The organism is Microbacterium sp. Ag1 (genome assembly GCF_001005635.1).
In the GTDB taxonomy this organism is placed as follows: domain Bacteria; phylum Actinomycetota; class Actinomycetes; order Actinomycetales; family Microbacteriaceae; genus Microbacterium; species Microbacterium oxydans.
On the sequence record NZ_LBCR01000028.1, the window covers coordinates 221,417 to 278,148 of the forward strand.

A 56,732-nucleotide genomic window follows, 5' to 3' on the forward strand; every position below is an offset into this window, starting at 1 on the left:
CGGCCTGGTCGCCGCCGAGGTCGTGCACGATGACCGGCATGGAGGTGGAGACCACCGTGGTGGCGATCATCGAGACGAACATGCCGAGCAGGAGGCCGGTGAGGGCTTCGAGCACCTGGCGATGCGTCATCTTGACAGGAGAATCCGGGGTCATGCCTGACCTTTCGCAGAGAGAAGGAGGGGAGGCTGCGACCGCTCTGGCGCGCGCGAGATGGTTGAACTGCGTCAACTATACGCTGGTCGTTGATATAGATCAACGATTACCGGAGGTCTCTCCACTCTGCGCGGGATGAGCGAATCTCCTGCGCGAAATCGCCTTGTTCTGCGGATGGGGCGGGGAGAGGATGGCGCAAACGCGCGGATGCGGGGTCGTTGAGGGGGACCGGAACAGAGGCATTCACGCGGTTCTCGAAGTTCCTGAGGGGGAAACGACATGGCAACCAAGGCAACCCAGCGCAAGGTCCTCGCGGTACTGGCGGGAGGGCTCGTGCTCGGCATCGGCACAGCGGTGACGCTCGCGGTGTGGAACGACTCCGAGTTCGCGAACGGCACGTTCACCGCCGGCGCCTTCAATCTCCAAGGATCGACGGACGGCACCACATATGCCGACCACAACTCCGCAGGCAGTGCAGCCACGCTCGCGTTCACGCTCCCCGCCGGGCTGGTGGGGAACATGTCGCCGACGAGCTCGGTGTACGCCGGATTCTGGGTGCGTCTGGCCGGCGGGACGACGACGGCAGCCAATCTCGTCGCCGACGGCACGACCGCCGACCCCGCAGCGAGCTCCAACACCGGACACCTGTCCTATTCGATCTATCAGCTCGCGCCCGGCGCGACCTGCAACGCGGCGAGTGCCACCGGAACGCCGATCGCGACCGGAGCGACGCTCGACGTGCAGACCGGTGCGACGCAGGTGCCGCTCGCCGTCGGCAGCCCCACGACAGCTCCTGGTACGGCCGTGCAACTCTGCTTCAAAGTGACGGCGGATGCGTCGCTGACGCCGAGCCTGGTGACCAACGCCACCTGGAAGTTCACGGCCACGTCGACGAGCTGAGTACGTGATGGTCACCCGCAGAGATGTGCGGGAGGGGCGGAGACTTCGATCGCGTCGACTGCGAGCCGTTCTCGCGGGAGGGGTCGTGCTCGGCATCGGCGCCGCCGCCACACTCGCCGCCTGGAACGACTCCGAGTACGGAACCGCGAACTTCACCGCGGGCCGGTTCGACATCGTCGGAGCCGTCGATGGAGCCACGTTCTCGAGCCACGCGACCACCGGCGCGGCCGCGACCCTGAACTTCCAGCTCGCTCCGACCGCCATGGCGCCGGGCAACTCCACCTATGCGTTGTTCAGCGTCAAGACAGCGAACCCGTCCGTTGCAGGAACCCTGCAGCTGTCGGCGGGGACTCCGGGGGGAACGGGACTCGCCGCCTATCTCACCTACGGAGTGCGAACGATCGCCGGTACCACCTGCAACGCGACCACGTACGCGGCCGGGACCGCGGTCGTGGCTGACGGATCGGCCCTCACCGCTGGCGGATCCGCGACGCAGGTCGTCACCGCGAACGGTTCCGCACAAGTGAACTACTGCTTCGCCGTCACGCTCCCGCTCACCGCTGCGAACGCGGCGCAGGGCCTGACGATGACGCAGACCTGGCAGTTCCTCGGGACGTCGTCGTAGCAGCGATGCCAGGGAGAGGACGAGCACATGACGACCCCCACACGGCGGAGCCTGAGGGAGGACAAGACGTCCCTCGCCGCGGTCGAACCCCACGCGACCGCGGCGAGGGTACATTCCCGGATACGACCGGGGCGCGTGATCGGCGACGTGCTGCTCTGGGCGGCCGCGATCGCCGGCGCCGTCTGCATCCTGCTCGTCGTGCTCGCCTTCACGGCGCAGATCACGCTCATCATGTTCCGCACCGGCTCCATGTCGCCCAGGATCCCCGCCGGTTCCGTCGCGGTGGTGCAGCGCGTGCCCGCGAGCGAGGTGGTCGTCGGTGATGTGGTCACGGTCGACCGCGAGGGGGAGCTCCCCGTCACCCACCGCGTCACCTCCGTCGTCGCGGGTGCGAGTGTGCCGGAGCGGGTGATCACGATGCGAGGGGATGCGAACGCGGCGGAGGATCCCTTCCCGTACACGGTCTCCTCGGTCAGGAAGGTGGTCTTCGCGGTTCCGGGGGTCGCGTCGATCATCGCCGGGATGGGCAATCCGATGGTGCTGGGGGTCCTGACCGTCGCGGCGACGTCGCTCGTCGTATGGGCCTTCTGGCCGCGCGAGCAGCGCCGAGCCGCTCGCGATCCCGACGGGAACGGCCCATGAGGCGCGCGCTCGCCGCGGTCCTGCTCGCGGTCGCCGTGATCGTGACGCCGGGTGCGGCCTGGGCGGCGCCCACGACACAGGTCATCCAGGGATCCGTTCTCCGACTGGTCTCCGTTGCGGACTGGGCAGCGGCAGGCAGCCTGTTGCCGGGGCAGCCGGTGCAGTGGGACATCGAGGTGAGTGCTGACGCGCCGGATCCGGGAGTCATCAGGATCGCGGTGAGCGCGACAGGTGAAGCACACCTGCTCCTGGACATCTCGACGTGCGCGGAGGCATGGACGGAGAGCGGATGTCCGGTGGGCGCGACGGCCCTGCGCACGCGGTGGGACATCCCGCGCGACGGCGTCGAGGTTCCGCTCCTGCAGGTCGCCGACACCGAGACGACACACCTCCGCCTCGCCATCGTCCTCGATCCCGCGGGCGGATCGGGCGCCGGCAGCACCGATGTCCGCGTGCACGCGCAGGGCGCGGGGGAGACGGTGGTCGCGGGGTCCGACGGTGCCCTGGCGACGACGGGACTTCCCTCCGCGGCGCCGTGGATCGTCGGAGCCGGTGCCGGCCTCATCGGGTCCGGTGCCGTGCTGGTGCTCCGCCGTCGAGGCGCTGCTTCGTGGCAGGAGGTGCGAGATGAGGCCTCGTGAGCGTGCACGGATCCTCGCCGGAGTCGTCGGCCTCGCGGTGCTCCTCGGCGTCGCCTCGTCTCCGTCGGTGCAGATGACCGATGCCGCCTTCACCGACAGCGAGTACGCGACGCGATCGTTCACGGCATCGACGTTGGCGACTCCGGTGGTGACCTCGTGCACGGTCACGAGTTTTCTCGGCACGTTCACCGGCTTCACGATCACCTGGACCTCGCCGTACCTGACGGTGCAGCAGCGGCTGTCGATCAACAACGTCGTCGTCGACAACAGCAACGTCACGCAGAGCGGCTCCGGCCCGTACACCTATTCGTCGACGATCAGCTCCGGGCTTCTGAACACGCTGCTCGGAAGCCTGCTGGGGTCGACGAACACCGTCAAGGTGGAGAGCATCTACGCGGGAACGTCGTGGGTGTCACCGGCGGCGACGCGCACACTGTCGGTCGGCGGTCTGCTGGGCCTCGGTGGCAACAACACCTGCACCTGAGGACGGCGGACGCGGGGTGGGAGTCAGTCGTGCCGGGTCAGTCGTGCCGGTCGGTGAACTCGTCGGTCGGCGAGCCCGTCAGTCGGCGAGGGCCAGAGCACGGAAGGCGTCGCGCTCTCGAAGCTGCTCTCGGCGGCTGGCGGCGGCGTCCACGATCCGGTTCGGAACCTGCTGTCCTGTGGTGCGGCGGTAGAGCTCATCGATGAGGTCGGTGGCGAGTCCGACGAGCTTGGCGATCTCGCGGTCGTCGCGGTCGATCCACACACAGCGCGGCTCGTCGTGGATGGGCGCGAAGTCGACGTGCTCCTCCCACACGAACAGCGTGCGTTCGGCGCCGAGGACGTGCTGCTGCCACCAGATCTGACGGAGGTAGGTGCGCGGGATGCCGCGGAAAGGCTTGTTCGTGGTCTTGATCTCGGCGAGCTTCACGCGCCCGTCCGCGTCGACTGCGATGCCGTCGGGTGTGGCGAGATGACGATGCTCGACCTCGGCGCGGAACAGCGCGGACGAGGGGAGGATGCCGTGGGTGGCCGCCACCCAGGCCGCGATCTCGGGTTCGCGTCGGCGGCCGTGATCCGTGTACGCGTTGCCGCCGAAGCGGGGTCCGCCACCGAGTTTCGAGTCCGCCGCCCTGGCGATCGACTTCTCGGAGGTGAGTCCGGCCACGTCGGTCGCCGTGATGCCCCGGGATCGAGCTCTCAACCAGGCCACGCGGTCACGGGAATCCGCGACGATGCGTGCAGAGAGTTCCGGGGTCACCCTTCGACCCTAACCCCGCCCGCCGACCCTCTCCGCCCTCACACGCCGCCCCCGCCCCCCTCCCGCCCGCGTCGAGACCCAAGGCTGTCGCCGACACCCACGCCCGCAGTCGCTCGGGGGCATGGGTCTCGACGATAGGCATGGGTCCGGGGACTGCCAGGTAGGCAGGTGCACCGCCGACTGTTGTTCTGCACAGCGTGGATGTGAAGCGAGTTGTCCGCACTTCCGGCAAGCGCTGGTCATCGCAGCGTGGATGGGCTGCGGGAAGGGTGAGGATCGAGTGCATGCGCAGGACCATCACCATCGAGGAAGCGTGCCGGCTCCTTCTCGCCAGAAGTGATGTGCTCGCTCGAGGGGTGACCGAGCGCGAGCTCCGGGCCATGGTCGACGACGGCTCGATCGTGCGAGTGCGTCGCGGCTGGTACGCGGATTCAGTGGAGTGGGAGCAGCTCTGGGACGAGAGTCGTCATCTGTTGAAGGTGCTCGCCGTGCACCGGGAATCCGCCGGTGGCCGTGCCACATTCTGCTTCGCTTCGGCGGCCGTCATCCACGGGCTTCCGCTCTATCGGACCTCGCCGACCCACGTTCACGCTGTTCTCGGTCCGACGAGTCGCAGCAGAGTGAAGTGGGGTGTCGCGAGGCACGATCTCACTCTCCGCGATAGCGACCTCGTGGAAGTCGAAGGCATCCGATGCACCTCGCTCGAGAGGACCGTGCTCGACCTGGCATGCCGGCTCACGCCCGAAGCGGCGATCGCCGTCGCCGACGCGGCGCTACGGCGCATGGCGGTCCGGCGACACGACCAGGACCATGCGGCTGCCGCAGAGTGGCGGAGTGAACTCGGGAGGCGGGCGCATACCCTCTCGAACCGTGGCATCCGTCAGGCCCGAGAGGTGATCGCGTTCTCAGATGGCCGCGCTCAGCTGCCCGGAGAGAGCGTGAGTCGTCTGCACCTTCACCGTCTCGGGTTCACCGAGGTCGATCTGCAGTCGCGCGTCACCGGACCGCACGGCGAGGAGTACTCGCTCGACTTCGCCTTTCGGGGAGCGCGGACGTTCGGCGAGTTCGACGGGCGAGGAAAGTACCTCGATCCGACGTTGCGCACAGGGATGTCGGCGGAGGCCGTGGTGCTCGCGGAGAAGCGTCGGGAGGATGCGATCCGCGGAGTCACCGGGTGGCGGATCGTCCGCTGGGGATCCGAGGACATCGTCACGTCGGATGCTCTCGGCGCGCGGCTCCGTGCGTTCGGCCTCCGCCCCTGACGCACGCTGCACTCGTGCTCGCCGAGCCCCCTGGTGTCACCGAGACCCACGCTCATCGCCCAGACCCATGCTCTAACGCGCATCCAAGTGTGGGTCTCGCAGGGGTGCGTGGGTCTCGGCGGGAGTGCGCCCTTCCTCACGCCATCTCATCGCCCAGACCCACGCTCATCGCCCAGACCCACGCTCTAACGCGCATCCGAGGGTGGGTCTCGATACGGAACGTGGGTCTCGGCGGAGACGAGGGGGAGAGGGACGGGGGGAGGGGGAGGGACCGGGGGGACGGGGGATTTGGGGGGACTTGGGGGGGATTTGGGGGGAGAGGCGGGGGTGGGGTAGAGTTGTGGGGAACCGAAGACCGCTGGTCATCGTGTGCGCGTGAGTGCACAGGATCGAAGCTCTGCATCGCAGGGGCCCGCGCAGGACACGAACTTTCCAAAGCTCCGTGCGCTTGCGCCGGAGCTTTTCTCTTTGCAGGTGGTCCAGGTCGGCGCCTCACCACCGTGCGGCGCCTCGTACACACCAAGGAGTGACCATGGCGCAGAAGGATGCATCGGTCGCCGAGCTCACGAAGTCATTCGAGAACTCGACTGCCGTTCTGCTGACCGAGTACCGCGGTCTGACGGTTGCCCAGCTCAAGGAGCTGCGCAACAGCATCCGTCAGGACGCTGAGTACGCCGTGGTGAAGAACACGCTGACCAAGATCGCCGCCAACAAGGCTGGCATCTCCGCGCTGGACGACGACCTCAAGGGTCCGTCGGCCGTCGCGTTCGTGCACGGTGACTTCGTCGCCACCGCCAAGGCTCTGCGTGACTTCGCCAAGGCCAACCCGCTTCTCGTGATCAAGTCCGGCATCTTCGAGGGCAACGCCCTCACCGCGGACGAGGTCAACAAGTACGCCGCGCTGGAGAGCCGTGAGGTTCTGCTGGCGAAGGCTGCGGGCATGATGAAGGCGACGATGGGCAAGGCTGCGGCCACCATCGATGCTCTTCGCGAAAAGCTGGAGACCGCAGAGGCCGCGTAAGCGACCGGCGATCTCGTCTACAAACCCCATCTATCTAGGAGATACATCATGGCGAAGCTTTCCACCGAGGAACTGCTCGAGCAGTTCGCCGGCCTGACCCTCATCGAGCTCAACGAGTTCGTGAAGGCGTTCGAGGAGAAGTTCGAGGTCACCGCTGCTGCTCCCGTCGCCGTCGCCGGTGCTGCGGGTGGCGCAGGCGCTGCTGAGGCTGAGGAAGAGAAGGACTCCTTCGACGTCATCCTCGAGGCCGCTGGCGACAAGAAGATCCAGGTCATCAAGACCGTCCGCGAGCTCACCTCGCTGGGTCTCGGCGAGGCCAAGGCTGTCGTCGACGGTGCCCCGAAGGCCGTCCTTGAGGGCGCCAACAAGGAGACCGCCGACAAGGCCAAGGCTGCGCTCGAAGAGGCAGGCGCAACGGTTACCCTCAAGTAATCGCGACGCTCACGCGTTTCTGATCGAAGGCCCCGGGTTCGCCCGGGGCCTTCGTGCGTGCCCGGGGCGTTCCCGATGTTCCAGGCGTCCCAGACTGCTCGCGCCGACGGCACCGAGGGATGCCGGCAACGGCACCGCCGCCGGCATCCCCGGAATGTTGCGAGCTCAGCGCGGGGGAGCAGTAGAGCTGCGTACCACGAGGGCGGATGCGGCGTCGACGCGCTCGAGCGGAGCGTCCGGGTCCTCCATCTGCTGCGTCAGCAGACGCACGGCCTCATGGCCCTGGTCGCGCGGCGACTGGCCGATCGTGGTCAGCGCGAACATGTCCGCGTGTTCGTGATCGTCGACTCCGACGACGCTGAGCTCCGTCGGAACGGCGATCCCCAGACGTCTGGCCGCGATGATCGCGCCGATCGCGGCCTCGTCGCACACTCCGACGATCGCGGTCGGGCGTCGGCGTCTGTCGCCGAGCAGTCCGGCCGCAGCCGTATAGCCGCCGGGCATGGTCGGGGCCGCGCCGGCGATGCGGGCGTGCGCCGAGAGGCCAGCGGCCCGCAGGGCGCCACGATAGCCGTCGAGTCGCTGTGCATCGCCGAAGCTCAGCTCCGCGGCATCCGTCGATCCGCCGACGAAGGCGATGTCGGTGTGCCCGAGCTCGATGAGGTGCTCGGTGGCGATACGCGCGGCGGCGGTGTCGTCGATGGACACGGCGCTCGACCCCTCGCTGTAGGGCCCCACGCTGACGAGGGGGCGCCCCGCCTGCTGCAGTCGCTCGAGTTCACGGGCGCTCGGTTGGATGCCGACCGCGATGATGCCGTCGAAGCGGCGCCCGGGGAGGATGCTCTCGAACAGCCGCTCCCTGGTCTTCGAGCCCTCGGGCACGCCGTACAGCGACAGGTCGTAGTCCAGAGCGAAGAGCGACTCCTGCACTCCGGCGAGCAGTTCGGCGAAGAACCATCGGTCCACCGGGGGCATGACCACTCCCACGGTGCGGGTGCGCCCCGTCGCCAGGCTTGTCGCGGACGAATGGGCGACGTAGGAGAGTTCGCGCGCAGCGTCCGCGACGCGCTGCCTGGTCGCTGTCGACACGTACCCACGGCCGCTCAGGGCGCGGCTCGCGGTGGCCTTCGACACGCCAGCACGTGACGCGACGTCCGCGATCGTGCTCATCGGTCCTCCTCGACCTGATCACGCGGCTGCGTGGACCCGGCGCAGGGTGCGCGCCGCGTCACAGCGTAGCCGCCGGCACGCGAAAAAGGAACCGGTTCCAGGCGTTCGGCGAGGGAGCGCTCCCATGTGTGTGATGCGAGCACCGCGAATGGTTGCGAGCTTGTGACCCTAGCGTGTTGTGCGGTGATGCTGATCGCCAGTAGGTTGGCCTGGAATCGGTTCCCTAACGATGCCCCGGGGTGGCGTCGCACCAGCCGGGAACCTGTACTCGAAGAGGAGAATTCACATGACTCTGTCACAGCGTTCCCGGCGTTACGCGCCGCTCGCCCTGCTGGGGGTCGCGGGCATCGCGCTCGCCGGATGCGGGGCTCCCGGTGGAGCACCGAGCACCGGCGGAGGAGACGGAGGCGACGCCACCGTCACGATCTACGGCACGATCGTCGACGATGAGGCGAAGCTCCTCCAGGAGTCCTGGAAGGACTGGGCCGACGAGAACGGCATCACGATCAAGTACGAGGGCAGCCAGGACTTCGAGACGCAGCTCGGCACCCGCGCACAGGGCGGCAACCCGCCGGACATCGCGATCTTCCCGCAGCCGGGCCTGTTCGCCGACTTCGCCAACCGCGACTACCTGAAGCCCGCTCCGGAAGCGGTCGAGAAGAACGCCAACGAGTACTGGACCGAGGACTGGGTCAACTACGGCACGGTCGACGGCACCTTCTACGGCGCTCCGCTCATGGCCAACGTCAAGGGGTGGATCTGGTACTCGCCAGCGAAGTTCAAGGAATGGGGCGTCGAGGTTCCGACCACGCTCGATGAGATGAGCGCCCTCACCGACAAGATCCAGGCTGCGACGGGCACGCCCGCCTGGTGCGCCGGCTTCGAGTCGGGCACCGCGACCGGATGGCCGGGAACGGACTGGGTCGAGGACTACGTGCTGCGTCAGTCCGGTCCGGAGGTCTACGACCAGTGGGTCACCAACGAGGTCAAGTTCACCGACCCGCAGATCAAGCAGGCGTTCGACTCGGTCGGCGAGGTCCTGCTGAACCCGGCAAACGTCAACGCCGGCTTCGGTGACGTCCGCTCGATCAACTCCACCGCGTTCGGTGACGTCGCTCCCAAGCTCGCCGCCGGCGAGTGCGCGCTGACGCACCAGGCCTCGTTCCTCTCGGGCTTCTTCCCCGACGGCACGACGGTCGCGGAGGACGGCGACGTCTGGGCGTTCATGCTCCCGGGTGAGAGCGCCGACGACAAGGCCGTGACCGGTGCCGGTGAGATCGTCGGAGCGTTCACCGACTCCGAGGCCACCCAGAAGGTGCTCGAGTACCTCTCGAGCCCTGAGTGGGCGAACAGCCGCGTCAGCCTCGGCGGCGTGACCTCGGCCAACAACGGGCTCGACCCGGCGAACGCGAAGGACCCGATCCTGCAGGAGACCATCAAGATCCTTCAGGACCCGGACACCACCTTCCGCTTCGACGCGTCCGACCTGATGCCGGGTGCCGTCGGCGCCGGCACGTTCTGGAAGGGCATCGTGGCCTGGGTCAACGGCACGCCGACGGACGACGTCCTCACGCAGATCCAGACGGGCTGGCCCGCCAGCTGATAGACGAGGAGGGCTGCCCTCTGGGAGGCAGCCCTCCTCATCTCTCGACGCCGCACGCCGATGCGCGGTCGTCGTTACGCTCCGCGTGATGAAGGGGAATCCGTGAACGCGACTATTTTCTTCCAGTGGATCGGCTCGCTCCCGCCGATCCTGCAGGCGGTCGCCGTCGTCATCGCTTTCGCGGTGGTCGTGGCGCTCATCCTGTTCCTCGTGGACATCGCTCCACGCAGGGGAGCGCTCTACACCGGCATCCGGCTGGCGATGTGCCTGCTCATCCCGTTCGCCGTGATGTGGTTCTTCAACTCCTACTACTGGGCGATGGGAGTGGCGGTCGCGGTCGGGGCGCTGTTCTTCTGGCTCGACTATCGATCACGCGACGGCGCCGGCTATCTGATCCAGCTCGTCGCCTTCATGGCACCAGCCATCCTGCTGCTGCTGGTCGGCCTGATCCTGCCGTCCATCCAGACGATGTACTCGTCGTTCCTGAACTCGTCGGGGAAGGACTTCGTCGGGTTCGCCAACTACCTGTGGATCTTCACGCAGTCCGATGGCATCACCTCGGTCGTCAACACGATCATCTGGGTGCTGCTCGTCCCGACCGTGTCGACCATCGTCGGTCTCGCCTACGCGGTGTTCATCGACCGCACCCGCGGCGAGAAGATCTACAAGGTCCTCGTGTTCATGCCCATGGCGATCTCCTTCGTCGGGGCCGGCATCATCTGGCGGTTCATGTACGAGTACCGCGGCCCCCAGTTCGAGCAGATCGGTCTGCTCAACCAGATCATGGTGTGGTTCGGCGGTGAGCCGCAGCAGTGGCTGCTGAACGAGCCGTGGAACACGCTGTTCCTGATCGTGGTGCTCATCTGGGTGCAGACCGGTTTCGCCATGGTGCTGCTGTCCGCGTCGATCAAGGGCGTGCCGCAGGAACTGCTCGAAGCGGCGGAGCTCGACGGTGCGAATGCCTGGGAGCGCTTCATCTCGGTGACGATCCCCTCCATCCGCCCCGCACTGATCGTGGTGCTGACGACGATCTCGATCGCCTCGCTGAAGGTGTTCGACATCGTCAGGACGATGACCGCCGGCAACTACGGCACCTCGGTGCTCGCGAACGAGATGTACACCCAGTTCTCGAAGTTCGAGGCCGGACGCAGTGCCGCGCTCTCCGTGATCCTGTTCATCCTGGTGCTGCCGATCGTCATCTACAACGCACGCCAGATCAAGAAGCAGCGGGAGATCCGATGACCGACACCGTGAAGTCCGAAACCGCTGTCAGCACCCGCGCCATCACGACCGGAGGCGGCATCGAAGGCTCCGCAGGACGCGCTCGCAAGAAGCTGTCGCGCCCCTGGGCGTCCGTCGCCTCCATCGTGATCGCGGTGCTCTGGACGATCCCGACGCTCGGGCTGTTCATCTCCTCGTTCCGGCCGCGCGATCAGATCCAGTCGAGCGGATGGTGGACGTTCTTCGCCGATCCGCAGGTGACGATCGAGAACTATGTCGACGTGCTGCAGTCCGGCACGACGCAGCTCACGATCCTCGAGTCGTTCGTCAACTCGATCGCGATCACGATCCCGGCCACGCTCGTACCGCTGATGATCGCCTCGATGGCGGCCTACGCCTTCGCGTGGATCGACTTCAAGGGCCGCAACGCGCTGTTCATCTTCGTGTTCGCCCTGCAGATCGTGCCGATCCAGATGGCCCTGGTGCCACTGCTGAGTTCGTTCTCGCGAGGGATCAATCTCTTCGGCCTCCAGGTGACGCAGCCGCTCGGCGCGTCGGACGGCTACGCGCAGGTGTGGATCGCGCACACCATGTTCGCGCTACCGCTGGCGATCTACCTGCTGCACAACTTCATGTCGGAGATCCCGGGGGAGATCATCGAGGCGGCCCGCGTCGACGGTGCCTCCCGCGGCCAGATCTTCTTCCGCGTGGTGCTGCCGCTGACGATGCCGGCGATCGCATCCGTCGCGATCTTCCAGTTCCTGTGGGTCTGGAACGACCTGCTCGTCGGACTGGTGTTCGCCGATGGAGCTGCCGCGCCGATCACGAAGCTGCTGGCCGAGATCACCGGAACCAGAGGAAACGACTGGTATCTGCTCACGGCGGGCGCCTTCGTGTCGATCATCGTGCCGCTGATCGTGTTCTTCGCTCTGCAGCGCTACTTCGTCCGCGGCCTGCTGGCCGGATCGACGAAGGGCTGACCTTCGAGAGACACCGGGGGCCTTTCGAGAGGACGGATGCCGCGGTCGGGTGCAACACAGCCCCGGTCGCGGCATCCGCGCGTCTACCCTGAAGTCATGAAGTACGCAGACTCGATCGTCGACCTCGTCGGCGACACGCCCCTCGTGAAGCTGAATCGCGTCACCGAGGGTGTGGCGTGCACAGTGCTCGTGAAGCTGGAGTACCTGAACCCCGGCGGGTCGTCGAAGGATCGCATCGCCGCGCGGATCATCGATGCCGCGGAGGCGTCGGGCGACCTGAAGCCCGGGGGCACGATCGTCGAAGCGACCAGCGGCAACACCGGGGTGGGGTTGGCGCTCGTCGCTCAGCAGCGCGGCTACAGCTGCGTCTTCGTGCTGCCGGACAAGGTCGGCGAGGACAAGATCGACGTGTTGCGGGCCTACGGCGCCGAGATCGTCGTGACGCCGACCTCGGTGGCCCCCGACAGTCCCGAGTCGTACTACAGCGTGAGCGACCGGCTCGCGCGCGAGATCCCCGGTGCCTTCAAGCCCAACCAGTACGAGAACCCGAACGGCCCGCGTAGCCACTACGAGACGACGGGGCCGGAGATCTGGCGCGACACCGACGGCGAGGTCACGCACTTCGTCGCCGGCGTCGGTACCGGTGGCACGATCACGGGCACGGGTCGCTACCTGCGTGAAGTCTCTGACGGACGGGTGCGCATCGTCGGAGTCGACCCCGAGGGGAGCGTCTACAGCGGCGGGACCGGTCGTCCGTACTTGGTGGAGGGCGTGGGCGAGGACATCTGGCCCGGTGCCTACGATCCGACCGTGCCGCACGAGATCGTCGCGGTCGGAGACGCAGAGGCCTTCGCCATGACGCGGCGGCTTGCCCGCGAGGAGGGCATCCTCGTCGGCGGATCGAGCGGCATGGCCGTGGTCGGTGCGCTGCGCGTCGCGCGGGATCTGCCCGCGGATGCCGTGATGGTGGTGCTGCTCCCCGACGGCGGGCGCGGCTACCTGGGCAAGATCTTCAACGACGGATGGATGCGCTCCTACGGCTTCAGCGAGCTGGAGGAGGGAGAGACCGTCGCCGACGTGCTCGCCGCTCGTCCGTCGCGACAGGGCGCGGGCATCCCCGACCTGGTTCACGCCCATCCCACCGACACCGTGCTCGAGGCCATCGGGATGATGACCGAGTACGACGTCTCGCAGCTGGTCGTGCTGAGCGCCGAGCCGCCCGTGATGATGGGCGAGGTGGTCGGCACCGTCGACGAGAAGGGGCTGCTCGACCTGCTGTTCCGTGGTGAGGCGAACGCGACGGACGCAGTGGGGGCGCACGTGGGGGAGAGGCTGCCGCTCGTCGGCATCCACGCTCCCGTCGCTCAGGCCAAGGCAGCGCTCGCCGATGCCGACGCGCTGCTGGTGACCGAAGACGGCAAGCCGCACACGGTGCTGACGCGTCAGGATCTGCTCGCCTATCTGTCGCGCTGAGGATGTCGGGATATCGGCCGACCCGGGGCGTAACCGGACGGCCGTCCGTGCGAGCGCGGACGTAGGCTGAGGAGCATGTCCGATCACGCCTTCGCCACCCGAGCCATCCACGCAGGACAAGCGCCAGACCCCGTCACGGGCGCGATCATCCCGCCGATCTATCAGTCCTCCACGCACGTGCAGGACAGCGTCGGGGGCCTGCGCTCAGGGTACGAGTACAACCGTGCGGGGAACCCCACACGTTCTTCGCTCGAGACGCAGCTCGCGGCTCTCGAGGGAGGTGCGAGCGCGCTGTCCTTCGCCTCGGGGCTCGCGGCGGAGGACGCGCTGCTGCGCGGGATCCTGAAGCCGGGAGACCACGTCCTGCTCGGCAACGACGTCTACGGCGGAACGTACCGGCTCCTCACCCGGGTGCTGGCGCCCTGGGGTATCGAGACGACGACGGTCGAGCTCGCAGACATCGACGCGCTCCGCGCTGCCATCCGCCCCGAGACGAAGATCGTCTGGCTGGAGACGCCGAGCAACCCGCTCCTGAAGATCGTCGACATCGCGCAGATCGCCGAGATCGCGCATGCGGCGGGTCTCACGGTCGTCGTCGACAACACGTTCGCCTCGCCGGCGCTGCAGCAGCCGCTCGCGCTCGGCGCCGACCTGGTCGTGCACTCCACGACCAAGTACCTCGGCGGCCACTCGGACGTGCTCGGCGGTGCGGTCGTGTTCGCGGACGATCGGTTCTTCGAGCAGGTGAAGTTCCAGCAGTTCGCGGTCGGCGCGGTCTCCGCACCGCTGGATGCCTGGCTGACGACCCGCGGCATCAAGACGCTCGCGCTGCGGATGCGCCAGCACTCCGAGAACGCTCAGGCCATCGCCGAGTGGGCGCAGGCCCGCCCTGAGTTCGTCCAGGTGTACTTCCCCGGTCTCGCCTCGCACCCCGGCCACGACATCGCGGCGAAGCAGATGAGCGCCTTCGGCGGGATGCTGTCGTTCGGTCTCGCGGCCGGCGCCGACGCGGCGCGCGCCTTCGTCGAGAGCACCTCGGTGTTCCAGCTCGCAGAGTCGCTCGGCGGTGTCGAGTCGCTCATCGGATACCCGCCGGACATGACGCACGCGTCCGTACGAGGTACCGAGCTCGCCGTCCCGGAGAACATCGTGCGGCTCTCGGTGGGAATCGAAGACGTGGGCGACCTGATCGCCGACCTCGAGCAGGGACTCGACCGCATCTCGCGCTGATCGAGGCGCCTTCTGAGACGCACCTCCGCGGATCCGCGGGGGTGCGTTCTCCGTTCTCGTCCGTGTGGAAGCGGTCCGGGCGGCGGTAACATGGGGGCTTCCCCTGGTCGAATCGATTCGACCATTGCATCCCCTGAACTCTGGAAGGACGTCGTGTCCGACGCTCCCCGCACTGATTCCCTCCCCGTCGTGAAGGCGGAGGATTCCGCCGATGACGCACCGAAGATCTCGCCGCCGGAACGCACCGCGACGGGAAGCATCCGCATCCCGACCGCGACCGGCGCCATCCGCACCCTCGGCGCGAACCCCGCGACCGCGCCGATCATGCTGCACCCGGGCGATGCCATCTCCCTCGGCCGTCGCACGCTGTACATCATCCTGCTCGGCGCGCTCACGGCCCTCGGCCCGTTCACGATCGACCTCTACCTTCCCGCCTTCCCGGTTCTGGAGCAGGACTTCCAGACCACGGCAGCCGCCATCCAGCTGACCCTGACCGGAACGATGATCGGCTTCGCGCTCGGTCAACTGGTGGTCGGTCCGCTCAGCGACAAGGTCGGGCGCCGTGTGCCGCTCATCGCGGTGACCGCTCTGCACGTGCTGGCCAGTGTGGGCGCAGCCTTCGCCCCGGATCTCGCGCTGCTCAGCGTGGCACGCGTGCTCATGGGTATCGGCGCTGCGGCCGGAGGAGTCGTGGCCATGGCGATCGTGCGCGACCTCTTCGGCGGGCGTCGACTCGTCGTCATGCTCTCGCGCCTCGCCCTGGTCTCCGGTGTGGCTCCGGTCATCGCGCCGCTCATCGGCTCCTGGCTCCTCACGCTCATGCCGTGGCGCGGCATCTTCGGGGTGCTCGCGGCCTACGGCATCGTGATGCTGCTGTCGACGATCCTGTTCATCCCGGAGACCCTTCCCGTCGCGCGGCGTCAGGACCGTGGCGGTGCCACCATGCTGCAGCGTTACCGTTCGGTGCTGTCCGATCGGGTGTTCCTGGGCGTGCTCGTGATCGGCGGGATGACGTTCTCCGGTCTGTTCTCCTACCTGTCGGCGTCCCCCTTCCTGTTCCAGGTGACGCACGGGCTCGACGCGCAGCAGTACGGTCTGCTGTTCGCGGTGAACTCGCTCGGCGTCGTCGTCGGAGTCCAGACCGCGTCACGTCTGGCCGCGCGCTTCGGGCCGCAGTGGGTCATGGCCTACTCCACCGCCGTGCTGCTCATCGCCGGAACGGCCATCATCGTCACCGACCAGCTCGGTCTCGGGCTGTGGGGTACGGTCATCCCGCTGTTCGTCTTCATGACGGCCTGCGGATTCACGTTCCCCAACGTGCAGGTCCTCGCGCTCGACCGTCATGGGAAGGCAGCAGGGACCGCCGCATCGATCATCGGTGCGACCAACTTCGGTGTCGCCGGGCTCATCTCGCCGGTCGTGGGCTGGCTCTCGCATGACGCGGGTATCACCGCGACCACCATGGCCTCCGTCATGGTCGGCTGCGCCGCGATCGGCATCCTGTCGCTCTGGTTCGTGGTGCGCCCGCGCACGGTCGGGATGCTCGCTCCCTGAGTGTTCAGGCATCGTCCGACAGAATGGGACGATGAACAGGCGGATGCTGCTGTGGTGGGGAGTGGGCCTCCTCGCGCTCGCGACGATTCTCGGCGCCGTGGTGGTGTTCGCCTACCCGCAGACGCCGGGCTTCGACAACTGGTGGAACGACACCGTCGCGGGCGTCCGCGCCGACTGGATGGTCGACTTCGCCCTCGCCCTGAACTGGGTCGGCGGGGGATGGGTCGCGATCTTCGGGGTGCCCTTGCTGGTGATCCTGGCGCTCGTGCTGGCGCGTCGGTGGCGCAGTGCGCTGTTCGCCGCGCTGTGTTTCGCCGCGAGCGCCGCCGGTGTGCAGGTGCTCAAGCAGTTGTTCGGCCGCGCTCGGCCCGACGACATGCTGGTGGTGAGCGACTACGGTTCCTTCCCCTCAGGGCACACCGCGAACGCCGCGACCATCGCCCTCGTGCTCTGGGTACTGTTCCCGCGGGTCTGGGTGGCGATCGTCGGTGCGGCGTGGATCCTCGGGATGGCGCTCTCGCGCACCTTCCTGTCGGTGCACTGGGCCAGCGACACCCTCGGCGGCGCTCTGGTCGGTGCCGGCGTCGTGCTGGTGCTCGCCGCCTGGCTGCTTCCGTGGGTGCAGCAGAACGGGAAGCCGGCGGTCGAGGCGCCGATAGGCTGAGAGGCCCCGTTCCCTCCAGAGGAGTCGTCTTGTCTCGCATCCGTCCGTACCGCCCCACCGATCGTGCCGCGCTGTACGAGATCTGCGTGAAGACGGCCGATGCCGGAGCGGATGCCACCGGCGTCCTCTCCGACGACTCGCTGTGGGGCGACCTGTTCGCCGTGCCCTACGCCGAGCGTCATCCGGACCTCGCGTGGGTGGTCGAGAGCGACGACGAGCGGACGATCGGCTACATCGTGGCGACCGACGACACCGACGCCTTCTACACGTGGTTCCGAGAGGAGTGGTGGCCCGCCCTCGAGGCCCGCTACCCGCGACCGGCCGAGATCGTCACCCGCGAGGATAGGATGATCGACTACGGCTACAGCCGCGCGGCCGGCATCGAGCCGAACGTCGTCGACCACCCCGCCCACCTGCACATCGATCTGCTTCCGGAGACCCAGGGGCAGGGACTCGGGCGCCGACTCATCGAGACGCTGTTCGCCGAGCTGACCCGACGCGGAGTGCGCGGCCTGCACCTCGGCATCGACCCGGACAACACGGGCGCAGCCGCCTTCTACGAGCGCCTCGGCATGACGCGACTGCCGGCGGAACCGGGCGGACAGATCTACGGCGTGCGCTTCGACGACTGAGCGGAGGACCGCGCCCGACACGAACGAGAAAAGCCCCCGCTGGCGCGGAGGCTTTTCTCGTTTTCGGCGGTGACGGGGGGACTCCGGTGCTCGCTGCGCTCGCGCCTCCCCGAATCCCCAGCGCTCGATGAATACGAGAAAAGCCCCCGCTGGCGCGGAGGCTTTTCTCGTTTTCGGCGGTGACGGCGGGATTCGAACCCGCGGTTGCTTGCACAACACACGCTTTCCAAGCGTGCTCCTTCGGCCGCTCGGACACGTCACCAAGGAACAACCTGTCCATCCTATCCGATGCGGGGAGGGCTGCGTGACAGGGCGTGAGTCCGCACGTGAACGTCCATCGATGTGAAATATTGCACGTCACCCGTCACGTGTATAGCCTCATGTGAGGACGTATCGTCTTCGATCGCGATACGACGTTTCTCTGGGGGAAGCATGCAGGCGAGTTCGACGATGACGAGACGCAGCCACCGCACCGTGGCGGCTTTCGAGCAATACGTGAGCGGACGGCGTGCTCTCGGCGATGGGGCGGTGTTCTTCCTCGAGACGGCGACGCATCTGGCCGATGTGCTCCGGGAGGCGGGGCGGAACGACGTCGTGTTCACGCCGTCGCGTTCGACCTCCTTCGCGCAGGAGAACGTCATGGAGTACGGCGGTCGTTTCCGCGAGCCGGGTGACCGGCTGGTGCTCGACACTCATCACGTCGTCGAGCTGCAGGAGTACGTCGCCGCGCCGTTCCTCTCGATCGTCTCGCCCACCGTCATCCGTCAGGGAAGCGCCGAAGGGCTTGCTGCCTTCCTCAGCGATGCCGACACGGCCAGAGACGACGGGATCTTCGTCGGCCAGCTGCTGAGCCCCATGGCGACTCTGGAATCCCGCGCGTCGTTCCTCGCCAGCGCTGCGTGCGGTGGCGGCCTCGTCCGCGTGCACGTGACGGCGGACGGAGAGTATCGCGACGGCCCGGACGGAGCGCTACTCGGCCAGGTGGGCGACGCGAGAGCGGAAGTGCGGGTCGCCGCCGACGGAGTCGGCGGGCGCGGAAGGCCGTTCGCCCGCATCATGGATCCTCGCGTGCTCGATGCAGACCTCGACGACCGTCCGTGGTTCGGGCGCTACCTGGCAGCGCTCGATGCGCTGCGGGATTGGCGCGGGAGCCGTGGCCGTCCGACAATCTCCGGCTTCGGGGGACACCTCATCAGAGCCTTGGACGAGAGTGGGGCGTTTCCCGTCGTCGTGTCGGCCGACGCTCCTCTGCTCATGACGGACGACGGAGAGGAGTATGTCCTGGTCGATCCGCATCGCCGCATACATCTCCGACTCGGAATCGATGCTGCGCGGGCAACCGAATGTCTGCTGGCCACCGGAGACGAGTCATCGGCGACAGGGTTGATGGCCTTCGAACTCGGCGTGCGGCCGACGGGCATCGCGCCGCTGATGCACAGACTCGGCGACCGGCTGCGCGATGCGGGGATCGATCTCGGCGTGAGTCGGCGGGACGCCTCCTGATGCCCGGGCAGAGCGCGACGGATCCGCACCTCCTCGGAGCGCGAGCATTCCGGGAGTGGATCACCGGAGAGCGGGAGCATCACTCACGGATCTTCTTCGTGGAGCGCGGTGCTGAGACGGATGCCGTCCGCCACGTGGCGGGTAGCGACGACCTGGTCCTGCTGCCCGAGGGCACCCCGTCGTGGGAGGGCGTCGCCGGCGTCGGCAGGTACGACGGCGCCGTGAGTGAGCCCGGGGACGAGGTGTTCTTCGGTGAGCGCGGCGTCGAGTTCCAGGACTACGTCGCTGCGGCGTTCATCCAGATCATCGGGCCCACGGCGGTCCGGTTCTTCGACGCCTCCAGCTGGCAGGCCTTCATCGACGACGCGGAACTCGCTCGGGACACGGGGGTGTTCCCGACGGCGTTGATCGATCCGCGCGTGCTCTTGGCCGATCGGCACACGCTCGCGGCGCCCGACGGTTCCGATGTCCCGAGCGCGTTGCGCATCGGTGACGACGGAGCCGTCAGAGCCGGCGTGCAGGGCGAGGTTCTCGGAGACGTCGGCGACCTGCCTGCGATCCTCGCCACCCCGTTGCCGCGCGCGGCCTCCCTGTCCGGCATCGCGCCGAGGGAGCGGATCGCCGGCGACCTGGCGGCTCACGAGTGGATCGGGCGCTACCTCCGGGCCACCGACCTCATCAAGATGCTCGGGCTCGGGAACGGGACGGCGCGGATCTCGGGCTTCGGCTGGCTGCTCGTCGACGACGACCTCGCCGACGCCGAGCCCCGCTCATCGGACCCCTTCCTCCTCGACACCCCGGAAGGCTTCGTACTCGCGGACACGACGACTCTGCGTCGTCAGCTGCTCTCACCGCAGACGGCCCGCGTCGTGGCTCTCGTCCAGACCTCGAGCACTCCGGACCGCGCGACGGATCGCGTGGCCCGGACGCTCGGCATTCCGGACGACCACGCCAGAGTGCTGTGCCGCGAGGCGGTCATCGCGCTGGGGATCCACGGCGGCAGACCTCTCTCCGGACGTCTTATTGAGGAGGCGTCACGATGACCGCACCGCACGCCCTGTGGACGTCGATGCTCCCCGCCGACACGACGTTCACGCCGGATCGCATCGCCGTCGGCGCCACCGGACACCGGATCGCGTTCGCCGACGGCTCCACGCGCCTGTGCGCCACGAGCGGACTCTGGAACGTGCCGCTCGGTTTCGGGAACCCGGCCATCGGCGAGGCCGTCGCCAGGGTCACGCGTGACGCGTCGTACCTGTCGCTGTTCCGGGCGCCGCATCGCTACGCCGAAGACGCGGCGGATGCCCTCATCGAGCTCGCCGGTCCTGGCCGGTACGACCGCGTCATCTTCTCGACCTCGGGTGGCGCGGCGAACGACGCGGCCATGAAGCTCGCACGGCAGTACTGGGCGCAGACCGGCTCGGCGGCTCGGTCGCTGGTCGTGGGGTTGAAGGGCAGCTATCACGGCACCATGTACGGCAGCCACGTCCTCAGCGGGGACGACCTGTTGCAGTCCGTCTACGGCGTCGACCGTCGCGCGGTCCGCCACGTCTCCCACGCCGACGACGGCGAGGAGCTGGCTGCGCTGTTGCAGCGGGAAGGCACCAGAGTGGCCTCGGTGGTCGTGGAGCCCGTGCTCGGCAGCGGCGCATATGCGCTGTCCCGTGCGTTCGTCGAGCGCCTTCTCGCACTGCGCGAACAGTACGGATTCCTGATCGTCGCGGACGAGGTCGCGACGGGATTCGGGCGCACCGGGACCATGCTCGCCACCGACAGGTGGGCCGCGCCGCCCGATGTGCTCATTCTCTCGAAAGCGCTGACGAACGGCGTGATGGGTGCGGCCGCCCTCCTGATCGGTCCGCGTATCGCCACGGCATTCATCCGAGGCGGGTGGACGTTCGTGCACGGTGAGACGCAGGCCGGAACCCCGGCGTGTGCCGCGGCGATCGTCGCGGTGATCGAGGAACTGCGGCGCATCGACGTGGAGACCGTCACCCAGGCGCTCGCGACCGAGGTGCAGGACCTGGCCGCGCGGCTGAAAGCGGACGGCGTGGTGACCGAGATCACCGGGAGCGGATGCTTCGTCGGTCTGGGTCTGCGACACCCCGACGAGACGGGGCTGTCCGGCCCGGAGGTGCTGGAGGTCGTCTCGGCCATCGCCCGCTGCGGTGTGCTGGTGCAGCCGGGCCCGAGCTCCATCGAGCTGATACCCGCGTACGGATTCGACGCGGCGGAGCTCCGCGAGACCGAGACCGCGGTGCGAGCGGGGCTCGCCCACACGCGGGGTGCAGCGGCATGATCACGGACTTCTCGGCGCGTGTGCCCACGCTGTGGCACGGAGACGGGAGCGCATCGCGCACGATCACGCGCCTCACCGCCGGACACGACACCCTCGTGATCGCGGACGCGGCCGTCCCGTCGTCGCACCTGGCCGGATACGCGGCACGGCGGATCGACGTCGACGCGCAACGGGCGGACGTGACGACCGTGCGGGAGATCGCGCGGCAGATCATCCGCCGTCCGCCGCGGAGGGTCGTGGCCGTCGGGGGCGGGAGCGTTCTCGATGCGAGCAAGATCGCCGCGCTCGTGCTCGTGTCTCGACGGATGTTCGACTACGCCATCGGCCACGCGTCGCGATCGGCCCTCACCGTACTGCCCGATGCGGCGCCGGCCGTCGACCTCCTGGCCGTGCCGACCACGCTCGGCACCTCGTCGGAGACGAACTGCGTGGCCGTTCTCGAGAACGACCAGGGCTACCGTCTCATCGTCGGCCGTGCTCTGCGACCGCGGCATGCCGTGCTCGATCCGCGCCAGCTGAGCTCCCTCCCCTCCGCGGCGGTGACCGAGGGGGCGCTGGAGGCGTTCCTCCGTGTCGCCGGTGCCTCGACGAGTCCTCGGCGAACGGACAGAGCGCGCAGAGACGCCAGCGTCCTCGGCACGGCCCTCCTCGCGGCGGCGTCGCACGACACCGTCTCGACTGCGGGACGATCGCGTCTGGCACGTCTCAGCGCCGCCACGCAGCGCACATCGGCGCTGCGTGGCGGCGATCCCTTCAGCGCGCGGCACTGGTACCTCGCGAACGAGGTGGCGTTCCGACTGGGCGTTCGCAAGATGGTCGCCACGGCGGCGGTCTGCGGCGCCGTCTGGCGCCGCATCGGCGCCGGGGACTCACGGTGGGGCGATGCGCGCAGCCTGGAGCGCTTCTGGACCGAGGTCGCCGGCGTGATCGACCTGCCCATCGATCCCGCCACCGGCATCGAGGCACTCGTCGAGCGATGGCGGATCCCGCTTCCGTCACGCCCCGCGGCCCATGAGATGCGCCACATCGCACTCACCACGGAGCGCGCATGGGGAAACCGACAGCCGATGCTCCCCGGCCTGGTCGAAGGCGACTTCCACGACGTGCTCCGCGAATCCCGCTGGAGCAGCCACGCGGTCGGTGCAGGTGACCGACCGTCGATGTTCGAGCCGAAGGAGGTGAAGTGAATGAAGGAGAACACGCAGAAGACGATCCAGTTCCAGGAGCTGGACGCGATGGAGGCGCCGAGCTGGGACAGCTTCTATCAGGGCGTGATCGGTGCTCTGGTCCTCATCGGGATCGGCGCGGCCGCTGCCACCTGACGCGATCCCGACGAGGTGGTCGACATCGGAAAGGAGGAAACATGCAAGCCGCAATGCCGACGCTCGAATTCACAGAGCTCGAAGCCATGGACGCGCTGAACGACACCGATGACTACATGCGGGGATTCGCCGTGGGCGTCATCATCGGAATTCTCGCTCTGACCTAGACAGCTGCCGAACGGACCAATCGAAGGAGGTGCACTGTGCAGACGACGTCGCTGGAGTTCTCGGAACTCGAACAGATCGACGCGCCCACCGAATGGTGGGAGCACGCGAGCTACATCATCGCCATCATCGGCGGGGCGGCAGCCATCGCGACCTGACCGGAGTGCGGGCGGGTCCTCTCGCCCGCACTTCCCGTCCGATCCCAGAGAGGCCATGAACCGAATGCCAGACCTGATCACCGACACCGTGTCGGCACTGCTCGACGGCGCCGATGCCGTGGCGCAGCCGCTCGACCTGTACACCGGGGCGGGGACGGACTTCTACGAGCGGCTCGTCGGCCCTGATCGCGTGGAGGTCCGCGAGGTGCTGGGGCTCGCGAGAGTCACCGCCGACCCCGTGCTCGACATCGCGGCGGGGAGCGGGCGACTGACGATCCCGCTGCTGAGATCCGGCAAGCAGGTGACCGCGATCGACACCTCGCGAGACATGCTCTCGCACCTCCGTCGTGCGATGCCCGACCATCCGAGGCTCGACTGCGTCGTCGCGGACATGCGCGATTTCCACCTCGGACACCGCTACGGGCTCATCGTGCTCGGAGCCACATCCGTGACCCTGCTCGACCGCGAGGATCGATCGCTGCTGTTCGCGCGCGTGCATGAGCACCTCACCCCGGACGGGGTCTTCGCCCTGACCGTCGCGGGTGGCGCCGCCGCGGAGAGCCTGGCGTCGGCGAGAGACGAGGAGATCACGGTCCCCGGACCCGCCGGAACGGACACCTATCTCTTCTCGCAGCAGATCGAGGAAGGCGGCGCCGTCCGCGTGGTCAACTGGGTTCGAGCGTCCGACATCGCCGCCGGTGCATCGGTGCCCGTGCTCACCAGCCGCTTGCACGTACTCGGTCACGAGGTCCTGTCGAGCGAACTCGTCGAGGCGGGATTCGCCGCGCCCGATGTCGCTCCCGTCCGTTCGCCGGGGGGAACGGACATCCTCCTGCTCACGACATCGCGAGGTCGCTCCCAGGGAGGCACGGGATGACGGCGGTTCTTCGGAAGCTCTCCCGTAGGCGGGCATCCCCGGCGACGGAGCCGCTGGGAGCCGACACCTGCCCGCTGCTGGCCCACGGTGTCGTCTTCGAGAGCACGGGCGAGGACGCGGCGTGGATCGCCGTCGTCGACGGCGTGCCATCGTCGAGGGTGTCGCCCGCGGTCATCGAACTGCTGACGGCGATGGACGGCGGGACCACGGTGCAGGCCCTGCACCGACGGTTCGCCGCGTCGGAATCGCCGGAGAGCTTTCTGCGACTGGTCGGACGGTTCCGGGACAACGGACTGCTCGAGGGCGGTGCGAAGCGCGCACCCGGGCGCATCAGCTACCGGCCGCCGTTCACCCTGCAATTCGCGACCCTTCGCGCGCCCACCCTCTTCGCACGTCTCGACGGCGCAGTCTTCCGCCCGTCCTCTCGCGTGCTTGTGGCATCTGTGGCCGTGCTCCTCTGTGCCGGGTTGGTGGCCGCGATCCTGCAGGCCGGCGACCTGCGAGACGTCCTCACCCGGCCGTTGCCGCTGGGTGCGGTGCTGACGCTGATCGTCCTGCTCTCGCTCATCACCCTGCTCCACGAGGGTGCTCACGGGCTCACCCTCACCAGGTTCGGCGGCAGTCCCCGACGAGCCGGGTTCATGATCTTCTATCTCACACCCGCGTTCTTCGTCGACGTCACGGACGGATGGCGTCTCGCCGACCGACGACACCGCGTGGCCGTCGCGCTCGCAGGTCCGGCGGTGCACGCCGTCGTGGCGGCGGCCGCGGTGCTGCTCGCGCTCGCCGCGCCCCGGTCCACGGTCAGAGACGTGCTGCTGCTTCTGGCCACGTCCTGCGTCGTCATCGTGCTCGTGAACCTCATCCCGTTCGTGCGATTCGACGGCTACATCGCCCTGATGAACGCCCTCGACACGCCGAACCTCCGTGCCAGGACCATCAGCGACGGTGCGAACGCGCTGAGCCGCCGGCTGTTCGGCGGAGCGCCGGTGAACCGGAGCGTGCAGACGTGGTGGAGCGTGCCGTTCGGTCTCACGAGCCTGCTCGCCCCGGTCGTGATGGTCGTGCTCGTGGTGACCAGGACGGTGCACGCGTTCGCCGACGGGGGACCGGTGCTCGGTCTGTTCGTGGTCGCGCTCGAAGCCGTCGTCGTCCTGGTGGGCTGCGGACTGCTGGTGCGCGCGCTCTCCCGCGTGCTGGGCTCCGGCGTCTCCCGAGTCCGCTTCGTCGGAGTGGGTTTCGCCCTGGCTGCGGCGGTCGTGATCACCGGCACGCTGCTGCCCGTTCCCGCCACGGCGACGTTCGGGTTCGTCGCCGACGACGGTCGGGTGAGCCTCGTCCAGGGAGGCGAAAGGACCGCGGTCGAGGTGCCCGACGGCGCCCGCGTGCTGTTGAGCAGTCGCGGCATCCTCATGAACGAACCGCTGGGGGTGGGCAGTGTCCGCCCCCAGCCGCCGCAACCGATCACGGTTCCCGTGGACGCCCTGTTCCCCGTCAGAGCCGAGGGACTGACTGTTCCCGCCGTGGTCGTCGGGACCGTCGACGTGGAGATGCCGGAGCGGAGACTCCCGTCGACCGGCCAGGCCCGTATCGACCTCGGAACGACCAACGTGTGGCAGATGCTCTGGATGCGGGGTGTGATGGCGCCGCTGTCGCCCCTGTGGGCAGAAGAGGAGGAGAGGCAATGAAGACGAACCAGCCTGCGATCGAGGTGCGAGCGCTCACCAAGAGATTCGGGCATCGGGCGGCGGTCGAGGACCTGTCGTTCGCCGTGCCGCGCGGTTCGATCGTCGGTCTGCTCGGGCCGAACGGCGCGGGCAAATCGACGACCCTGCGGGCCATCGTCGGTCTGCTCAGGCCCACGAGCGGCGACTGTCTGATCGACGGGGAGCCGTTCGCGGCGCGGCGCGATCCGGCGTCGCGCGTAGGAGTGCATATGGACGGCTTCGGGTTCGAACCGGGCATCACCGCGCGGCGGCATCTGGAGATCTGCCGACTCGCAGCCGGCGCGCCCCGTCGACGCGTGGACGAGGTGCTCGAAGAGGTCGGCCTCGCGGATGATGCCCGTCGTCGGGTGAAGGCCTTCTCGACGGGCATGACGCAGCGACTCGGTCTGGCGGCCGCACTGATCGGCTCTCCACGCACCCTCATCCTCGACGAGCCGGCGAACGGCCTCGATCCCGACGGCATCCGCTGGCTCCGCCGTTTCCTCCGTGACTTCGTCGCGCGGGGAGGGACGGTCCTGGTCTCCAGCCATCAGCTCCCGGAACTCGAACAGGTCGTCGACCAGGTCGTGGTCATCAAGCGTCGCGCGCTCTTCGCCGGCCCGCTCAGCGAGCTCGTGGCGGGAGACGTCGACTCGCTCGAGAGCAGGTATTTCGATCTCGTCGAGGGAGCATCGGCATGAGGGGTGTCATCCGCGGGGAGATGCTGCGGTCCGTGAGCGGTCCCTCGGTTCTCGCCGTCTACCTCGTCGCGGTGCTCATGCCGCTGTTCGTGCTCTTCTCCGACGGGTCGCGCTTCGACCTCGAGGGTGTCGCCGCCGGCGTGGCGACCTCTCGTCTCCTCGAGCCGCTGGCGTGGTCGGTGATCTCCGCCGCGTTCGTCAGCGCCTACGCGGTGACCAGGGAGTACTACTACGCGTCGATGGACAGGACGCTCACGGCAGTGGGGTTCCCGCGAACCTTCGGCGGAAAACTCGTGGCAGGCGTGGCGGTGGCCGTCGCCCTGTCGCTCGGTGTCTTCGCGCTGTGGACCGCGGGCGTCTTCGTCTTCCTCGTTCAGGACGGTGTGGCTCCGACCCTCACCCAGGAAGCCTGGCGCATCTACGCGGGGGCTCTCGTCGGCACGATTCTCGGTGCGCTCATCGGCGGCGCGATCGGCTGGATCACGCAGAACTACTACGCCACGGCGATCATCGTCCTCGTGTTCCCGATGGCGCTGGAGTCCGCACTGCTGCGCACGGCGCCGGAGGTCGCGAAGTTCTCGCCCGGCATGGCCATCGCCGCCATCGGTGTGCCCGGGTATCAGCGCAGGCTGCTGGAGCTCGCCCCTGCCGTCGCCGTCGGGCTCGCGTGGACGCTCGGGCTGCTCGCGATCGCCTGGGTGCGAGGGCGCCGGAGCGCTGCGTGATCGGTCGGGCTCTGCGGGCTCAGGCGCGCAGCCTCGCGGGTGATGTCGTCCTCCTCGGGGTCGCGGTCGCGGCGTTCGCGATGTCGCTCACCCTGGCGGCGAGCATCCCGTCCGAGGTCGCGAACGCCTCCGTCGACGCCCGCGCGGAGCTCGCAGCCCCGCTCAGCACCGTCCTCGCGACCTACGCGGGGATCCTCGCCGCCGTCTACGGCTCGTTCCGGTACACGATCGACCGTCGGGACGGGGTGGTCGCGCAACGTCTGACGATGCAGCGACGGTGGGTGATGCTCCTGGTCAGGACGATCACGTGCGCGATGGGCGGTGCCGTGGTCGCGCTCGCGGCCGTGCTCGGCGGACACTCGGCGCTGACGATCGTCATGGGAGGACTCCCGGTGGAGTGGTCGGTGCTTCTCTCCACCCTCGTGCTCGGCGCGTTCGCCTCCCTCTGGGGCATGGGGATCGGACTCATCGTGCAAGCCCACCTCGCGGCACTCTTCGTCTCGGCTCTCTCGATGGGGGTGGCGGTCATCGTCGCGATGTTCTGGAGCACCGGTGCCGCGTATCTGCCGCTTCTCGCATTGCTCGAAGGCTTCCGGTTCGACATGGGCGCAGTGGGGATCCCACCGCATCAGGAGCTGACCGGGCCTGTCGCTCTCCTGGTCTCCGCCGGATGGGTGCTCGCCGCACTGATCGCGGGAGGAGCCGCTTTCCTTTCCCGCGACGTGAGATGACCGCGCGACGGGGGATACGGGTGGCGCAGGCGGACGACGTAAAATCCCTAGGTGGCAACACCAAAGATCGTCCTCTTCTACGCGTTCACCCCTCTGGCCGACCCGGATGCCGTGCGCGTCTGGCAGCGTGACCTCGGCGAGGCACTCGGCCTGCGCGGACGCCTGCTCATCTCGAAGGACGGCATCAATGGCACGCTCGGCGGCGACATCACCGCGCTCAAGAAGTGGCTGCGCTCGTTCCGCTCATACCGCCCGTTCGCCGGTGCCGACATCAAATGGAGCGAGGGGACCGGTCTGGACGCCGAGGGTCGCAGCCTCGACTTCCCGAAGCTCAGCGTCAAGGTGCGTGACGAGATCGTGTCGTTCGGCGCACCGGGGGAGCTTCGCGTCGACGAGGACGGTGTGGTCGGCGGCGGCACCCGGCTGACCCCGGAGGAACTGCACGGCCTCGTGGAAGAGCGCGGCGACGACGTGGTGTTCTTCGACGGGAGGAACGCCCTCGAGGCGCAGATCGGGCGCTTCCGCGGGGCTGTCGTGCCCGACACCGAGACCACCAGGGACTTCGTCGAGCTCCTCGACTCCGGCGTCTACGACGACTTGAAGGGCAAGCCCGTCGTCACGTACTGCACCGGTGGCATCCGCTGCGAGGTGCTTTCCAGCCTGATGACGGCCCGCGGGTTCGGTGAGGTGTATCAGCTCGAAGGCGGCATCGTCCGATACGGCGAGAAGTTCGGCGACGACGGGCTCTGGGACGGATCGCTCTACGTGTTCGATGGTCGAGGGTCCGTCGACTTCTCCGACCACGCAGCCGTCATCGGGGAATGCGTCGGGTGCGGCGCGCCGACCAAGCGCACCGCGAACTGCCCCGATCTGTCGTGTCGATCGCAGTTCGTGGTCTGCGAAGGCTGCGACGCCGTGCGCTGCACCGCTCACGCCGCCTGAGCGGTCGGCACCGCGGCACTGCTCAGGCCGTCGTCACGCCCGGCTCGGCGGCTCGCGGAGCGTACAGGGAACGCGGCAGCACCACCGCCTGCACCCTCGTCCTGCGGTCGGCGCTCCGACGCAATCCGGTCAGCACCTCCTTCAGGGGCTCGGAGAGATCGTCGGCCCTCTCGTCGGCGCGGGCGTAGTTCGAGCGCTCGACCGCGTCCGTGAGCTGCCGCATCGCCTCGGCAGGGACCTGATGCTGTGCCACCAGGCCGGCTGCGCGCACTCGGGGGGTGTCGGCGTCCGAGACGGGGATCTGCAGGTCGATCAGCGTATCCCGCAACTCGGCCCATGCAGCCGCGGAGTCCCCTCGGCGCGCTCTGCTCAGGCGCATGCGGCGTTCCACGAGGCGGATCATCGCAGGAAGCAGGAGCACCACGGCGACGCCGAACGCAGTGAAGACGACCGGCGTCGGGTCGAGGCGACGCAGCTCGTCGCTGCTGGCCGAGTCGCCTCCGGCGTCGTTGCGATCGATCTCCGGACCGGACGTCTCCTCGGCCTGCGGCGCCGTGGTCGGAGCGGGTGTCGACGGGGTTCCGGCGCTGCCGCCCTGCGTCGCTCCGGGACGGAACGCGGTGGGCACGCCCAGGGAGGCGGTGGGCTCGAAGGGCACCCATCCGATGCCGGGGAACAGCACCTCCGGCCAGGAGTGCAGCCGGTCGCTGGTCACGGAGAACACCGACTCGCTGCCGCGCTTCTCGTCGGTGAGGGAGCCGGGGAGGTACCCCACGACGATGCGCACCTGCATGTCGAGGCTCTCCGCCATCAGAGCGAACGCTCCGGCGAAATGCACGCAGTATCCGGAGCGGACGTCGAGGAACTCCGCGACGGCGTCGGCTCCCGTCCCGTCGAAGCCCTCTTCCACCGGCGTCTCGAGTGAATAGGTGAACTGCGAGCGGAACCAGTTCTGCAGCGCGACGAGCCGGTCGTAGTCGGTGCTCGCGGCCGCGGTCACATCGTCGGCGAGCTCGCTGATGATGCCCGGCAGCTCGACCGGTTCGGCGTCGGGTTCGACCACCGGCGACGCGGCATCGACCGCCCTGATCTGTTCGAGGGTGGGGATGAGCCGCGTGGAGGTGACCGTGTAGTCGTTGCCGACGGCGTCCGCGCCCCGGGAGTAGAGCGTGCGATTGTCCGGAGCGATCCGCCACGCGTCGCTGAGGCCCTGCACGGCGGTTGCGGGATAGGGCACGGGTAGCCAGGAGCTCGACATCCGCAGCACCCTGATCGACGTGTTCTGTTCCTCCGTCGCGATGTCCTCTGCCCATTCCGGGGGCCCGAACCCGTCGTCCTGCGCCTGCAGATCGCTGTCGTCGGGCTGCCAGACGCGGCCGTCGAAGCGGGAGAGGGTGGTCAGGCGCAGGTAGGGCGCGGTCTCGCCCTCGGCGGCCACCGTGAGCACCTCGACCGGGTTCGGCTGTCGCAGATCGTCTCCGAGGCGCAGCGAGGCGTCCACGGTCACCCCGGTTCCGTTGCCGGCGAGGCTCGCGGTGACGGGAAGCAGTGGGGCGATGGCCACGGTCGTCGCAAGCGCGGCAGCCCCCACCGCCACAGCCAGAGACGTCGACGAACGGCGAGGGGACTCGGGATGCTTCCTGGCCGTGTAGCGGAGCAGCAGCAGTGCGATCACGCCGAACAGGACGAACCAGGCGACGTTGGTGTCGCCGAGCGTGACGATCATCGGCACCGCGCCGACGACTCCGGTCAGGAGCACCGCCAGCACGGCCGAGCGGTGCGCCACGAGGTGGTCGAGCAGGATGGCGACCACCGCGAAGCCGACGCCCATCGCGGCCGCGAGGCCGGGGGACGGGTCCAGAGGAGCGGACCCGAACACGACCGCTTCGACCGCGGAGGCGCCCAGCACGCCGAACAGCGTCGCGGTCTCCGATGTCGGGATGATGCCGAAGAGAGCCGTATCGCCGGCGATGAGCAGCGTCACCACGGCGACGGCGACCACGATCTGCACAGCGAGCGTGGCGAGGTCCTGCACCCAGGCGGCCCGGCGACGCAGCAGGTGCCGCGCGAGCATTCCCGACCCGGCCACGGCGACGATGACCGCGATCACGGTGAACGACCACGCCCCGGGTGCGATCACCGAGGTGAACGGCCACATGGCCACGAGTGCCGCCGTCGCCGCGAGCGCCCCGGGGCCGACGGCCCCGGGGGGATCGTCGTGGTCGCGGTGCCAGAACGCCGGCCTGCGCTCGACGGCGGCGGGGCTCGGCGGAGCGTGCTCAGCGCGGAACATCGCCGACTCCGATCCGTGCGGAGACGGCATCCTCCCACGCGGCCGAGATGTCCTCGCCGAGGGGCGCGACGGTCCACCCATGACGTGCCGCCGCTTCGGTGGCCCCCGGAAGAAGCTCGGTGCTGAACAGCATCGGCGCTGCGGCGCCCGCCGACCTCAGCAGTGTGGCGTCCTCCTCATCGAGGCGCCCGGAGATGTAGACGAGCGGTCCGGGAGGCGTGCCTCCGATGAGTGCCATCAGGTCGCGGTTCTCCCCGCGAGGCGTGACCATCGCGAGCGCTGCGAGCAGGCTGTCGCGGTCGTCCTCGTGCCCGCGGAGGGCGCCGAGCAACGTGCCTGCGCTGTCGATCACGTCGACGCTGTACCCCTCGGAGGCCAGATGCACGGCCGCGGAAGCGCACAGCGAGACGGCGGATTCGAAGGCAGGATCGACGTCGCTCCCCTGGGTATCCCAGCGGCGCCCGCTCCGGTCCAGCACGACCACCGCGTCGGGGCTGGACTCCTCCTCTTCCTGGCGAACCATGAGCTGACCGCGGTGTGCCGTGGCACGCCAGTGGATGCGCCGCATCGAATCCCCCGGGATGTAGCCGCGCGGCGAGAGGTTGTCACTGCCCTGTCCGAGCCTGGTCGATGAGGTGTGCGCTGTCCCCCCGGCCGCCCCGACCCGCACGGCCAGCGGGGCGAGGGCGAACACCTCTGGCACCACGGTGACGCTCCGGGTCTCGCCGAACGCCTGCTCACGCTGGGCCAGCCCGAACGGGTCGACGGTGCGCAGCATCAGCGGACCCAACGGCCAGACGCCTCTTCTGACACCGGTGATCAGGTAGCTGAGCTGCCCGTTCTCCGGAGGATACTCGCCGCCGGAGTCGCCCGACACCGCGTCGGGGAGCACATCGTGCCAGAGCCCGCGGGGGACGCGGATCGCGCGCAGCGAGAAGCGCACGGTCACGCGGGACGTCTCGGACACCGTCAGCAGATCGGTGGAGATCTGCCGCGTGACGGTGCCGGATCGTCGGGGCAGCCTGACGGCGAGGAGGGAGAAGAGCGTGACCGCCGCCAGCAGCACGCCGAGGTACAGCAGGATGCGGGTGCCCAGCAGGTTCGCGGCGATCATGCAGCAGAGCGCGGCGACGAGCGCTCCGGCGCCGCGACCGGTGAGGGCTCGTCGTCGTCGCATGATCGGTGTGTCAGGAACGGGTCGCGACGGGTACGCGCACCCACTCGACGATCTGGGTGAGAGCGGCCTCGACGGGCTGGGCTCCCGTGCGATGTGCGCCGCGCGCCGGAAGCAGACGGTGCGCGAGGACCGGGATGAGCAGGGCAGTGATGTCATCGGGGATCACGTAGTCGCGGCCGTCGAGCGCCGCCCACACCTTCGCCGCCCTGACCAGCTGCAGCGTGGCCCTGGGGCTGGCGCCGAGGTGGAGGTTCGGGTCGTTGCGCGTCGCCTGCGCGAGGGCGACCGTGTACTCCTCGAGGGCCGGCGCGACGTGCACGGACCGTGCCCATGCGATGAGCTGCGAGATCGAGGACGCATCGGCGACGGGCGAGACGGCGGCGAGCGGGCTCACCACGTCACGCTGGCGCAGCATGAGGGCCTCGGCCGCGGCGTCGGGGTATCCCATCGAGATGCGCATCATGAACCGATCGCGCTGCGCTTCGGGGAGGGCGTACGTGCCCTCCATCTCCAGGGGGTTCTGGGTCGCGACGACCAGGAACGGCTGGGGGAGCTGGTGGGTGGAGCCGTCGACCGTGACCTGGCCCTCCTCCATCGCCTCCAGCAGGGCGGACTGCGTCTTGGGGGAGGAGCGGTTGATCTCGTCGGCGATCACGATGTGCGCGAACACGGCACCGCGCTTGAACTCGAACTCGCGGTCGACCGGGTTGTAGACCGAGACGCCCGTGACGTCGCCCGGCAGCAGATCCGGGGTGAACTGGATGCGTCGCACCGTCGCGTCCACGCTGGCGGCGAGAGCCCTGGCGAGCATCGTCTTCCCCACGCCGGGAACGTCCTCGATGAGCAGGTGCCCTTCGGCGAGCAGGCATACGAGAGCGCTGCGCACCGCATCCGGTTTCCCGTCGATGACCTGGCCGATCGAACCGAGGATGGCCGACGTCTGCGCGGCGAAGCGTTCGGCGTCGATCGTCACCGGCATCAGGGGGGCGTTCTCTGGCATGCGTTCCCTCTCACATCGCGGCGCTGCGGTGCGCGTCACTCGATCGTAACCCTGCGCACGATGCGCCGCTCTGGCAGGTTCCCCTGAGGATGCGTGCACCGGATAGGCGCGCAGGGGAGCGCGGTTCGAAACGCGGCGCCGGTCGGGTTAGGATGGTTGACGGCTCTCCGCGTGGCGGCATCCAGGCCAATTCCCCCAGGGCGGAAACGCAGCAAGGGTAACCGGGCTCTGCTGGGTGCGCGGAGGGTCACTTTCCTTTCCGGCGGGCGGGTCCGTCCGACGCTCAGTCGTCTCCTGGCTGCACCTGCGACAATCGTCCGGTGACCGTCACCCCGCCTCAGGAGCAGCACCCGCTCGGCCGATTCGCCTCACCGGTGCTGCTGCTCGTGGCCATGTGGGTCGTGCAGTTCGCCGACGCGATCCTCCCCGGCTCCTTCACCGGCTTCGGGTTGCGCTCCTGGGACGCCTCCGGACTCGGGGGCATCGTGCTCGGGCCACTCCTGCACGCGAACTGGCAGCATCTCATCGCGAACTCGGTGCCGTTCCTGGTGCTCGGGTGCCTCGTCGCCGTGGAGGGCACCCGCCGGTTCTGGGCCGTCACGGCCGTCGTCGCGCTCGTCGGCGGCATCGGCACCTGGGTGTTCAACGCGCCGGGCACACTCACGGTCGGCGCATCGGGGCTGGTGTTCGGCTACTTCGGCTATGTCGTCATGCGGGTGTTCGCCCCCGGCCGCGTCGCGCACCGCATCCTGTACGCCGTGATCGCCGTGGTCGTGATCGGGGTGTACGGGGGATCGATGTTCGCCGGCGTCTTCGGTGTCGCCGAGGGCATCTCCTGGCAGGGGCACCTGTTCGGCGCCATCGGCGGCGGCGTGGCCGCCTTCGTCGGTCGCCGTCCGAGCGCCGAGCGCGGAGCCCTGCCCGTATGAGTGCCGCACCGGCGTCGCGAGCGAAGCGCAAGCCGGCGGCGAGGAAGACGACGCGGCGAGGAACCGCGAAGCGCCGGCGCAAGCCCGGTGCTCGACGCCAGGCGGCGAATCGCCTCCGGCGCCGGAAGATCGCGCAGCGCCTTCTGCTTTCCGCCGGTGCGCTCATCGTGGCCGTCGGCCTCTTCGTCCTGATCCCGCTCGGTCTCGCGCGCGATCCCGCACCGATCTGCATCGACGATCCGCAGACGTTCCCCGCGGCGGGGATCGAGGGCTGGAGCGGCGAGCAGCTCGAGAACGCCGCCACGATCATCCGCACGGCGGGGGCGCTCGGCTTCGGACGGGACGGGCAGATCCTCGGTGTGATGACGGCGATGGGCGAGAGCAGCCTGCGCAACATCGACTACGGCGACTGGGAGACGCGCGGATTCACGAACCCCGACGGTTCGCGCACCACCAGCATCGGACTGTTCCAGCAGCAGGAGTGGTGGGGCAGCGCCGAGCAGAGGATGGATCCCGCGACGGCGACGACGCTGTTCTTCGAGCGGCTCGGACGGCTCCCCGACTGGCAGACGATGGAGCCGTCGCACGCGATCCATCGGGTGCAGATCAACACCGACCGCGACTACTACTCCCGGTTCGGGGCCGACGCCACGGCTGTCGTCGACGCCCTGTCCGGACCGTGCGAGTGACGCCAGGCAATTGATCCGGTGCGACGCTCGGTGCGTTCATCGACGCCGCGCCTAAGCTGAAGCCGTGGCGCAGAGCATCTACATCACCTCGGCCGAAGGCCATACCGGCAAGTCGACGATCGCCCTCGGGGCTCTCGATGCCCTGATGCGCGTCTCGCCGCGGGTCGGCGTGTTCCGGCCCATCGCCCGGTCGGTCACGGAACGAGACGAGATCCTGGAGCTCCTGCTCGCCCACGACGGGGTGAACCTCGACTACGACGACTGCATCGGCGTCACCTACGACGATGTGCGCGCCGACCCCGAGGCCGCGCTGTCGACGATCGTGGCGCGATTCAAGGCCGTCGAGGCGCAGTGCGACGCCGTGGTCGTGGTCGGCAGCGACTACACCGATGTGGCGAGTCCCGCCGAGCTCGGCTTCAACTCCAGGATCGCGGCGAACCTCGGCGCGCCGGTGCTGCTCGTGCTCAGCGGCCGCGACCAACAGCGTCAGGCCGAGCAGCTGGGCACGACGACGGCTCGTCCGGCTGCGGCGATCGCGCAGATCGCCGCTCTCGCCCTGTCCGAGCTCGCGGAGGAGCGTGCGGAGCTGTTCGCCGTCGCCGTGAACCGCGCCGATCCCGCAGCGCTCGACGACATCGTCGCTGCCGTGCACGCAGCCCTGCCGGCCGAGAGCACACCCGTGTGGGCGATCCCCGAGGACCGCGCACTGGTCGCGCCCTCGATCCGCGGCATCCTCGCCGCCGTCGACGGCACGCTGCTCAAAGGCGATGACGACCGGCTGACGCGAGAGGCGCTGACGATCGTCGTCGCCGGCATGTCGATGGTCAATGTGCTGCCGCGGCTCACCGAAGAGGCCGTGGTGGTGATCCCCGCCGACCGTACCGAGGTGCTGCTCGCCGCACTGCTGGCCGATTCGTCCGGCACCTTCCCGCGCATCGCCGGCATCATCCTGAACGGACCGTTCCCGCTGCCTGAGCCCATCGTGCAGCTGCTCGACGGCTTCGCGTCGTCGGTGCCGATCATCACCACCGATCTGGGCACCTACGACACGGCGGTCCGGGTGATGAGCACTCGAGGACGCATCTCCGCCGACTCGCGAACACGGTACGACCGTGCGCTCGCCCTCTTCCAGGCCCACGTCGACATCACGGAACTGACGGAGCAGCTCGGGCTCGCGGAAGCGCACGTGGTGACGCCGCTGATGTTCCAGTACGGACTCATCGAGCGCGCCCGCGCGGACCGCCGTCGCATCGTGCTGCCGGAAGGGGACGACGACCGCATCCTCCGCGCCGCGGCGACGCTGCTGGCGAGAGAGGTGGCCGATCTGACGATCCTCGGCGACGAGGCGGCCATCCGTGGTCGGGCGGCCGAGCTGGGGATCGACATCGCTGCGGCTCAGGTGCTCAGTCCCAACGACCCCGGCCTCGTCGAGCGCTTCGCCGCGGAGTACGCACGGCTGCGGGCGCACAAGGGGATCACGATCGCTCAGGCCGCCGACACCGTGACCGACGTGTCGTACTTCGGCACCATGATGGTGCATCTCGGACTCGCCGACGGCATGGTGTCCGGCGCCGCGCACACCACGGCGCACACGATCCGCCCGTCGTTCGAGATCATCAAGACCAAGCCGGGTGTGAACGTGGTCTCCAGCGTGTTCCTGATGGCGCTCGCCGACCGCGTGCTCGTCTACGGCGACTGCGCCGTGATCCCCGACCCCACCAGCGAGCAGCTCGCCGACATCGCGGTCTCGTCGGCGACGACCGCCCGGCAGTTCGGCATCGATCCACGGGTGGCGATGCTCTCGTACTCGACGGGGGAGTCCGGCTCCGGTGCCGATGTCGACAAGGTGCGCGCGGCCACGGCTCTCGTGCGCGAGCGCGCCCCAGAGCTTCCCGTCGAGGGCCCGATCCAGTACGACGCGGCGGCGGACGCGGCAGTGGCCAAGGCCAAGCTCCCCGACTCTGCCGTGGCGGGCAGGGCGACCGTGTTCGTGTTCCCCGACCTCAACACCGGCAACAACACGTACAAGGCCGTGCAGCGCTCGGCCGGCGCCGTCGCGATCGGACCGGTGCTGCAGGGCCTCAACAAGCCCATCAACGATCTCTCCCGTGGTGCCCTCGTCGCCGATATCGTCAACACGGTGGCGATCACGGCCATCCAGGCGCAGGGAGCAGAGCAGACGCAGGACCCGGCATGAGCGCCATCCTGGTCATCAACAGCGGATCCTCGTCACTGAAGTACAGCCTGATCGACATCGAGCAGGAGAACCTCCTCGCGAGCGGACTGATCGAGCGCATCGGTCAGCAGGCCAGCCCGGTCGCCCACACCGTGCGCCCCGTCGTCGACGGCGATGCCGTGCCGACGATGCTCGATGCCACCTTCCGCAGCGAGCGGCCGATCGCCGACCACGCTGAGGCGTTCGAGGTGATGCGAGAGCAGTTCGCCGCTCACGGCCCCTCGCTCGACGACCACCGCCCCGTCGCGGTCGGGCATCGCGTCGTCCACGGTGGTGCGCGCTTCTACGCCCCGACCCTCATCGACGCCGACGTGGAACGTCAGATCGACGAGCTCGCGGTGCTCGCGCCGCTGCACAACCCCGCGAACCTCGCCGGTATCCGTGCCGCGCGGGCGGTGTTCGACGAGGTGCCGCACGTCGCGGTGTTCGACACCGCCTTCCACCAGACGCTTCCGCCCGCCGCCTACACCTATGCGATCGACGCCGCGCTCGCCGCGGAGCATCGGGTGCGACGCTACGGCTTCCACGGCACGAGCCACCAGTACGTGAGCGAGTCGGCTGCCGCGTTCCTCGGCCGCGACATCTCCGAGCTCCGTCAGCTGGTGTTCCACCTCGGCAACGGCGCGTCGGTGACCGCGATCGACGGCGGCAGGTCGGTGGAGACCTCGATGGGCCTCACGCCGCTCGAGGGCCTGGTCATGGGCACACGCTCCGGAGACATCGACCCGGCGGCGCTCGTGCACCTGTCGCGCCGCGCCGGCCTGTCGATCGACGACCTCGATTCCCTGCTCAACACCCGCAGCGGGCTCGCCGGCCTCGCGGGGCGCAGTGACATGCGCGACATCCTCGCCGGTGTCGAGGCCGAGGACGACGCGGCGATCCTCGCCTTCGACGTCTACGTGCACCGCCTGCGTGCGTACGCAGGTGCCTACATCGCACAGCTCGGGGGAGTGGACGTCATCGCCTTCACGGCCGGTGTGGGCGAGAACGCGGCCCCGGTGCGCGCTGCGGCCATGGCGACGCTCGGGTTCGCCGGTGTGGAGATCGACGGGGCGAGGAACGAGGCGCGCGAGCGGGGCATCCGGCGCATCTCCACGGATGCGTCTCGCGTCACGGTGCTGGTGGTGCCCACCGACGAGGAACTGCAGATCGCCAGGCAGACGGCCGAGCTGCTCTGATCCGCTCTCGGGGGTTACCCCGTGGCGCGTCACCGCATTACGCTTGCACAGTGGCACGGAGAGGTGCCGGCCCGACGATCGCCCTTCTCCTGGAGGCTCTGTGCCCGAAGCACTGCCCGACCTGTTCCACGCTGACGGCGTGCTGTTCGACCTCGACGGCGTGCTGACCCCCACGGCCGAGGTGCACATGCGTGCGTGGAAGGCCGTCTTCGACGACGTCTTCGCCCGATGGGGCATCGCTCCGCCGTACACCGATGCCGATTACTACGACTACGTCGACGGCAAGAAGCGCTACGACGGCGTGGCGAGCCTGATGCGCAGTCGCAACGTCGAGCTGCCATGGGGCGACGTCGACGACGACCCCTCAGCCGAGACCGTGTGCGGTATCGGCAACCGCAAGAACGCCGCGTTCGCCGCATCGCTGCGCGGTCAGGGCATCGCCGCGTATCCCGGCTCGCTCGCCCTCGTCGAGGCTCTGCACGAGGCCGGCATCCCGCTCGGGGTGGTCTCGAGCTCCAAGAACGCCGAAGAGGTCCTCGGCGCCGCCGGCATCCGCTCCTTCTTCCGCATCGTGGTCGATGGCGTCGTCGCCGAGCGCGATGGTCTGGCCTCCAAGCCCGCAGCCGACATGTTCGCCGCCGGTGCCGCCGCCCTCGGCGTCGACCCGGCCCGCGCCGTAGCCGTCGAAGACGCCACGTCCGGCGCCGCTTCCGCCGCCGCAGCCGGTTTCGCGACCGTCGTCGGCGTCGACCGGGGCACGGGCGCAGACGCCCTCCGGGCCGCCGGTGCGACCGTCGTCGTCGGCGACCTCGCCGTCTTCCTTCCCGCCTCCCGCACCGAGACCCCGGAGTCCGCATGATCGATCGCGACCGCTTCCCCGTCGACCCGTGGCGTCTGATCGACACGCATTACTCGGAGGAAGGCGTCGGCGAGACGCTGTTCTCGGTCGGCAACGGCTACCTGGGTCTGCGCGGCAACCACATCGAGGGTCGCGGCGCCCAGGAGCACGGCACCTTCATCAACGGGCTGCACGAGACGTGGCCGATCCGCCATGCCGAACAGGCCTACGGCTTCGCCGAGGTCGGGCAGACGATCGTCAACGCACCGGATGCCAAGGTCATGCGGGTGTACGTCGACGACGAGCCGATCTCGCTCGACGACGCCGACGTGCGCGAGTACCGTCGCACCCTCGACCTGCGCACCGGCGTGCTCGAGCGCTTCGTCGTGTGGGAGACGCCGTCGGGCAAGCGGGTGCGGATGCGTGACGAGCGGATCGTGAGCTTCGAGGAGCGCCACCTCGCGGTACTGCGACTCGAGGTCGTGGTGGAGAACGCGGATGCGCCGGTCACGATCAGCTGCCAGCTGCTGAACAGGCAGGACGGCGCTGGCGTCTACGCCGGTACGCCGATCGGCACCAAGGCCGCGGCGTTCGACCCCCGCAAGGCCGAGAAGATCGCCGATCGCGTGCTGGAGCCCGCCGAGCACTGGCAGGACGGGCTGCGCTCTGCGCTGTCCTACCGCGTCGCCGATTCGGGGATGACGGTCGCGGTGGTCGCCGACCACGTGGTGGAGACCGAGAACGAGTTCAACGCCCGCACGCTCGTCGAGCCCGACATCGCGAAGAACGTCTTCCGCGTGCAGGCGAAGGCCGGTGTGCCGATCACCGTGACCAAGCTCGTCAGCTACCACACGTCGCGTGGCGTGCCCCCGAGGGAGCTGGTCGACCGGTGCCGGCGCACGCTCGATCGGGCTGCGGACGAGGGCGTCGAGACGGTGTTCCGTCGTCAGAGGGAGTGGCTGGACGCGTTCTGGGACCGCAGCGACGTGCAGATCGGAGGACGGGACGACCTGCAGCAGGCCACCCGCTGGTGCCTCTTCCAGCTCGCTCAGGCATCGGCGCGCGCCGACGGCGCCGGAGTGCCGGCCAAGGGCGTCTCGGGTTCGGGATACAGCGGCCACTACTTCTGGGACACCGAGATCTACGTGCTCCCCTTCCTCACCTACACGTCGCCCCGATGGGCCTACAACGCCCTCCGCGCACGGGTGGGGATGCTGCCGGCCGCACGGCGCAGGGCGGCCCAGCTCAACGAGGCGGGAGCCCTGTTCCCGTGGCGCACGATCAACGGCGAGGAGGCCTCCGCCTACTACGCCGCCGGCACCGCGCAGTACCACATCAACGCCGACATCAGCTTCGCGCTCGGCAAGTACGTGCGTGCCACCGGGGATGAGGAGTTCCTGCGCCGCGAGGGCGCGGACATCGCGATCGAGACCGCGCGGCTGTGGGCGACGCTCGGGTTCTGGCGTGCTTCGCGTCTGGTCGAGGAGACCGGGGCGGGCGACGGGATCGACACGTTCCACATCCATGGCGTCACCGGCCCTGACGAGTACACGACGGTCGTCAACGACAACCTGTACACGAACGTCATGGCGCGCTACAACCTCCGCTACGCGGCCAAGGTCGTGCGCGAGATCCGCGAGAGCTATCCCGAGGACTACGTGAAGCTCGTCGATCGCACGGGACTCGGACCAGGAGAGGCCGAGGCCTGGGACCGCGCGGCCGAGGCGATGTACATCCCCTACAGCGAGGGGCTCGGCATCCACCCGCAGGACTCGCTGTTCCTCGAGCGCGAGGTCTGGGACCTCGCCAACACCCCGGCCGAACAGCGTCCGCTCCTGCTGCACTTCCACCCTCTGGTGATCTACCGGTTCCAGGTGCTCAAGCAGGCGGATGTCGTGCTCGCGCTGTTCCTGCAGGGCAATCACTTCACGCCGGAGGAGAAGAAGGCCGACTTCGACTACTACGACCCGCTGACCACCGGCGACTCGACGCTGTCGGCCGTCGTGCAGTCGATCCTGGCGGCCGAGGTGGGGTACCAGGACCTCGCGCAGAAGTACTTCGAGCAGTCGCTGTTCGTCGACCTGCACGACCTGCACCACAACGCGGCTGACGGCGTGCACGTGGCGTCGGCGGGCGGGGTGTGGACAGCGCTGGTGTGCGGTTTCGGCGGTATGCGCGACTACGCCGGCGACCTCAGCTTCGACCCGAGGCTCCCTGCCGGATGGCCGTCGCTGTCGTTCCCGCTGCAGTGGCAGGGGTCGACCTTGAGGGTGACGGTGACGAAGGACGAGCTCCGCGTCGAAGTGCGCAACGGGCCGCCCGTGCCCTTCAGCGTGCGGGACACGGCCTACATCGCGACGGTGGAGGATGAGGTCGTCGTGCCGCTCGCCGATCAGGGTCCGCTGATCCCCGGACGGCCGACCCTCCGGCAGTTCGCCGACGCCCGACGCGAGGACGGGACGCGCATGTCGGCGTCCGTTCCCGTGATCACCACGGCGATCCCGGTGATCGAACCGATCGACTGACCGCTCGGCCCGCCGAAGGTCGGTGGCACGCCGTAGGCTGTTGTGGTGACCACAGCCCTCTACCGCCGCTACCGCCCCGAAGCATTCGGCGAGATGATCGGGCAGTCCCAGGTGACCGATCCGCTGATGACGGCGCTGCGAGGCGACCGGGTCGGCCACGCCTACCTGTTCTCCGGTCCTCGCGGGTGCGGGAAGACGACGTCTGCGCGCATTCTGGCGCGGTGCCTGAACTGCGCCGAGGGGCCGACCGACGTGCCCTGCGGAGTGTGCCCGAGCTGCGTCGAGCTGTCGCGCGCCGGCGGTGGATCGCTCGACGTGGTCGAGATCGACGCCGCGAGCCACAACGGCGTCGACGACGCGCGCGACCTGCGTGAGCGGGCCACCTTCGCCCCGAGCCGCGACCGCTACAAGATCTTCATCCTCGACGAGGCGCACATGGTGACGCCCCAGGGGTTCAACGCGCTGCTGAAGCTCGTCGAAGAGCCGCCGGAGCACGTCAAGTTCATCTTCGCGACCACCGAGCCCGAGAAGGTGCTCGGCACCATCCGCTCGCGCACCCACCACTATCCGTTCCGACTCGTGCCGCCTGCCGCGATGCTCGAGTACGTCGCCAAGCTGTGCGCCGAGGAGGGCGTGATCGTCGAGCAGGGTGTGCTCCCGCTCGTGGTCCGCGCGGGAGGCGGTTCGCCGCGTGACACCCTCTCGCTCCTCGACCAGCTGATCGCCGGGTCGGACGCTCCGGCCGGGTCCGAGACGGTCACGGTGGGCTACGCGCGCGCTGTCGCCCTGCTCGGATACACGCACGCTGCGCTGCTCGACGAGATCGTCGACGCGCTCGCGGCCGGCGACGCCGCATCCGCCTTCCCCGCGATCGACCGCGTGGTGCAGACCGGCCAGGACCCTCGCCGCTTCGTCGACGACCTGCTCGAGCGTCTGCGCGACCTCATCGTGATCGCGGCGGTCGGGCCCGGAGCCTCCGCCGTCCTGCGCGGGGTCGCGGAAGACGACCTGGAGCGCATGCGGGCTCAGGCCGACGCATTCGGCTCCGCCAGGCTCTCGCGCACGGCCGATGTGGTCAGCGCCGCCCTCGACGACATGTCCGGCGCCACCTCGCCACGGCTGCACCTCGAACTCATGGTCGCGCGCGTCCTCGCCGGAGCGACCGACACCGCCGCGTCGGCGCCCGTGGCTGGAGGCGAGCGCGCGGCCACGGCTTCCGCCCGTCCGACTGCTGCTCCGGCCGCGGCAGCCCCAGCCCCGGCAGCTCCGGCCCCGGCAACTCCGGCCCCGGCAGCGGTAGCACCGTCTGCACCCCCGGCAGCCCCAGCTCCGGCGCCAACTGCATCGGTTCCGTCCGCCGCTCCTTCGGGGGCGCCCGCCGCCGCTGCCGCGGCACCGGCGCCCACCGCGGCGGAGTCCGCCCCTGCCGATCAGCGCCCGGCAGACGAGCAGGGAGAAGGCGCGCGAGGCGCAGACGAGACCGCCGGCGTCGCTCCCGAAGCAGCAACCCCCGAGGTCGCCGCACCGCAGGGGCCGGTCACCTTCGAGCGGATCCGTGCAGCGTGGCCGGCGGTGCTCACGCGTCTCGAGAGCATCAGCCGCACGTCCTGGTTGCTGGCCACGGCCGTGCAGCCGCTTGCCTACGTCACCGAGACCGAGGTGTTGACCCTCGGGTTCACCAGCCAGCACGATGTGGCGAAGTTCAAGGGCACGACCCCCGGCTCCGGTCCCTCCGATCACCTGCGGTCGGCGATCGAGAACGAGCTCGGCGTGCGCGTGAAGTACCTGCCGGCGCCCATGCCGGCGGGAGGTGCTCCGCGTCAGCCCTCGCCGTCAGGGGCGTCGACGCCGGCGGATGCCGCTCCCGCATCGGAGCCTGCGTCAGCGGGTTCCCCCCGTCCGCAGTCCCGCAGCGCCTCCGCCTCGGCGGTGACGGAATGGGCTGTCGCGCCGATCCCGACCGCGACCGAGCGGCCGGTGAACCAGGCTCCGGTTCCGACGGCGCCCCTCGCCGTCGACGACGAGCCCGAAGAGGTCGAGGCTGCCGCTTCGGCTCCCGCGCCCCCCTCCGACGGTGCCGTGGACCGAGACGAGCCCCCGCTGCCCGGCGATGACGAGGCTCCGGCCTTCGACGATGAGCCGCCGTACGACCCTTCGTACGAGCCGCCCGCAGAGTCGCCGCTCCCGCGGCAGGCGTCTCCTGCGCGGTCCGCGCCGCAGACGCAGCGCACCGCTGTCGCCGCCGCCCCGCCGGTCGTCGTCGAGCGCCAGCCCTCCGCCGGGGGAGTGCAGCGCTACGGTGAGGCCGTGATCCGCCAGGTGCTCGGCGCGACGTTCGTGCGCGAAGAGCCCTACGAGCCCCCGACGAGGTTCTCCTGATGTATGACGGCATCGTCCAAGAGCTGATCGACGAGTTCGGACGGCTTCCCGGTATCGGGCCCAAGTCCGCCCAGCGCATCGCATTCCATATCCTGCAGACGCCGACGTTCGATGTCGCGCGTCTCGCCGAGCTGCTCGGCGAGATCCGTACCCGCGTGCGGTTCTGCGAGGTCTGCGGCAACGTCGCCGAGCAGGAGCGCTGCGCCATCTGCCGCGATCCGCGCCGCAGCCAGGCGCTGATCTGCGTGGTCGAAGACGCGAAAGACGTCGCGGCGATCGAGCGCACCAGGGAGTTCCGCGGGCTCTACCACGTGCTCGGCGGAGCGATCAGCCCCATCGCCGGCATCGGTCCGGACGATCTGCGCATCGCCCAGCTGATGACACGCCTCGCCGACGGCACGGTGCAGGAGGTCATCCTCGCCACCAACCCGAACCTCGAGGGGGAGGCGACCGCGAGCTACCTCAGCCGTCTGCTCACGACGATGCAGATCACGGTCTCCCGCCTCGCTTCCGGGCTGCCCGTCGGCGGAGACCTCGAGTACGCCGACGAGGTCACCCTCGGTCGTGCCTTCGAGGGCCGGCGCATCCTGTGAGCCCGAACGCGGGCTTCTCGCGGCGCGGCTGGCTCCTCTTCGGGGCCATGGCGCTGCTGTGGGGAGTGCCGTATCTGTTCATCAGCGTCGCTGTCGAGTCGTTCTCCCCGCCGGCGATCGTGGCGGGGCGCACTCTCATCGCGGCTCTCCTACTGCTGCCCTTCGCGATCCGCAGCGGAGCGCTGCGAGCCGCTCTGAAGCACTGGCCCTGGGTGCTCGCCTTCGGTGCCGTCGAGATGGCAGGGCCTTTCGTGCTGCTCGGGCATGCCGAGATGACGCTGCCCTCGGGCATGACCGGTCTGCTCGTGGCGACGGTGCCGCTGTTCGCCGCCCTGATCGCCCTGGGCGGCGGTGACCGCGGAGTGCTGAGGCCCGCCCGCGGCATCGGACTGCTGGTCGGCTTCGTCGGCGTGGCAGTCGTGGTCGCCGGTCCTGGACTCTTCGGCGGCGAGGTCAGCCTTCTCGCCGCTGGTGAGGTGCTCCTGGTCGCCGTGCTGTACGCGATCGCGCCGTTCATCGTGGCGCGCAAGCTCAACGACGTCCCCTCGCTCGGCACCATCACCCTGTCCCTGCTGATGATCGGGATCCTCTATCTGCCGATCGGAGCGCTCACCCAGCACGAGGTGCCCACGCTGCCGTCGATCGTCGCGCTTCTCGCACTCGCAGTGATCTGCACGGCGGTGGCGTTCCTGGCGTTCTTCGCGCTCATCCGTGAGGTCGGACCTGTGCGCGCCCCGCTGTTCACCTACGTGAATCCGGTGGTCGCGATCATCCTCGGTGCCATCGTCCTCGCCGAACCCCTGACTCCCGGTCTGCTGCTCGGCTTCCCGCTGATCATCGTCGGATGCTGGTTCGCTGCCACCGGCGGCCGCCTCCGTCCGGTCTCGCCCCAGGCGCTCCCGCCCTCGCTCTGACGCCTGCTCGCCGCGCACCCGGCAGGTGTCACATGCGCGGCGGGGCATACGCGCCGATCGTAGAATGAGCGTGGGCGGATCCGCCCATCATCCCAGGGAGTGATCGTGGCCCTCATCGTGCAGAAGTACGGCGGCTCATCCGTCGCCGACGCAGAGAGCATCAAGCGCGTCGCCAAGCGCATCGTCGACACGCGTCGCGCAGGACACGACGTCGTGGTCGCCGTGAGCGCCATGGGCGACACCACCGACGAGCTGCTCGACCTCGCGAACGAGGTCGCACCGATCCCTGCTCCGCGCGAGCTGGACATGCTGCTCTCCAGCGGAGAGCGCATCTCGATGGCGCTGCTGGCCATGGCGATCCACTCGATGGGCTTCGAGGCGCGCTCCTTCACCGGCAGCCAGGCGGGCATGATCACCGACTCGCAGCACGGTGCCGCCCGCATCGTCGACGTGACGCCGGTGCGCCTGCGTGAAGCCCTCGACGAAGGGGCGATCGTGATCGTGGCCGGGTTCCAGGGCTTCAACCGCGACACCCGCGACATCACGACCCTCGGTCGTGGAGGATCCGACACCACCGCCGTCGCGCTCGCCGCCGCGCTCGACGCCGACGTGTGCGAGATCTACAGCGACGTCGACGGCATCTTCACCGCCGATCCGCGTGTGATCCCGAAGGCGCAGAAGCTCGACCACGTCTCGAGCGAGGAGATGCTCGAGCTCGCAGCCAACGGGGCCAAGGTGCTGTACATCCGCGCCGTCGAGTACGCACGCCGCCACGGGGTCCTCATTCACGCTCGGTCGACCTTCTCGTCGTCCGAGGGCACGTACGTTCTGGGCGAGGGCATGAAGAACCCTCGCGAAGCCGAGGGAGCAGTCATGGAAGAACCGATCGTCGCCGGCGTCGCCACCGACTTCAGCCAGGCCAAGATCACGGTCGCGGGCGTGCCCGACGTGCCGGGCAAGGCCGCCGAGATCTTCAAGATCGTCGCGAAGTCGGGCGCCAACGTCGACATGATCGTGCAGAATGTGTCGGCGACCGGACGCACCGACATCTCCTTCACTGTGCCGAAGGCGGATGCCGCCGGTGCCCTCAAGGCCCTCGCGGGGGAGCAGACCGAGGTCGGGTTCCAGAACCTGATCCACGACGACCAGATCGGCAAGCTCTCGGTCGTCGGGGCCGGCATGCGCACGCACTCCGGCGTCTCCGCGACGCTCTTCGAGGCGCTCTCCGCCGGAGGAATCAACATCGAGATGATCTCGACCTCCGAGATCCGCATCTCCGTGGTGCTCCGCGACACCGACCTCACCGAGGCCGCTCGCACCGTGCACACCGCCTATGGGCTCGACGGCGACGCCGAGGCCACGGTCCACGCCGGCACCGGCCGCTGATCTCTGCCGTTCCCCCTCGTTTTCCTGCCGACGACTCGAGTGCGGGGAGCGGAGAGCCGGCACTCCTTCCGGTCGCGGTAGACTCACCGCAACCCTGACACCGGCGCCAGGCGCAGCCTCAGCACCCCGACGCCGCGCCCGAAGCCTCGTACGCAGTACCGCACGACGCCAAGGAACATCATGACCCGCATCTCCGATTCAGGACTCTCCGTCGCCATCGTCGGCGCCACCGGCCAGGTGGGCACCGTGATGCGCGAGATTCTCGCCGAGCGGTCGTTCCCGATCCGCGATCTGCGGCTGTTCTCGTCCGCGCGCTCTGCCGGCACGACGATCGAGTTCGGCGGCGCCACCGTCATCGTGGAAGACGTCGAGACCGCGGACGCTGCGGGGATCGATATCGCCCTGTTCTCGGCCGGTGCCACGGCGAGCCGTGCCTACGCACCCCGATTCGCCGCAGCCGGCGCCGTGGTCGTCGACAACTCCAGCGCCTGGCGCATGGACCCCGAGGTGCCGCTCGTTGTCAGCGAGGTCAACCCGCACGCGATCGACGAGCGCCCCAAGGGCATCATCGCGAACCCGAACTGCACCACGATGGCCGCGATGCCCGTGCTGAAGGCGCTGCACGCGGAGGCCGGTCTCGAGCGTCTGATCGTCTCCACCTACCAGGCCGTCTCCGGGTCCGGTCTCGCCGGTGCCCAGGAGCTCCTCGGTCAGGTCGAGGGAGTGCTGGCCCAGGGCGACACCCTGCGCCTCGTGCACGACGGATCCGCGGTCGACTTCCCCGAGCCGGAGAAGTACATCGCGCCCATCGCGTTCGATGTCATCCCTTTCGCCGGCAACCTCGTCGAGGATGGCGACAACGAGACGGACGAGGAGAAGAAGCTCCGCAACGAGAGCCGCAAGATCCTCGAACTCCCCGATCTTCGCGTCGCCGGCACCTGCGTGCGCGTACCGGTCTTCACCGGGCACTCGCTGTCGATCAACGTCGAGTTCGCCGACGACATCACGCCCGAGCGTGCACGCGAGGTCTTGAGCTCCGCTCCCGGCGTCGTGCTCGACGAGGTGCCGACGCCGCTGCAGGCTGCGGGGCAGGACCCGAGCTTCGTGGGTCGCATCCGTGCCGACCAGTCCGCCCCCGAGGGCAAGGGGCTCGTGCTGTTCCTCAGCAATGACAACCTGCGCAAGGGCGCCGCGCTGAACGCGGTGCAGATCGCCGAGATCCTGGCCGAGCGCCTGGCGGTCATAGCCTGACGGTATCCCCGTCATGTGGAAGAGGTCTGGTGGAACCGGCCGCATGGTCGGCGGCAGCGCGCCCGCGAACTAGACTGGCTCGGTGACTGAAAACGTCGATGTCGTCCTGATCGGCGGTGGCATCATGAGCGCCACCCTGGGTACTCTCCTGCACGAGCTGCAGCCGGAGTGGAAGATCGTCGCCTTCGAGCGACTCTCCGAGGTGGCTCAGGAGAGCTCCAACCCGTGGAACAACGCCGGCACGGGCCACGCCGCCCTGTGCGAGCTGAACTACATGCCCCAGCAGGGCGACGCTCCACTCGACCCCGCCAAGGCGGTGTCGATCAACGAGCAGTTCCAGCAGAGCCGTCAGTTCTGGTCGTCTCTGGTGGAGCGGGGCGTGCTCGACGAGCCGTCGACCTTCATCAACGCAACACCGCACATGACGTTCGTGCGGGGCGAGAAGGACGTCGCCTACCTCAAGAACCGCTACGAGGTGCTGAAGAAGCAGCCGCTGTTCGCGGGCATCGAGTACAGCGAGGACTCTCGCGTCATCAACAAGTGGGCGCCGCTGCTCATGCAGCAGCGGCGCAAGGGCGAGCCCTTCGCTGCGACGCGTGTGCCCGCCGGTACCGATGTCGACTTCGGCTCCCTCACGCACCAGCTCTTCGACCACCTGACCGACGCTGGCGTTTCGTTGCGCACGAATCACGAGGTGCGCAGCCTGAAGAAGCAGAAGGACGGAACCTGGCTGGTCAAGTACCGCAACAGCATCGGTCACACCCCGAGCGAGGTCAGGGCCCGCTTCGTGTTCGTCGGTGCGGGTGGCTGGGCGCTCAAGCTGCTGCAGAATTCCGGTATCCCCGAGATCAAGGGCTACGGCGTCTTCCCGATCGGCGGGCAGTTCCTCAAGACCACGAACCCGACCATCGTCGCTCAGCACAAGGCGAAGGTGTACTCGCAGGCGTCGGTCGGCGCTCCGCCCATGTCGGTCCCGCACCTCGACACCCGTGTCGTCGATGGCGAGGCCTCCCTCATGTTCGGACCGTTCGCGACCTTCAGCCCGAAGTTCCTGAAGAACGGTTCGATGCTCGACATCGTCACCCAGGTGCGTGCGCACAACCTGCTGCCGATGTTGCAGGTCGCGGTGAAGAACCCCGACCTCATCACGTATCTCGTGAGCGAGCTGCTGAAGAACCACGCCAAGAAGGTCGACAGCCTCCGCACCTTCATGCCCACGGCCAAGGATGAGGACTGGACCCTCATCGATGCCGGTCAGCGCGCCCAGGTGATGAAGAAGGACCCGAAGAAGGGTGGCATCCTGCAGTTCGGCACCGAGGTCGTCGCGGCGGCCGACGGTTCCATCGCGGGCCTGCTGGGGGCGTCGCCCGGAGCATCCACCGCCGTCCCGATCATGCTCGACCTGCTCAAGAAGTGCTTCCCGGCCGAGTACCCGGGGTGGGAGCCGGAGCTGCGTGCCCTGATCCCCACATTCGGTGAGAAGCTGAACGAGAACCCGGAGCTCGCGGAGAAGTCGACCGAAGCCACGGCAGCCGTCCTCGGCATCAACGTCTGAGATCGTCCCGTGGCGAAGCTCTACTTCCGCTACGGCGCGATGAACTCGGGCAAGTCGACTGCTCTGCTGCAGGCTGCCTACAACTACGAGGAGCGTGGGCAGCGGGTGCTGCTCGCGAAGCCGGCGATCGATACCAAGGGCGCGTCCGAGATCGAGAGTCGGCTGGGCGTCACACGCCGGGTCGACTTCCTCATCGCCCCCGACGACGATGCACGAAGGGTGTTCGCGAAGCATCGTGAGCGCATGCAGCATGCGACCGACGACGAGCTGCTTCCCGAAGGCCCGCGCGACGTGGCGTGCCTGCTGATCGACGAGGCGCAGTTCCTCACCCCGACTCAGGTCGACGACCTCTTCCGGATCGCCGTCGTCGACGGCATCCCGGTGATCGCCTACGGCATCCGGAACGACTTCCTCACCCACGCCTTTCCCGGTTCCGCGCGCCTACTCGCGATCGCGCACTCGCTGGAGGAGCTCAAGACCATCTGCCGGTGCGGACGGAAGGCCGTGTTCAACGGCCGCGTCGTGGGCGGGCGCTTCGTGTTCGACGGCGACCAGGTCGCCATCGACGAGGGCGCGACCGGGTCGGCGTCGCCCGAGCTGACCACTTACGAGTCGCTGTGCGGCACCTGCTATCTCGAGGAATCCGGCGGACGCCTGGGCTGAGCCCGCCGCCCTCACCCGCGCCCGGCGCAGCGGGTGTGTCGGCGACCCTGTTTGCGTGGTCTGACCACACGCGATACTCTGTGGTCAGACCACAGGAGGATCGATGGCGGACCAGCCGGCACGCGCATGGCGCCTCGTGCTCGAGCACATCGAACGCGACCTGCTCGACGCGCGCCTCGGCCCGGGGGACCGACTGCCGTCCGAGCGGGATCTCGCCACCGAGCTCGGCGTCGGGCGTTCGAGCGTCCGTGAGGCGTTCCGTGTCCTCGAGGTGATGGGGCTCATCCGCACCGCTACCGGTTCCGGCCCGCAGTCGGGGGCCATCGTGATCGCGACGCCCACGGGAGGCATGTCGGCGCTGCTGAGGCTTCAGGTCGCGGCGCAGGGCTTCCCCCTCGACGATGTCGTGCGGACTCGTCTGGTGCTCGAGGATGCGGTGGTGGTGGCGATGGCCGGCGCACCGGAGCGTGACACGAGCCGCGCGCGGGAACTGCTCGCCGCGATGGACGAACCCCTGCTCTCGCCATCGGAGTTCCTCGCCCTCGACGCTCAGCTGCACCTCTCGCTCGCCGAGGCCAGCGGCAACACGGTCATCGCCGCGATGATGGCTGGCCTGCGTTCCTCGATCGAGTCCTACGTGCAGGCGGGTGTCGCCACCATCCCGGACTGGGAGGCGATGTCGGCCCGGCTCCGTGCCGAGCACCGCGCGCTGGTCGCCGCGATCGATGCCGGTGACGTGGATGCCGCGCGGTCCCTGATCCACACGCACATCACCGGCTACTACACGTCCACGGGCCTCACCCGTGAGATCCACCCCCAGATCTGAGAGGCACATCATGGTGCAGCGCCAGTTCCCGAACCCCGCCGAACTCCTCGAGCTGATGAAGTTCAAGAAGCCGGAGCTCGACGGCCGCAAGCGACGGCTGGAGGGGGCCCTCACCATCGACGACCTGCGCCTGATCGCCAAGCGACGCACGCCCAAGGCGGCCTTCGACTACACCGACGGAGCCGCGGAGGGCGAGCTGTCCCTCACCCGGGCCCGTCAGGCTTTCCGGGACGTGGAGTTCCATCCCGGCATCCTGCGTCCGGCTCCCACGGTCGACACGACCGTCGACATCCTCGGCGGTCCGTCCGCTCTGCCTTTCGGGATCGCGCCCACCGGCTTCACGCGCCTGATGCAGACCGAGGGGGAGACCGCCGGTGCTGGAGCTGCCGCGGCCGCCGGCATCCCGTTCACGCTCTCCACGCTCGGCACCACCTCGATCGAGGGTGTCAAGGCTGCCAACCCGCAGGGGCGCAACTGGTTCCAGCTCTACGTCATGCGCGACCGCGAGATCTCCTACGAACTCACCCGTCGTGCGGCGGCGGCGGGCTTCGACACCCTCCAGTTCACGGTCGACACCCCGGTCGCCGGTGCGCGCCTTCGTGACAAGCGCAACGGTTTCAGCATCCCGCCTCAGCTCACGCTCGGCACGATCATCAACGCGATTCCGCGGCCGTGGTGGTGGTATGACTTCCTCACCACGCCGAAGCTCGAGTTCGCCTCCCTCAGCACCACAGGGGGCACGGTGGGGGAGCTGCTGGATGCGGCGATGGACCCGACGATCAGCTACGACGATCTCGCGGTGATCCGCGACATCTGGCCGGGCAAGATCGTCATCAAGGGCGTGCAGAACGTCGAGGACTCGGTGCGCCTGCGTGACGCCGGAGTCGACGGCATCGTCCTCTCGAACCACGGAGGGCGTCAGCTCGACCGCGCGCCCATCCCCTTCCATCTGCTGCCGGAGGTGCGTCGGGCGGTCGGCGACGACTTCACGGTCATGATCGACACCGGCATCATGAACGGCGCCGACATCGTCGCCGCGGTGGCGCTCGGCGCGGATTTCACGCTGATCGGGCGGGCCTACCTCTACGGTCTGATGGCGGGTGGACGTCAGGGCGTCGACCGCACGATCGCGATCCTGCGCAGCGAGATCGAGCGCACGATGCGCCTGCTGGGTGTCGCGTCCCTCGCCGAGCTCGAGCCCGCGCACGTGACCCAGCTGACCAGGCTGGTTCCCGTCGCACGCGCCGCCGCGGAGGCCCGCGTGAGCTGAGAGCCTGCCTGGGCGTCAATACCCGGTCGGCGCCGGCTTCAGGACTGCGTGGCCACGGATCGCGTGCGTGGAGGCCACGGCACGAGCATCGATGTCGTGCGGCGGTAGTCGGCGTATGCCGGGTACTTCGACGCGGTGATCGACTCGGTGAAGATCGTCGAGCCGATGAACAGCACGGTGAGGAGCGCGGGACCGATGATCGTCGGGTTCAGCACGCCCCCGATGACTCCGGCACCGTCCGTGACCGCGGCCGTCGCACCGATCGCGTAGAAGGCCCACCACTGCGCCTGCTCGAAGAAGAAGTTGGGGTGCCTGCTGTACCGGAACAGTCCGGTCGTGGCAAAGCCGGGAGGGAGGGTGCCGCCCGCCTTCTTCTTCCGCTGATGGAACACCCACTGCTGCTGGTCGGCGATCGTCTCGCCGACCAGGAACGCGAGGAACGCGGCGATGAACAGCGCATCCCATCCGGTGAGCGCAGACGGATTCCGGGCGGCGAGGGCAGCCGGCAGCGTGATGAGCACGAGCAGCGCCATCTGGTAGCAGATGATGAACAGCAGGTTGAAGATCTGGAACTGCCAGGGACGCATGCGTCCTCGGAGGATCGCCCATCGGTAGTCCTCCATCCCGGTGTAGCCACCCTTGCGGGCGAAGTTGAAGGTCAGCCGGGCTCCCCACGCCGTCGCCAGGACACCCATCAGGACGACGCGTGCCGAACCCTCGCCGTTCACGAAGGCCCCGGCGACGAAGATCCACACATAGGCGACGGGGACGATCGACCAGGCGCGATCGACCCAGGAGGTGTCACGGGTGATCAGGGAGAGCACCCAGCAGGCCGCACTGGAGACCGCGGCGACGACGATGACGATCAGGAGGGCATCCATGACGCCATGCTAGGACCATGCGGCGGTGGCGTGCCGCACGACACCATGTGGATCAGAGGGTCAGCAGGAGTGCGTCGAGTCTGTCGGCGGTGTCTTCCCAACCCTCCACGGCGATGGAGGGCACGCCGATCGCGAGCACCGGATAGTCGTTCCCGCCCTCATCGAGCCGGTCGCCGTAGAACAGCATGTCGGTGAGGGCGATGCCGGTGTGTTCGGCGAGCTGCCGCATGCCGAAGGCCTTGTCGATGCCTGCCTGGGTGATGTCGATGGAGGTCGATCCACCGGAGCGGACCTCGAGGCCGGGCAGACGTGCGGCGACGGCGTCCCGCAGAGCGCTCCGCTTGGCGCCCGTCGGGTCCCACCCGTGCTTCGCCTCGCGCGGCGCGCGTTGCCCGAGTGCCGAGAACGTGATCTGGGATCCGCGGTCTTCCAGGATGTCGCCCCACGGCTCGGCTTCCCATAGCCCGAGGCGCTCGGCCTCCTCGCGCAGAGCCGTGAGAGCCGCCTGCTTGTCTGCGTCGCTGAGATCGTGCGCGTAGACCGGTGCGAAGTCCGTGCCGTCGTGGCGGAGGTAGCGGGTGCCGCAGGTGGGCAGCAGGTGCAGGCGCGCGAGGTCAGCGGCATCCGCATCGCCGAGTCGGGCGACGACCTGCGATCGGAACTGCGCCTCGTTGCCGCCGGAGATGATGGCGACGTCGACGGTGCGCAGGAGTGCGCGCAGCAGATCGGCGATCCTCGGGTCGATCAGACCCTTCGAAGGGGCGAGCGTGTCATCGAGATCGAAGGCGACGAGCGTGGGCGTGGTCATGATGTCTCCAGCCTAGAAGGTGGACGCTGAGAGGATCTCGGGGCGAGCAGCAGGGTGAAGACGAGCGCGACGGTGACGCCGAGGATCGCGCCGGTGGAGTTGGCCACGACATCGTTCACGGTCGCCGCGCGGTGGGGGAGAGCCACGCGCTGAGCGGTCTCGATCATCGCGGACAGCAGCGGTCCCACCAACAGTGCGAGGAACCACACGCGGCGGGGGAGGAGCAGGAAGGCGAGGATGCCGACCGGCACGAAGACCAGCACGTTCGCGATGATCTCGAGGCGCGTGAAGTCGAGCCACTCCCAGCCGAGACGGTGTGTGGTCGTGAGGATGACGTCGAGCAGGTTCGGCATCGAGTCCTCGACCTTCGACGGCGTGAGGGCGAGGGCGGCGAGGCCGATCAGGAACGGGACGCTGAGGACGAGCGCCCATACCCGGGTGAAACGGCGCGGCGGCGGGAGCAGAGAGCTCATGCGTTCCCTTCGTGCACGGTCCCGGTACAGAGAAGGCCGCCCCTGAGGGCGGCCTTCCGGTGTTACTGGTCGGGGTGACAGGATTTGAACCTGCGACCTCTTCGTCCCGAACGAAGCGCGCTACCAAGCTGCGCCACACCCCGTTTGCAACCCTCCGAGTCTACAGGGAAATGCTCCCCGCGCCGAATCGAGGCCGGATCACACCTGTGCGGTGATGCGCACGGTGATGAGCGCGACGATCAGGAGCAGGAGCCCTCCGCCCGTGGATGCCGCGAGCGTGATGAGGCGCGCACGCCCGCGTGGCAGAGCCATGCAACCGGCGGTGACCAGGATGGGCCAGGCATTCGACGTCGTCAACACCCACACGGACAGCATCCCGACGGCACTTTCGCTGTTCCCTCCGCTGGCGCCCAGACCGATGGCCCACGCGACGATCACACCCCAGATCAGCGTGAACAGGAATGCGAGAGCGGCGAGAAGCACGCGCGCAGGGGGACGCACGAGCGAGCGGATTCCACGGAGCAGAGCCGTCGCGGGCAGCAGGACACCGATGATGAACACCGCGAGCAGAGTGAGGGCGGATCGAGGCCAATCCGCCAGTCCGAGCGGTGGGCGCGTGGCCTCACTGACGAGGGGCAGAGCGAGCACCGAGAAGGTCAGTGGGATCAGGAGGTACATCGCGCTCGCCCCGAAGGCTGCGGTCCGTGCCGTCTTCGCCTCGCCGGGCGGAAGCAACTGCGTCACCCGGCGTGCTCAGCGCCGAGGCTGTGCCGTGAGCGTGAGAAGCGTCGCCTCGGGTCGACAGGCGAAGCGGACCGGCGCGTAGATGGAGTGTCCGCACCCCGCGCTGACGTTGAGCGGCACGGTGCGTCCGCCGTGCGACCAGGTGCTGAGCCCCTTGGCCTGCTTGAGCGGGATGTCGCAATTCGCCACGAGAGCCCCGTACCCGGGAATGCACACCTGACCGCCGTGCGTGTGGCCTCCGAGGATCGCATCGGCACCGAGATCGGTGAAGCCGTTGAGCACCCGCTGATACGGCGCGTGCGTGACGCCGAGGACGGGCGCCGCCGCGTCACGAGCGCCGAGTGCCGAGATCGCGTCGGGAAGCGCGTCCAGCCGGTCCCAGTCACGGTGGGCGTCGTCGACGCCGAAGAGATCGACGTCGGTGCCTGCGATGCGCAACCGTGCTGCGGCATTGTTCAGGTCGGTCCAGCCCAACTCATCCGTGAAGTACCGGTCCATCGCGTCGGTGTCGAGCAGCTCCGGTTTGTGGTTCTTCTTGGATGGGCCGAGGAAGTAGCGGAAAGGGTTCCGCGGAGACGGCGCTGCCACGTCGTTCGAGCCGTGCACGAACACGCCGGGGATACCGGCGAAAGGAGCGAAGGCACGCCGGATGCCGTCGAGTCCGTTCTCATGGCCGAGATTGTCCCCGGTGTTCACGATGAGGTCGGGCTTCAGTTCGGCGAGGGAGGCGAGCCAGTCCTGTTTGCGATGTTGCCACGGCGCCATGTGCGCATCGGAGATGTGCAGGATGCGCAGCGGTGCTGCGCCGGGCGGGAGGGCCACTGCTGAGGCCTCGCGCACGGTGAACAGGTACCGCTCGATGCCGATGCCCCAGATGGCAGCGCCGGCACCCACGGCCCCCACCGCGCCGAGCGCGATGAGGGCCGGGTGCGCGCCGCGTCGTGCCGCTACTGGCACGTCACACGCACGGCGGTGGACTTGCTGGCCGCAGTGCCCGGCGCAGGGTCGGAGTTGCCCACGACGGATGTCGGCGGATTGCACGAGTTGTCGAACTCGATGTCCGTGAAGCCGGCCGCCCCGAGCGCAGCGGTCGCCTGAGCTCTCGACATCCCCACGAGGTTCGCGGGGACGGTCGTCCCCTGGCCGTTACTGGTCGTGAGCGTGACCGTCGCGCCGTTCGGAGCTTCCCCTGTGGGGTCCTGACCGGCGACCAGACCGGCGGCGAGATCGCTGTCGACCGCCCCTCCGACGGAGACCTGGAAGCCGGCATCGGTGAGGATGCCGGTCGCCTCCTCGACGGACTTGCCCACGACGCTCGGAACCGTCGTCAGCTGCTGTCGGGTCAGCTTGCCGTCCGGCTTCGGGAAGGCGTCTCCGCCGTACGCGGCGTTGGCTGCCCCCTGCGCGGCCTTGGCCAGGGGGTATCGCATGTCGTTGAGGTTCCAGCCGTTGGCCCGCTTCTGGTAGATATTGGCCTGACCCTGCCAGCGACCCGCCCAGACGGCGGTGGTGACCTTGGTGCTGGACTCGATCATCATGGTCGACCAG

General features: G+C 68.8%; 56 protein-coding genes, 2 tRNA genes and 1 other RNA gene (2 of these 59 running past the window's edge). 45 read left to right on the forward strand and 14 right to left on the reverse strand.

Translation table 11 applies throughout. The features are described 5' to 3' along the window. Positions 1–154: the start of an MDR family MFS transporter gene (locus AAY78_RS08550; RefSeq protein ID WP_046747873.1), read on the reverse strand. It extends 1,562 nt beyond the left edge of the window; only the first 154 of its 1,716 coding nucleotides appear in the window; it begins with the start codon at positions 152–154; its stop codon lies beyond the left edge, outside the window. A gap of 279 nt (positions 155–433) precedes the next feature. Between AAY78_RS08550 and AAY78_RS08555 the strand changes: the two genes are divergently transcribed. Genes AAY78_RS08555 through AAY78_RS08575 form a run of 5 tightly spaced genes read left to right on the forward strand, consistent with a single transcriptional unit; the run spans position 434 to position 3,446 of the window. After that, entirely contained in the window at positions 434–1,054 is a 621-nt protein-coding gene (locus AAY78_RS08555) for a SipW-dependent-type signal peptide-containing protein (protein ID WP_046747874.1), read from the forward strand. A gap of 7 nt (positions 1,055–1,061) precedes the next feature. Then, positions 1,062–1,679: a SipW-dependent-type signal peptide-containing protein gene (locus AAY78_RS08560; protein WP_046747875.1), complete on the forward strand. Its 618-nt coding sequence runs from the start codon at positions 1,062–1,064 to the stop codon at positions 1,677–1,679. Positions 1,680–1,706: 27 nt separating this feature from the next. Continuing rightward, positions 1,707–2,321 carry a signal peptidase I gene (locus tag AAY78_RS08565; RefSeq protein ID WP_052748703.1) on the forward strand — a complete coding sequence of 205 codons (615 nt, stop codon included), beginning with the start codon at positions 1,707–1,709 and terminating at the stop codon, positions 2,319–2,321. Beyond that, positions 2,318–2,962: an LPXTG cell wall anchor domain-containing protein gene (locus AAY78_RS08570; protein ID WP_046747876.1), complete on the forward strand. Its 645-nt coding sequence runs from the start codon at positions 2,318–2,320 to the stop codon at positions 2,960–2,962. Before AAY78_RS08565 ends, AAY78_RS08570 begins: the two co-directional genes overlap by 4 nt. Beyond that, a complete protein-coding gene (locus AAY78_RS08575) occupies positions 2,949–3,446 on the forward strand; it encodes a hypothetical protein (RefSeq protein WP_046747877.1) in 498 nt (165 codons plus the stop codon). Before AAY78_RS08570 ends, AAY78_RS08575 begins: the two co-directional genes overlap by 14 nt. A 78-nt stretch (positions 3,447–3,524) precedes the next feature. Here the strand turns inward: AAY78_RS08575 and AAY78_RS08580 are convergent, their stop codons facing one another. Beyond that, on the reverse strand, positions 3,525–4,205 hold the full coding sequence (locus AAY78_RS08580) for a YqaJ viral recombinase family protein (RefSeq protein ID WP_046747878.1): 681 nt from the start codon (positions 4,203–4,205) through the stop codon (positions 3,525–3,527). A gap of 284 nt (positions 4,206–4,489) precedes the next feature. Between AAY78_RS08580 and AAY78_RS08585 the strand changes: the two genes are divergently transcribed. The 3 genes from AAY78_RS08585 to rplL all read left to right on the forward strand — a co-directional run bounded on the left by AAY78_RS08585 (position 4,490) and on the right by rplL (position 6,920). Next, positions 4,490–5,467: a hypothetical protein gene (locus AAY78_RS08585; RefSeq protein WP_046747879.1), complete on the forward strand. Its 978-nt coding sequence runs from the start codon at positions 4,490–4,492 to the stop codon at positions 5,465–5,467. Between the two features lie 532 nt (positions 5,468–5,999). Then, complete coding sequence (gene rplJ, locus AAY78_RS08590) at positions 6,000–6,488, forward strand: 50S ribosomal protein L10 (protein ID WP_017829129.1); 489 nt, start codon at positions 6,000–6,002, stop codon at positions 6,486–6,488. A gap of 48 nt (positions 6,489–6,536) precedes the next feature. Beyond that, positions 6,537–6,920, forward strand: a complete 384-nt coding sequence (gene rplL / locus AAY78_RS08595) for a 50S ribosomal protein L7/L12 (protein ID WP_046747880.1) — start codon at positions 6,537–6,539, stop codon at positions 6,918–6,920. Positions 6,921–7,085: 165 nt separating this feature from the next. On the opposite strand, the gene AAY78_RS08600 is transcribed toward rplL, so the two are convergent. Continuing rightward, complete coding sequence (locus tag AAY78_RS08600) at positions 7,086–8,090, reverse strand: LacI family DNA-binding transcriptional regulator (protein ID WP_046747881.1); 1,005 nt, start codon at positions 8,088–8,090, stop codon at positions 7,086–7,088. 286 nt (positions 8,091–8,376) lie between these two features. Here AAY78_RS08600 and AAY78_RS08605 point away from each other — a divergent pair, with 286 nt between their 5' ends. The 8 genes from AAY78_RS08605 to AAY78_RS08640 all read left to right on the forward strand — a co-directional run bounded on the left by AAY78_RS08605 (position 8,377) and on the right by AAY78_RS08640 (position 17,447). Next, on the forward strand, positions 8,377–9,693 hold the full coding sequence (locus AAY78_RS08605; RefSeq protein WP_046747882.1) for an ABC transporter substrate-binding protein: 1,317 nt from the start codon (positions 8,377–8,379) through the stop codon (positions 9,691–9,693). A 102-nt stretch (positions 9,694–9,795) separates the two neighbouring features. After that, positions 9,796–10,935 carry a carbohydrate ABC transporter permease gene (locus tag AAY78_RS08610; protein ID WP_197073161.1) on the forward strand — a complete coding sequence of 380 codons (1,140 nt, stop codon included), beginning with the start codon at positions 9,796–9,798 and terminating at the stop codon, positions 10,933–10,935. Further along, entirely contained in the window at positions 10,932–11,894 is a 963-nt protein-coding gene (locus AAY78_RS08615) for a carbohydrate ABC transporter permease (RefSeq protein ID WP_046747883.1), read from the forward strand. The genes AAY78_RS08610 and AAY78_RS08615 overlap by 4 nt, the downstream gene beginning before the upstream one ends. Before the next feature lie 96 nt (positions 11,895–11,990). Continuing rightward, complete coding sequence (locus AAY78_RS08620; RefSeq protein WP_046747884.1) at positions 11,991–13,367, forward strand: cystathionine beta-synthase; 1,377 nt, start codon at positions 11,991–11,993, stop codon at positions 13,365–13,367. A gap of 75 nt (positions 13,368–13,442) precedes the next feature. Then, positions 13,443–14,597, forward strand: coding sequence for a cystathionine gamma-synthase (locus tag AAY78_RS08625; RefSeq protein ID WP_046747885.1), 1,155 nt, complete (start codon positions 13,443–13,445; stop codon positions 14,595–14,597). 153 nt (positions 14,598–14,750) lie between these two features. Next, positions 14,751–16,151 carry a multidrug effflux MFS transporter gene (locus tag AAY78_RS08630; protein WP_171011033.1) on the forward strand — a complete coding sequence of 467 codons (1,401 nt, stop codon included), beginning with the start codon at positions 14,751–14,753 and terminating at the stop codon, positions 16,149–16,151. Positions 16,152–16,182: 31 nt separating this feature from the next. After that, positions 16,183–16,815: a phosphatase PAP2 family protein gene (locus tag AAY78_RS08635; RefSeq protein ID WP_046747886.1), complete on the forward strand. Its 633-nt coding sequence runs from the start codon at positions 16,183–16,185 to the stop codon at positions 16,813–16,815. A gap of 29 nt (positions 16,816–16,844) precedes the next feature. After that, positions 16,845–17,447 carry a GNAT family N-acetyltransferase gene (locus tag AAY78_RS08640; protein WP_046747887.1) on the forward strand — a complete coding sequence of 201 codons (603 nt, stop codon included), beginning with the start codon at positions 16,845–16,847 and terminating at the stop codon, positions 17,445–17,447. A 177-nt stretch (positions 17,448–17,624) separates the two neighbouring features. Here AAY78_RS08640 and AAY78_RS08645 read toward each other — a convergent pair. Next, a tRNA-Ser gene (locus tag AAY78_RS08645) sits at positions 17,625–17,709 on the reverse strand. 188 nt (positions 17,710–17,897) lie between these two features. Here AAY78_RS08645 and mpaB (AAY78_RS08650) point away from each other — a divergent pair. Genes mpaB (AAY78_RS08650) through trhO form a run of 13 tightly spaced genes read left to right on the forward strand, consistent with a single transcriptional unit; the run spans position 17,898 to position 28,576 of the window. Then, positions 17,898–18,950, forward strand: a complete 1,053-nt coding sequence (mpaB, locus tag AAY78_RS08650) for a daptide biosynthesis RiPP recognition protein (protein WP_231589685.1) — start codon at positions 17,898–17,900, stop codon at positions 18,948–18,950. Beyond that, entirely contained in the window at positions 18,947–19,993 is a 1,047-nt protein-coding gene (gene mpaB, locus AAY78_RS08655) for a daptide biosynthesis RiPP recognition protein (RefSeq protein WP_442922339.1), read from the forward strand. Before mpaB (AAY78_RS08650) ends, mpaB (AAY78_RS08655) begins: the two co-directional genes overlap by 4 nt. Further along, on the forward strand, positions 19,990–21,249 hold the full coding sequence (gene mpaD, locus AAY78_RS08660) for a daptide-type RiPP biosynthesis aminotransferase (RefSeq protein WP_052748704.1): 1,260 nt from the start codon (positions 19,990–19,992) through the stop codon (positions 21,247–21,249). The genes mpaB (AAY78_RS08655) and mpaD overlap by 4 nt, the downstream gene beginning before the upstream one ends. After that, positions 21,246–22,436: a daptide-type RiPP biosynthesis dehydogenase gene (gene mpaC, locus AAY78_RS08665; RefSeq protein ID WP_046747890.1), complete on the forward strand. Its 1,191-nt coding sequence runs from the start codon at positions 21,246–21,248 to the stop codon at positions 22,434–22,436. The genes mpaD and mpaC overlap by 4 nt, the downstream gene beginning before the upstream one ends. Then, positions 22,437–22,571, forward strand: a complete 135-nt coding sequence (mpaA1, locus tag AAY78_RS20185; protein WP_257021926.1) for an MpaA1 family daptide-type RiPP — start codon at positions 22,437–22,439, stop codon at positions 22,569–22,571. Between the two features lie 41 nt (positions 22,572–22,612). After that, a complete protein-coding gene (mpaA2, locus tag AAY78_RS20190) occupies positions 22,613–22,738 on the forward strand; it encodes an MpaA2 family daptide-type RiPP (RefSeq protein ID WP_257021928.1) in 126 nt (41 codons plus the stop codon). Positions 22,739–22,774: 36 nt separating this feature from the next. Next, entirely contained in the window at positions 22,775–22,894 is a 120-nt protein-coding gene (mpaA3, locus tag AAY78_RS20235; protein ID WP_307723493.1) for an MpaA3 family daptide-type RiPP, read from the forward strand. 55 nt (positions 22,895–22,949) lie between these two features. Next, positions 22,950–23,771 carry a daptide-type RiPP biosynthesis methyltransferase gene (gene mpaM, locus AAY78_RS08670; protein WP_231589686.1) on the forward strand — a complete coding sequence of 274 codons (822 nt, stop codon included), beginning with the start codon at positions 22,950–22,952 and terminating at the stop codon, positions 23,769–23,771. Then, on the forward strand, positions 23,768–25,459 hold the full coding sequence (mpaP, locus tag AAY78_RS08675; protein ID WP_046747892.1) for a daptide biosynthesis intramembrane metalloprotease: 1,692 nt from the start codon (positions 23,768–23,770) through the stop codon (positions 25,457–25,459). Before mpaM ends, mpaP begins: the two co-directional genes overlap by 4 nt. After that, complete coding sequence (locus AAY78_RS08680) at positions 25,456–26,178, forward strand: ATP-binding cassette domain-containing protein (RefSeq protein ID WP_046747893.1); 723 nt, start codon at positions 25,456–25,458, stop codon at positions 26,176–26,178. The genes mpaP and AAY78_RS08680 overlap by 4 nt, the downstream gene beginning before the upstream one ends. A 32-nt stretch (positions 26,179–26,210) precedes the next feature. Next, positions 26,211–26,903, forward strand: a complete 693-nt coding sequence (locus tag AAY78_RS08685) for an ABC transporter permease (protein ID WP_231589687.1) — start codon at positions 26,211–26,213, stop codon at positions 26,901–26,903. Further along, positions 26,900–27,634 carry a hypothetical protein gene (locus AAY78_RS08690; protein WP_046747895.1) on the forward strand — a complete coding sequence of 245 codons (735 nt, stop codon included), beginning with the start codon at positions 26,900–26,902 and terminating at the stop codon, positions 27,632–27,634. The genes AAY78_RS08685 and AAY78_RS08690 overlap by 4 nt, the downstream gene beginning before the upstream one ends. 51 nt (positions 27,635–27,685) lie before the next feature. Further along, positions 27,686–28,576 (forward strand): oxygen-dependent tRNA uridine(34) hydroxylase TrhO, encoded by an 891-nt coding sequence (trhO, locus tag AAY78_RS08695; protein ID WP_046747896.1) that lies wholly within the window; start codon positions 27,686–27,688, stop codon positions 28,574–28,576. A gap of 22 nt (positions 28,577–28,598) precedes the next feature. Here trhO and AAY78_RS08700 read toward each other — a convergent pair whose 3' ends face one another. From AAY78_RS08700 to AAY78_RS08710, 3 genes are read right to left on the reverse strand one after another with little or no spacing between them, the layout of a single operon-like run. Beyond that, complete coding sequence (locus AAY78_RS08700; protein WP_046747947.1) at positions 28,599–30,869, reverse strand: transglutaminase family protein; 2,271 nt, start codon at positions 30,867–30,869, stop codon at positions 28,599–28,601. After that, positions 30,856–32,046 (reverse strand): DUF58 domain-containing protein, encoded by a 1,191-nt coding sequence (locus AAY78_RS08705; protein WP_046747897.1) that lies wholly within the window; start codon positions 32,044–32,046, stop codon positions 30,856–30,858. The genes AAY78_RS08700 and AAY78_RS08705 overlap by 14 nt, the downstream gene beginning before the upstream one ends. 10 nt (positions 32,047–32,056) lie before the next feature. Continuing rightward, the gene (locus tag AAY78_RS08710) at positions 32,057–33,046 is read right to left on the reverse strand and encodes an AAA family ATPase (RefSeq protein WP_046747898.1); all 990 of its coding nucleotides are present in this window, start codon (positions 33,044–33,046) and stop codon (positions 32,057–32,059) included. A 158-nt stretch (positions 33,047–33,204) separates the two neighbouring features. Here AAY78_RS08710 and ffs point away from each other — a divergent pair. The 16 genes from ffs (at position 33,205) to AAY78_RS08785 (ending at position 52,278) form a co-directional block, all read left to right on the forward strand. Next, an RNA gene (gene ffs / locus AAY78_RS19520) (signal recognition particle sRNA small type) lies at positions 33,205–33,301 on the forward strand. Between the two features lie 65 nt (positions 33,302–33,366). Beyond that, positions 33,367–33,975 carry a rhomboid family intramembrane serine protease gene (locus AAY78_RS08715; RefSeq protein ID WP_046747899.1) on the forward strand — a complete coding sequence of 203 codons (609 nt, stop codon included), beginning with the start codon at positions 33,367–33,369 and terminating at the stop codon, positions 33,973–33,975. After that, positions 33,972–34,664: a hypothetical protein gene (locus AAY78_RS08720; RefSeq protein WP_052748705.1), complete on the forward strand. Its 693-nt coding sequence runs from the start codon at positions 33,972–33,974 to the stop codon at positions 34,662–34,664. The genes AAY78_RS08715 and AAY78_RS08720 overlap by 4 nt, the downstream gene beginning before the upstream one ends. A gap of 64 nt (positions 34,665–34,728) precedes the next feature. Further along, the gene (gene pta, locus AAY78_RS08725; RefSeq protein WP_046747900.1) at positions 34,729–36,861 is read left to right on the forward strand and encodes a phosphate acetyltransferase; all 2,133 of its coding nucleotides are present in this window, start codon (positions 34,729–34,731) and stop codon (positions 36,859–36,861) included. Next, positions 36,858–38,078 (forward strand): acetate/propionate family kinase, encoded by a 1,221-nt coding sequence (locus tag AAY78_RS08730; RefSeq protein ID WP_046747901.1) that lies wholly within the window; start codon positions 36,858–36,860, stop codon positions 38,076–38,078. The genes pta and AAY78_RS08730 overlap by 4 nt, the downstream gene beginning before the upstream one ends. Before the next feature lie 100 nt (positions 38,079–38,178). Further along, positions 38,179–38,937, forward strand: coding sequence for an HAD-IA family hydrolase (locus AAY78_RS08735; protein WP_046747902.1), 759 nt, complete (start codon positions 38,179–38,181; stop codon positions 38,935–38,937). After that, on the forward strand, positions 38,934–41,441 hold the full coding sequence (locus tag AAY78_RS08740) for a glycoside hydrolase family 65 protein (protein ID WP_046747903.1): 2,508 nt from the start codon (positions 38,934–38,936) through the stop codon (positions 41,439–41,441). The genes AAY78_RS08735 and AAY78_RS08740 overlap by 4 nt, the downstream gene beginning before the upstream one ends. A gap of 45 nt (positions 41,442–41,486) precedes the next feature. Next, positions 41,487–43,820 carry a DNA polymerase III subunit gamma and tau gene (locus AAY78_RS08745; RefSeq protein WP_197077682.1) on the forward strand — a complete coding sequence of 778 codons (2,334 nt, stop codon included), beginning with the start codon at positions 41,487–41,489 and terminating at the stop codon, positions 43,818–43,820. Beyond that, positions 43,820–44,413 (forward strand): recombination mediator RecR, encoded by a 594-nt coding sequence (gene recR, locus AAY78_RS08750; RefSeq protein ID WP_046747905.1) that lies wholly within the window; start codon positions 43,820–43,822, stop codon positions 44,411–44,413. Before AAY78_RS08745 ends, recR begins: the two co-directional genes overlap by 1 nt. After that, positions 44,410–45,327 carry a DMT family transporter gene (locus AAY78_RS08755; protein ID WP_046747906.1) on the forward strand — a complete coding sequence of 306 codons (918 nt, stop codon included), beginning with the start codon at positions 44,410–44,412 and terminating at the stop codon, positions 45,325–45,327. The genes recR and AAY78_RS08755 overlap by 4 nt, the downstream gene beginning before the upstream one ends. A gap of 105 nt (positions 45,328–45,432) precedes the next feature. Then, positions 45,433–46,713 carry an aspartate kinase gene (locus AAY78_RS08760; protein ID WP_046747949.1) on the forward strand — a complete coding sequence of 427 codons (1,281 nt, stop codon included), beginning with the start codon at positions 45,433–45,435 and terminating at the stop codon, positions 46,711–46,713. A gap of 180 nt (positions 46,714–46,893) precedes the next feature. Beyond that, the gene (locus AAY78_RS08765) at positions 46,894–47,964 is read left to right on the forward strand and encodes an aspartate-semialdehyde dehydrogenase (RefSeq protein WP_046747907.1); all 1,071 of its coding nucleotides are present in this window, start codon (positions 46,894–46,896) and stop codon (positions 47,962–47,964) included. A gap of 82 nt (positions 47,965–48,046) precedes the next feature. Continuing rightward, a complete protein-coding gene (locus tag AAY78_RS08770) occupies positions 48,047–49,519 on the forward strand; it encodes a malate:quinone oxidoreductase (protein WP_046747908.1) in 1,473 nt (490 codons plus the stop codon). Positions 49,520–49,528: 9 nt separating this feature from the next. Continuing rightward, positions 49,529–50,182: a thymidine kinase gene (locus AAY78_RS08775; RefSeq protein ID WP_046747909.1), complete on the forward strand. Its 654-nt coding sequence runs from the start codon at positions 49,529–49,531 to the stop codon at positions 50,180–50,182. Between the two features lie 103 nt (positions 50,183–50,285). Beyond that, a complete protein-coding gene (locus tag AAY78_RS08780) occupies positions 50,286–51,008 on the forward strand; it encodes a FadR/GntR family transcriptional regulator (protein ID WP_046747910.1) in 723 nt (240 codons plus the stop codon). Positions 51,009–51,018: 10 nt separating this feature from the next. Beyond that, entirely contained in the window at positions 51,019–52,278 is a 1,260-nt protein-coding gene (locus AAY78_RS08785; RefSeq protein WP_046747911.1) for an alpha-hydroxy acid oxidase, read from the forward strand. 38 nt (positions 52,279–52,316) lie between these two features. Here the strand turns inward: AAY78_RS08785 and AAY78_RS08790 are convergent, their stop codons facing one another. The 7 genes from AAY78_RS08790 to AAY78_RS08820 form a co-directional block, all read right to left on the reverse strand. Then, positions 52,317–53,159, reverse strand: a complete 843-nt coding sequence (locus AAY78_RS08790; protein WP_046747912.1) for a DUF1295 domain-containing protein — start codon at positions 53,157–53,159, stop codon at positions 52,317–52,319. A gap of 52 nt (positions 53,160–53,211) precedes the next feature. After that, a complete protein-coding gene (locus AAY78_RS08795) occupies positions 53,212–53,967 on the reverse strand; it encodes an HAD-IIB family hydrolase (RefSeq protein WP_046747913.1) in 756 nt (251 codons plus the stop codon). After that, positions 53,964–54,440: a VanZ family protein gene (locus AAY78_RS08800; protein ID WP_052748706.1), complete on the reverse strand. Its 477-nt coding sequence runs from the start codon at positions 54,438–54,440 to the stop codon at positions 53,964–53,966. The genes AAY78_RS08795 and AAY78_RS08800 overlap by 4 nt, the downstream gene beginning before the upstream one ends. A gap of 66 nt (positions 54,441–54,506) precedes the next feature. Beyond that, positions 54,507–54,583: transfer RNA gene (locus AAY78_RS08805), tRNA-Pro, on the reverse strand. A gap of 55 nt (positions 54,584–54,638) precedes the next feature. After that, positions 54,639–55,184 (reverse strand): hypothetical protein, encoded by a 546-nt coding sequence (locus AAY78_RS08810; RefSeq protein ID WP_046747914.1) that lies wholly within the window; start codon positions 55,182–55,184, stop codon positions 54,639–54,641. Positions 55,185–55,193: 9 nt separating this feature from the next. Further along, on the reverse strand, positions 55,194–56,141 hold the full coding sequence (locus AAY78_RS08815) for a metallophosphoesterase (protein WP_082108626.1): 948 nt from the start codon (positions 56,139–56,141) through the stop codon (positions 55,194–55,196). Further along, positions 56,132–56,732: the 3' portion of a transglycosylase domain-containing protein gene (locus AAY78_RS08820; RefSeq protein ID WP_046747915.1), read on the reverse strand. Its footprint extends 1,961 nt past the window's final position; only the last 601 of its 2,562 coding nucleotides appear in the window; the start codon falls outside the window, past its right edge — the gene reads right to left on this strand; it ends in the stop codon at positions 56,132–56,134. The genes AAY78_RS08815 and AAY78_RS08820 overlap by 10 nt, the downstream gene beginning before the upstream one ends.

Excerpts from the sequence above, each read along its gene's own strand:
- AAY78_RS08555 (WP_046747874.1), top strand. The coding sequence starts at position 434 with ATGGCAACCAAGGCAACCCAGCGCAAGGTCCTCGCGGTACTGGCGGGA.
- AAY78_RS08560 (WP_046747875.1), top strand. The coding sequence starts at position 1,062 with ATGGTCACCCGCAGAGATGTGCGGGAGGGGCGGAGACTTCGATCGCGT.
- AAY78_RS08565 (WP_052748703.1), top strand. The coding sequence starts at position 1,707 with ATGACGACCCCCACACGGCGGAGCCTGAGGGAGGACAAGACGTCCCTC.
- AAY78_RS08570 (WP_046747876.1), top strand. The coding sequence starts at position 2,318 with ATGAGGCGCGCGCTCGCCGCGGTCCTGCTCGCGGTCGCCGTGATCGTG.
- AAY78_RS08575 (WP_046747877.1), top strand. The coding sequence starts at position 2,949 with ATGAGGCCTCGTGAGCGTGCACGGATCCTCGCCGGAGTCGTCGGCCTC.
- AAY78_RS08585 (WP_046747879.1), top strand. The coding sequence starts at position 4,490 with ATGCGCAGGACCATCACCATCGAGGAAGCGTGCCGGCTCCTTCTCGCC.
- rplJ (WP_017829129.1), top strand. The coding sequence starts at position 6,000 with ATGGCGCAGAAGGATGCATCGGTCGCCGAGCTCACGAAGTCATTCGAG.
- rplL (WP_046747880.1), top strand. The coding sequence starts at position 6,537 with ATGGCGAAGCTTTCCACCGAGGAACTGCTCGAGCAGTTCGCCGGCCTG.
- AAY78_RS08600 (WP_046747881.1), bottom strand. The coding sequence starts at position 8,090 with ATGAGCACGATCGCGGACGTCGCGTCACGTGCTGGCGTGTCGAAGGCC.
- AAY78_RS08605 (WP_046747882.1), top strand. The coding sequence starts at position 8,377 with ATGACTCTGTCACAGCGTTCCCGGCGTTACGCGCCGCTCGCCCTGCTG.
- AAY78_RS08615 (WP_046747883.1), top strand. The coding sequence starts at position 10,932 with ATGACCGACACCGTGAAGTCCGAAACCGCTGTCAGCACCCGCGCCATC.
- AAY78_RS08620 (WP_046747884.1), top strand. The coding sequence starts at position 11,991 with ATGAAGTACGCAGACTCGATCGTCGACCTCGTCGGCGACACGCCCCTC.
- AAY78_RS08625 (WP_046747885.1), top strand. The coding sequence starts at position 13,443 with ATGTCCGATCACGCCTTCGCCACCCGAGCCATCCACGCAGGACAAGCG.
- AAY78_RS08635 (WP_046747886.1), top strand. The coding sequence starts at position 16,183 with ATGAACAGGCGGATGCTGCTGTGGTGGGGAGTGGGCCTCCTCGCGCTC.
- mpaB (WP_231589685.1), top strand. The coding sequence starts at position 17,898 with ATGACGAGACGCAGCCACCGCACCGTGGCGGCTTTCGAGCAATACGTG.
- mpaD (WP_052748704.1), top strand. The coding sequence starts at position 19,990 with ATGACCGCACCGCACGCCCTGTGGACGTCGATGCTCCCCGCCGACACG.
- mpaC (WP_046747890.1), top strand. The coding sequence starts at position 21,246 with ATGATCACGGACTTCTCGGCGCGTGTGCCCACGCTGTGGCACGGAGAC.
- mpaA1 (WP_257021926.1), top strand. The coding sequence starts at position 22,437 with ATGAAGGAGAACACGCAGAAGACGATCCAGTTCCAGGAGCTGGACGCG.
- mpaA2 (WP_257021928.1), top strand. The coding sequence starts at position 22,613 with ATGCAAGCCGCAATGCCGACGCTCGAATTCACAGAGCTCGAAGCCATG.
- mpaM (WP_231589686.1), top strand. The coding sequence starts at position 22,950 with ATGAACCGAATGCCAGACCTGATCACCGACACCGTGTCGGCACTGCTC.
- mpaP (WP_046747892.1), top strand. The coding sequence starts at position 23,768 with ATGACGGCGGTTCTTCGGAAGCTCTCCCGTAGGCGGGCATCCCCGGCG.
- AAY78_RS08680 (WP_046747893.1), top strand. The coding sequence starts at position 25,456 with ATGAAGACGAACCAGCCTGCGATCGAGGTGCGAGCGCTCACCAAGAGA.
- AAY78_RS08700 (WP_046747947.1), bottom strand. The coding sequence starts at position 30,869 with ATGTTCCGCGCTGAGCACGCTCCGCCGAGCCCCGCCGCCGTCGAGCGC.
- AAY78_RS08705 (WP_046747897.1), bottom strand. The coding sequence starts at position 32,046 with ATGCGACGACGACGAGCCCTCACCGGTCGCGGCGCCGGAGCGCTCGTC.
- AAY78_RS08710 (WP_046747898.1), bottom strand. The coding sequence starts at position 33,046 with ATGCCAGAGAACGCCCCCCTGATGCCGGTGACGATCGACGCCGAACGC.
- AAY78_RS08720 (WP_052748705.1), top strand. The coding sequence starts at position 33,972 with ATGAGTGCCGCACCGGCGTCGCGAGCGAAGCGCAAGCCGGCGGCGAGG.
- AAY78_RS08730 (WP_046747901.1), top strand. The coding sequence starts at position 36,858 with ATGAGCGCCATCCTGGTCATCAACAGCGGATCCTCGTCACTGAAGTAC.
- AAY78_RS08740 (WP_046747903.1), top strand. The coding sequence starts at position 38,934 with ATGATCGATCGCGACCGCTTCCCCGTCGACCCGTGGCGTCTGATCGAC.
- recR (WP_046747905.1), top strand. The coding sequence starts at position 43,820 with ATGTATGACGGCATCGTCCAAGAGCTGATCGACGAGTTCGGACGGCTT.
- AAY78_RS08765 (WP_046747907.1), top strand. The coding sequence starts at position 46,894 with ATGACCCGCATCTCCGATTCAGGACTCTCCGTCGCCATCGTCGGCGCC.
- AAY78_RS08780 (WP_046747910.1), top strand. The coding sequence starts at position 50,286 with ATGGCGGACCAGCCGGCACGCGCATGGCGCCTCGTGCTCGAGCACATC.
- AAY78_RS08785 (WP_046747911.1), top strand. The coding sequence starts at position 51,019 with ATGGTGCAGCGCCAGTTCCCGAACCCCGCCGAACTCCTCGAGCTGATG.
- AAY78_RS08790 (WP_046747912.1), bottom strand. The coding sequence starts at position 53,159 with ATGGATGCCCTCCTGATCGTCATCGTCGTCGCCGCGGTCTCCAGTGCG.
- AAY78_RS08795 (WP_046747913.1), bottom strand. The coding sequence starts at position 53,967 with ATGACCACGCCCACGCTCGTCGCCTTCGATCTCGATGACACGCTCGCC.
- AAY78_RS08800 (WP_052748706.1), bottom strand. The coding sequence starts at position 54,440 with ATGAGCTCTCTGCTCCCGCCGCCGCGCCGTTTCACCCGGGTATGGGCG.